The sequence below is a fragment of the Bradyrhizobium sp. genome (genome assembly GCF_036735945.1).
Classification (GTDB): Bacteria; Pseudomonadota; Alphaproteobacteria; order Rhizobiales; family Xanthobacteraceae; genus Bradyrhizobium.
In genome coordinates this window covers 55,646-110,796 of the sequence record NZ_DAINNI010000002.1, presented here as the reverse complement: position 1 = coordinate 110,796, position 55,151 = coordinate 55,646, and the positions used below count along the sequence as shown (strand labels likewise).

The window sequence follows — 55,151 nt, the reverse complement described above, 5'->3', positions numbered from 1 at the left end:
GGAACGGCAAGATCCGCGAGGACGGCCGCATGGTGCATGATATGTACCTGTTCGAGGTGAAGAAGCCGTCAGAGTCCAAATCGCGCTGGGACATTTACAAGCTGCTGGCGACGATCCCCGGCAGCGAGGCGTTCCAGACGCTGGAAGCCTCGCGCTGCCCGCTGGTGAAGAAATAACGCGAAGCGTCATCCCGGGGCGATGCGAAGCATCGAACCCGGGATCTCGAGATTCCCCGGTGTGCAAGGCACACCTGAGGTCTGGTCCTTCGGACCATCCCGGAATGACGGCCTAAAACCAACAACAAAGAAAGCACGACACATGAGCGCAAACGAAATGGTCCTCCAGAAACTCGAGCAGGGCCTGCTCACCATCACCATGAATCGCCCGGACCGGCGCAATGCGCTCAATCCGGACATGACCCGCGGGCTGGTGGAGGCGGCGCGGCGCGCGGTCGACGATCAGGAGGTGCGCGCCGTGCTGATCAAGGGCGCGGGCGGCACGTTCTGCGTCGGCGGCGACGTCAAGTCGATGGCGGAAGGCCGCGCGCCGCTCGGCTTCGAGGCCAAGATGGTCAATCTGCGCCGCGGCATGGAAGTCTCGCGAATCCTGCACCAGATGTCGAAGCCCGTGGTGGCGCAGCTCGACGGCGCGGCGGCCGGCGCCGGGCTGTCGATCGCGCTGTCCTGCGACCTGCGCGTCGCCAGCGCCTCCTGCAAGATCACCACCGCCTTCGCCAAGGTCGGATTGTCAGGCGATTACGGCGGCACCTATTTCCTGACCCAGATGCTCGGCAGCGCGAAAGCGCGCGAGCTCTATCTGACCTCGCCGGTGCTGAGCGCGACGGAGGCCTATAATCTCGGCATGGTGACCAAGGTGGTGCCGGATGCCGAGATCGACAGCGCGACGCATGATCTCGCGATGTCGCTGGCGCAGGGGCCGTCGGTGACGCTGGGCTACATCAAGCGCAACATCAACAATGCCGAGACGATGTCGCTGGAAGCCTGCTTCGACGCCGAAGCCATCCATCATTCGCGCTCGGGCGAGACCGCCGACCACAAGGAAGCGGCGAAGGCGTTCGTCGAGAAGCGCAAGCCCGTCTTCCAGGGGCAGTGACGATGGCCGAGTATCTCAGGCTGCGGCAGATCTGCCTGGTGGCGCCACATCTCGAGCCCGTGATCTCCGATATCTCTGACATCATGGGCCTCGATGTCTGCTACCGCGACGGCAACGTCGCGAAGTACGGGCTGGAGAACGCGCTGCTGCCGGTCGACACCATCCTGCTCGAGGTGGTGGCGCCGTTCCAGGCGGGTACCGCGGCGGGACGCTTTCTCGACAAGACCGGCGGGCGCGGCGGCTATATGGCGATCTTCTGCTGCGACGATCCCGATGCGCGCGGCAAGCACGCCAACGGGATCGGCGTGCGCACGGCGAACGTGATCACGCACGCGCCGTATCACGGCGTGCAACTGCATCCGCGCGATTGCCGCGCCGCCTTCATCGAGTTCAACCACACCGACGGCAGCGACGACGTGCTCGGCCACTATCCGCCGGCCGGACCGGACTGGCAGAAGGCGATCCGCAAGGACGTGACGCTGGCGCTGACCGACGTCGAGATGCAGAGCCCGGACCCGCAGGGGCTCGCGGCGCATTGGGGCAAGATACTGGGAATCACGGCCGGCAAGAGTGCGGACGGTCAGGCTGAATTGAAACTGCCCAACGCGCGCTTCAGCTTCGTCAGCGGCGCCAGCGATCTGATGAGTGGATTGACGTTCAAGGTCGCCGATGTTGGCAAGGTGCGTGACGCCGCCAGGGCGAAGGGTTGCAAGGTGTCGGGCGACAGCTTTGATCTCTGCGGCGTGACGTTCAGGCTGGTGGGGTGAATGCCATCCACCAGCCCGTCGTCCCTGCGAACGCAGGGACCCATAGCCACCATTGCTGATGGCGAAGGAAGCCATCTCCCCTTGTGCCCTCTCCGGGGCTGCGGCGTATGGGTCCCGGCTCAAGGCCGGGACGACGTGTTGAGGGAGTTGCGCCGCCCTACCGCCCCTTGAAGTTCGCGACGCGGCGCTCGGCGGTGGCCTTGACGCCTTCCTTGAAATCTTCCGTCTGGCGCAGCTTGTTCTGTTCGACGAGTTCGTGGTTGGTCGCGGCCAGCACGCGGTCGGCGAGGCCGGCGCGCATGGTGGCGCGGGTCGAGATCAGGCCGAGCGGGGAACATTCGGCGATCTCGGCGGCGAGCTTCATCGCTTCAGTGCGGACCTGGTCCTGCGGCACGCAGATGTTGGCGAGGCCCATCCTTGTGGCGTCTTCGCCGGTGACGCGGCGGCTGGTGTAGAAGATCAGCTCCGCATTGTTCTTGCCGACCAGGTCAGGCAGCGTCGCGGTCAGGCCAAAGCCCGGATGGAAGCCGAGCTTGGTGAAATTGGCGGCGAAGCGCGCTTCGGGACAGGTGACGCGGAAGTCGGCGGAGACGGCAAGCCCGAGGCCGCCGCCGATGGCCGCGCCGTGAACGGCGGCGACGATCGGCTTCTTGTTGCGGAAGATGCGCACGGCCTGGACGTAGAGATGGTTGATCGGCAGGTTCGCCGCCGGGTCCTTTTTCGATTCCTCTTCCTGCTCCTTGCGCTTCGGATCGGAGAAGTCGGCGCCGGCGCAGAACGCCTTGCCTTGCGCGGCGAGCACGGAAGCTCGTATCTCGACGTCGTTGTCGAATTCCTCCAGCGCGTCGGCGATCTGGTTGATCAGCGCGACGTCGAAGAAGTTCAGCGGCGGTTTGCGGATTTCGATCAGGCCGACGTGACCGTGCTTCTCGACGCCGATATCAGTATATTTGGTCATGAGGTTTCCTCGTTGAATTAGCGCAAGCCGAGCCCGCGGGCGATGATGCCGCGCAGCACTTCGGTAGTGCCGCCCTGGATCGTCAGTTTCGGCGCGGTCTTGGTGGCGAAGGCGAGCTGGTTTTCCAGCGTCTCGCGGTTGGTGGCGGTTTCCTCGACGAAGGCGGCAAGCTCGCGCACGCGGTGCGGCAGCTGCTGCTCCCAGATGGTGCCGATGTCCTTGACGATGGAGGCCTCGACCACCGGCTCCTTGCCGGCCTGCAGCATGCCAGCCACCGACACCGACATGCGCCGCATGGTGTGGACCTGCGCCACCAGCCGGCCGATGCCCTCGGCGCTGCGGGTGTCGGGATTCTTGCCGACGGCGCGCACCAGTTCGGTCAGGACATAATAGGTCTCAAGGAAGCGCTCGGGACCTGAGCGCTCATAGGCGAGCTCGCTGGTCGCCTGCTTCCAGGCGCCGTCGATCTCGCCGAGCACGTGATCGTCGGGAACGAAGAAGTCGGTGAAGACGACCTCGTTGAACTCGTACTGGCCGGTGATCTGGCCGATCGGATTCACCTGGATGCCCGGCTGCTTCATCTTGACCAGGAACTGGGTCAGGCCGTGGCGGCGGTTCTCTTTCGTCGGCGGCGACGTGCGGAAGATCGCGATCATGTAGTCGGCGATATGGGCCGAGGAAGTCCAGATCTTGGTGCCGTTGATCAGATAGCCGCCATCGGTCCTGGTGGCGCGGGTCTTGGCCGCGAACAGGTCCGAGCCGGAGTTCGGCTCGCTCATGCCGATCGCAAAGCAGATCTCGCCTTTGCAGATGCGCGGCAGGATCTCCATCTTGATGTGTTCGGGCGCGTATTTCAAAAGCACCGGGCCGCTCTGGCGGTCGGCGACGAAGAAGCGCCGCGTCGGTGCGTTCGCCACGCGCATTTCCTCGGTGACGACATAGCGCTCGAGGAACGAGCGCTCGTGGCCGCCGTATTTTTTCGGCCAGGTCATGCCGAGCCAGCCGCGCTCGCCGACCTTGCGGGAGAATTCCGGCACGTCGGTGTCTTCGCGGTTCGGCTTGTGCGGATCAAAGGTGCCGGCGGCGATTTCCTCGGCGAGGAAGGCGCGGACTTCCTTGCGCAGTTGCTCGCATTTTTCCGGCAGGCGGATCGGATCGAAACGAAGGGCTGCGGTCATTGTCTATCTCGACTTCTCAGCAAATCAGTGTGGATGTCAGCGCGAGGCGACCAGCGGCCACAATTCATCGGCGCCTCTGACACAGACGAGCTTGCCGAGCTCGACCGCCCAGTAGCTTTCCGAGCCGAAATCGTCGCGCCAGGCGAGCGCGCGCAGCGAATAGCGGTGCAGGATGTGCTCGATGGTGAAGCCGATCGCGCCGTGCACCTGGTGGGCGATGCCGCCGCCTTTCTCCGCTGCTTCCGCGCAGCGGATTTTTGCCGCGACGGCTTCGAGGAACACTTCGTCGTTGAAGTCGGTGGCGTTGGAAATCGCGTCGGCGGCCGAGGTTGCCGCGGCCAGCGCCGCCGCCGATTCCCCGGCAAGCCGAGCCAGATTGTGCTGCACCGCCTGGAACTTGGAAATTTTCTTCTCGAACGCGACGCGCTCGTTGGAATAGCGCACTGAAATCTCCAGCATCGATTCCAGCGCGCCCGCGATCTGCAGGGAGCGTGCGACGCCGCCCATCAGCATCAGCCGGGTCTGGTCGAACCCTTTCGGCGCCGGCTTGATCGCGGCCGGCTGCACCTTGTCGAGCGTCACCACGTCGGATTGATCGCCGCCGAGGTTGAGGCCGGACTCGATCCGGCATTTGCCGGCGTCGACGAGGGCGATGGAGAAGTTGCCCTTCGCATCGGCGGCGAGCACCGCAAAATGCCTGGCGGCCTTGGCGAACGGCACGCCGCGGGCCCGGCCCGAGAGGCTGCCGTCGGCATTGACGGTAATCCGGTCCTTCGGGCTCGCCGGCACCACCGTCATCTCGCCGTCGGGCGAAGCGATCCTGGCCTGGGCGAGCAGCCAGCCGGCCAGCATGGTTTCGGCGAGTGGGACTGCGACGGCAAAGCGGCCCGCGGCGCTCAGCACGCTGAAGCCTTCGGCCAGCGACGCGCCCGAGCCACCGCAATCCTCCGGCACCCAGGCCAGCGGCAGACCGGCGTCCGTCAGCGCCTGCCACAGCGGCGCTTTCCATTCACCCTTCTTGTCGCGATTGATGGTTTGGGCGTCGGCGAGATCGGCGAAGATTTTCTCCGCGGTCTCGGCAACGATGTTCTCACTCTCCGCCACAGCGTTCCCCGATTTGAAATTGGCATGCCAATCCCGACGGATAGCGCCGGGGGCGGCTGCGGTCTTTTCTTGCGCTTTATGATGGGCAAAAGCCATAGCCCTGACAAGCGCTCTCCGCAGGGCGGCCTGCGAGGGCGGCATGATGATCGAGCATCCGAGAATAATTCCGCGAAACGGATTTGGCCGAGGTTGCGCGCGATCGGCCGCGCGATATGGTACGGCCGGCCTACCAGCGGGCGCGTTCGAAGCCCAGCCAAAAACAACAGAAGGAAATGCGGATGTCGAAGGATGGTTTGTGCGCGATAGTCACCGGTTCTGCCTCGGGCCTCGGGGCCGCTACCGCCGCCATTCTGGCCAGGGGCGGCGCGCGCATCGTCGTCAATTATTCCAACAGCAAGGCGGAAGCTGAAGCCACCGCCGACCTCTGCCGCAGCGCCGGCGCCGAGGTCGTGGTGGTGCAGGGCGACGTCTCGCGCGACGAGGATTGCAAGAAGATCGCGGCCGCCGCCGCGTCCTGGGGCCGGCTCGACGTGCTCGTCAACAATGCCGGCACGACCAAGCACGTGCCGCATCACGATCTCGACGGGCTGTCGGCGGAGGATTTTCAGCGCATCTATGCGGTGAACACCATCGGCCCGTTCCAGATGATCCGCGCGGCGCGCGCGCAACTCGAAGCCGGCGCGAAGGCTTCCGGCAAGCCGTCCGCCGTGGTCAACGTTTCCTCGGTCGCCGGCATTTCCGGCGGCGGCTCCTCGGTCGCCTATGCCGCGAGCAAGGGCGCGCTCAACACCATGACGCAATCACTGGCGCGCGCGCTGGCGCCGCTGATCCGCGTCAACACGGTGTGCCCCGGCTATATCGATACGCCGTGGTTCACCAAGGGCCGCGGCGAGGCCGGTGCGAAGGCGGTGCGCGACGCCGTGGTCGCGAAGGTGCCGCTGAAGATCGCGTCCACCGCCGAGGACATCGCGCAACTGGTGTGTTTCCTGGCCTCGCCGGCGTCGAGCAACATGACGGGCGAGTTCGTCCGCATGGATGCGGGCATGCATCTGGTGCTGTGACGGCTACGGACTAACCCCGTCATTGCGAGGAGCGGCAGCGACGAAGCAATCCATGCTTCGCCCGCCGCACGATGGATTGCTTCGCTTCGCTCGCAATGACGGCGGAGGGAATGGTGCCCTCTATCGATTCCCGGGATCCGATATCACCCGGCTGGCCACCAGCCGGTTCCAGATGAACAGCACCACCAGCGCGCCGATGGTGGCGGTGATGAAGCCGGCGCCCTGGTCCGGGCCGTAATGGCCGATGGCCTGGCCGATGAAGGTGGCCAGAAACGCGCCGGCGATGCCGAGCACCGTGGTCAGGATGAAGCCGCTCGGGTTGTTCGGCCCCGGCGAAACGATCCGCGCGATGATGCCGGCGATGAAGCCGACGACGATGACCCAGATGATGCCGCTCATGTGCTGTCCCTTTCCGATCCGTCGATGGTGAAGCAGCGCGGGGCTGCCGCGCTGATGCGCGGCGTCAAATCCGGCCCGACATCTCGTTGTCGCTCGGCAGCCTTCCGTCCGGCGTCAGATGATTGACGACGTCGGGCAGGTACTGGCTGAGGCCTTGCAGCAGATCGTTGCGCGACAGGCCGCTCTGCGAGGCGAGGGAGTCGATCTGGTCGACGCCGAGCGCGTTGGCGAGGTCGCCGGGCGAGACCTGCTTGTTGGGCCCGTTGCTGACCCACGAGTCGGCTTGATCGCCCAGCCCGTTCTGCTGGAACTGTTTGAGGAGATCGCCGAGGCCGCCGCTCAGGACGGTGCCAGCCGCGCCGCCTGCGAGCAGGCCGCCCAGCCCGCCCTTGAGCAGGTCGCTCATCCCGCCCGCGCCGCCGCCGGGCATGCCGGCAGTCACATGGCCGGGTGCGGGCGGAGGTACGGGTGTGGGGCGCGGCGCGGCGCCGGCCTGATTGCCGGTGAAATGCTTGATGCCCTTCCAGGCCAACAGCGCCAGGATCGCCATTGTCATGGGCGACATGCCGCCGCCGCTATCGGATTGTGCGCTGGGGGTGCTCGGGCCGCGCGGGCCATTCTGCATGCCGTTGAGTACGTCGAGTAAACCCATGGTCGTCTCCTCCGTAGCCCCGCGTCAACATAACGGCGGGCCATGACTGTTACAAGAAGTGGCACGGCCGGCGCCTGCGATAGGCACGGCACGCGCGCTCTGCTATTCGAAGCCCGGTGTAACGCGGTGAGTGCGAAATGGTTTCGGGGCCGGCGATCGGTATTGCGGGGGCGGGCAGCATCGGCTGCTTCGTCGGCGGCATGCTGGCGGCCAGCGGCCGCCGCGTCGCGCTGCTGGCGCGCCCGCGCGTGATTACTGAAATCGAAGCCAATGGGCTGCGGTCGACGAGTTTTGAAGGGTTCGATCGGACCATTCCACGTGCCTCACTCGCATTGTCGGAAAATCCTTCTATTTTCGAAGGCGCCGGCACCGTGCTGGTAACCGTCAAGAGCGCGGATACCGCCGGTATGGCCGACATCATCGCGAAGCATGCGCCGGCCAATGCCGTCGTCGTCAGCCTGCAAAACGGTGTCGGCAACGTTGCGGTGCTGCGCGAGCGCCTGCCGGGGCGGCGCGTGCTCGGCGGCATGGTGCCGTTCAACGTGATCGCGCTGGGTGAGGGGCGGTTTCATCGCGCGACCTCCGGCGACATCGTGATCGAACGGGACGAGGCGCTGCCGGCCGGGAAGCTGTCGGTGCCGGGCCTGAAGGTGCGCAGCAGGACGAACATCGAAGGCGTGCAATGGGGCAAGCTGCTGCTCAATCTCAACAACGCGCTCAACGCGCTGGCCGACCTGCCGCTGCGCCGGCAAATCGGTCAGCGTGAATGGCGGCGCCTGTTCGCCGACCAGGTCGCCGAGGGTCTCGCCGCGATCCGCGCCGAGGGCATCAGGCCGGTGTCGCCGACGCCGGTCCCGCTCGCATGGCTGCCGTCGCTGCTCCGCCTGCCTGATACGATCTTCGAAGCGCTGCTCGGGCGGACCATGAAGATCGATCCTGAGGCGCGTTCGTCGATGTGGGAAGATCTGAAACATGGCCGCCGCACCGAGATCGACTATCTGCAGGGCGTCATCACCGGGATAGCTGTGCGTCACGGGCTCAAGGCGCCGCTGTCACGCCGGATCGTGGAATTGATCCGGCGTGCCGAGCGCGAGGGCCGGGGATCGCCCGGCCTGACGCCGGATCAGGTTCGCGCGAGCTGAACGCGCGAAAATGTGTTGAACTGATTGCGCGCGAGGGAGAGGCGAATGAAGCGAATAAATCTGGCGCTGATCGCGGTTGCCATTGCGGTTGTCTCGGCGGGCGCGGCATCGACCCCGGCCCGCGCCGTGCCGCCGACGGTGACACCGTCGCCCGGCTATGATGCGAGGCTGCAAGAGCAGCGGGCGGCGTCGCGTGCGGCCACAGCGCCGGCCGTCAAGTCGCGCCGCGTCAAGCGCGGGCGGACGCACTGATCGGAAAGATCAGCCCTTCTTCTGCCTGGAGGCTTGCTGCTGTTGTTGCGGTTGTTGCTGCGGATTCAGAATCCGCTTCAGCCCGTTGAGGCTCTCGGAGAGCCGCGGCCATTCACAGGAGAACTGGTTCTTGGCGCAATGGGCGGCCCGCAGGCGCGCGGCCTGCTTGACCGGGCTTGCCACCGGTATCGGCACCTTTTCGAATTCGACCGGTGGAGGGGAGATCGGCTCGTCGCGCAGCGAGACCTGCTGGACCTCCTGCGCCGGCGGCTCTGCCTGCTTGGCGGCCGCCTGGGCCGCGGCGTGATTGCGCCGCTCGCGCTCGAGATAGGCGGTATATTGCTCGTCGATCTTCTTCTGCTCTTCCGGCGTCGGGTTGGGGCCCGCGATGTCGAAGGTCCGGTCCTGCATGAAGTCGTAATAGGTGTATCCGCCACCGGACTTGCGGCGGCCGGCGTATTTCGCATTACACTCGGCGAGCTTCGTCGTCTTTTCTTCCTTGGTCTTCGCCTGCTCGGCCACGTCGGCGCAGGATTCGAAGTCATACGGCGCGCTGCGCCACCACTGGGCATCCGCAGCCAACGGCGCGAGCACGAACAGCCCGCCGATCGTGGCTACAACAAATGAAGATGCACGTGAGGCGATCACGGACGAGAGTTTCCTGTCGATTCTCTTGGGAACTTTGCTTGAGTCGATTGTCATCATTTTGGCAGCGCTGTCACGCCGAAATTGCACGATTTTCCCGCTGGTGTTGAGACTCTACCTGTGCCATGTGACCGCTGGAACACGGTGCTAGGCCATTAGAAAATTTGAAGAAATCCAATGGCGAAGCAGGACTGCGCGCGAGATGTTGAACCGATTCTAACCGCGCCATCTTAGAGCGGCCGGAGAAGTACGCCACATTGTGGCAAGAATCAGTCGGAGCCTCAATTAGTCAGAACCTCGGGCGCGGGCCAATGTGCGCGACGCCGTTTCGTGGAAGGTCGCGCGATAGAGCCTGGCGAATTCGCCCATGTGATGAAAGCCGTTGGCGCGCGCGCACGACGTCACGGTGACGGCGTCGGATCCTTTCACGAGCTGGCCGCGGGCCGACCAGAGTTGCTTGAGACGCAAATAGCGGTGCAGGCTCATGCCGCGCACGGTCGCGACCGCGGTGCCCAGCGTTCGCACCGACACGCCGCATGTTTCGGCAAGGTCGGCGCTGTAGATCGCCGAGGCGGCATGGAAGGCGACATACTCGTCGATGATGCGCACGAGACGGCAATAGCCGCGGCTGGCAATCCGGTTCGTCAATTCCGACGTCCTGCTGCCGCGGAACATCTCATCGATCGCGCGCAACAGGCCTTCCTGAATGGTGAGCGCCGAATTCGGCTCCTGAAACAGGTCTGGCCGGGCGGAAGCCATCTGCAGAATGCGCGTGGTGGCCGATCGAACCGTCGCCAGGTCGTCGGCAAGCGGCGTGAACGCGCATAACTCGTCCGGCGTATCGAGCCATTCACGGTCGCGCAGGGCGGGCCCCAAGGTGATGATGGCGTGCAGTGATCCGTGCGGCTCGACGAATTGCAGATCCACATTGCCGCGCATGCCGACAAAGGTCGGACGGTCCACGGTGAGACCGTTGACCGATACTTCGTGGGCGTCCTTGAGCTGGAAGATGACAACGCCCTGCGCGGAGCGGTAGCTGACATCGATGATGCGCGGAAACGAGGAGAGCACGCCGATCTGGCAATGCGGCAACTGCACGATTGCGCGCGCCGTATGAAAATTCGCAAGGCTGAGCGGCACGCTGCGAGCTTCCGCGACGAACTCGACCGGCCGGAAGGCGTCGATGTCGGAAAACTCAACGATCGAGAGCGCCGGTGAAGGCGAAAGGTTCTGAAATGGCATTGTGAAGCGATTGGTTTGAATCGTCGAATCCGATCGTAGCGTCGAATGGTCTGGTTAAACTGATATTAACAGGTGTGGCCAGGCAAGCGCGATTTCACGTTGCGGCCGTGGCTTGCCCGTGGAACCCGATGATAAGGTGTCGCAGGACTGCCGCATGGTGTGTTGCAAATCCATTATAGCTGCTCCTGCGGAATGCTATTGGTTTTGCGGCAACGGAACAATTCAAGTGGCCGCGCCATGCGGCATGGCTGAAAAGGCTTGATGGCTGAAAACGGCCTGGTTCAAGGCACAAGGGGGAAACAGTCTGCATGAGCATCACGACAGCCATGACCAGCGTGCCGAAGCCCGCGCCCGACCTGATCGAGGCCTTCAGGGGCGCGCCGACCTCGGTCATTTCAGACAATCTTGCCCGGCTGCCGGGAGCGGTCGGCCTGCGGCCCTTCCATCGCGGCGGCAAGCTGGTCGGCGTCGCCTTCACCGTGCGCACGCGGCCGGGGGACAATCTGGCGATCCACCGGGCGCTCGAACTGGCCGGCCCCGGCGACGTGATCGTGGTCGATGGCGGGGGCGATGAGTCGCGGGCGCTGGTCGGCGAGATCATGAAGAATATCGCCGAATACAGGGGCGCCGTCGGCTATGTGATCGACGGCGCGATCCGCGACGTCGCCTCGTTCGCGGCCTCGGAGTTTCCCTGCTTTGCGCGCAGCGCCATCCACCGCGGCCCCTACAAGAGCGGCCCGGGCGAGATCAACGTGCCGGTTTCGATCGGCGGATCGGTCATCTCGCCCGGCGACATCGTGGTCGGCGACGAGGACGGCGTGGTGTCGTTTCCCACTGCTGTGGCGGCCAGCCTGCTGGAAGCGGTGCGCGCCCAGATCGCGCGCGAGGAACAAACGATCATCTCGATTCGCGAAGGCCGCTACCAGGGCAGCTACGGCAAGTCCTGAAGCCCGACGTGTCTTGAAGCCTGACGGAGGAATCATGAGTCAGAAGGACGAGTTTCACAATCTCGACAACCCGGCCGACGGCCTGTTTCGCGAACTCGCCGCCGGCGTCACGACGCGGATCTTTTCCGGCGAGCAGGCCATGCTCTCCGTGGTGACGCTCGGGCCGAACGCGCAAGGCACCTTGCATCATCACCCCGAGGAGCAATGGGGCGTGCTGCTCGACGGCTCCGCGATCCGCGTTCAGGGCGGGGAGGAGATAGCGGTGAAGAAGGGCGACTTCTGGCGCACGCCCGGTAACGTTCCGCACACCATGCGGGCAGGACCCGACGGGGCGCGTGTGCTTGACATTTTCAGCCCGCCGCGGCCCGAGTATAAGAAAGCCGGGTCCGGCTTCGGGACATAGATAAAGCCTGCGAACAAAAACAAGATCGCAGGCGTCATCGGGAGGAAAGTTCAGGTGAAGATTACACGACGCAATCTGCTTGCGGCATCGGCCGCGTTTGTGGTGACGCCGGCGCTGGGGCAGACGGCCAAGAACATGACGCTGGTGGTGCCGTTTCCGCCGGGTGGCTCCACCGACGCGCTGGCGCGGCTGCTGCAGTCGCATCTGCAAACCAGGCTCGGCCGCACCGTTCTGGTGGAGAACAAGTCCGGCGCCGCCGGTTCGCTCGGCGCCATCCAGGTCGCCAAGAGCGCGCCCGATGGCGCGACATTCCTGGTGACGTTTGATTCGCACGCGGTGATTCCGTCGATCCTGGAAAAGCCGGGTCTCGATGTCGAGAAGGATCTTGTGCCGGTGTTCCTGGTCGGCACCGCGCCCTATGTCGTCGCGGCGAATGCGGAGCGTCCCTACAAGAATTTTGCCGACGTGATCGCGGCCTGCAAGGCGAATCCCGGTGCGGTGAAATATGCGTCCGTCGGCATCGGCACGCTCGGCCATCTCGCGATGACGGTGCTGGGCAAGAAGGCCGGCGTCGAGATCACCCACGTACCCTATCGCGGCGGCGGCCCGGCGATGAACGACGTGCTCGGCGGCCATGTCGACATGATCATCGGATCGGCGGCGCTGATCACCGCGCAGCTCGGCACCAACATGTTGCGGCCGATCCTGCAATTGGGCCGCGAACGAATGCCCGTGCTCAAGGACACCCAGACCGCGATCGAGGCGGGCTATCCCGATGTCGAGACGCTGGCCTGGTGGGGCGTCTTCGCGCCCAAGGACACCCCACCCGACATCATCGCCGGCATGGCGAAATCGGTGAAGGAAATCTTGAGCGAGCCCAGCGTGGCATCGCAGCTGCAGGAGACCCAGCAGATGACGCTGCTGCTTGCCGACGGCAAGGATTTTTCCACCTTCTTCGCCAGGCAGGTCGGCATCTGGGGCCAGGTCGTGCGCGAGAACAACATCAAGGCGTAGGGCGGGGCGAGTGGCACGCGAAGGCCGGCGCGCGAGTGCCGGCCGAAGGGGATGCTGATCGGATGACTTAAGGCTTCATGGACTCCGTGAAGGAGTTCGTGCGCGTCTGATCAAAGAGCAAGAAACAGCTTGATTGCGATCACGTTGACGATGTCGACGAAAAAGGCGGAGACCAGAGGCAAAATAATGAACGCGTTTGGTGACGGGCCGTAGTGCTCGGTGACGGCGGTCATGCTCGCAATCGCGGTCGGCGTGGCTCCGAGGGTAAGACCGGTGAATCCGGCACTCAGGACGGCGGCCTGGTAGTCGCGGCCGAGCAGCGGGAACAGCACCATGATGATGAAGGCTACGGCCACGACCGCCTGCATGGCGACGACGACCAGCAACGGGCCAGCGATATCGACGAGGGTCCAGAGCTGCATGCTCATCAGCGATATCGCGAGAAATACCGAGAGGGCATAGTCGGAAACGAGCTCCAGTGACGGCGTGCGCGCGGGCCACGGCAACTTTGGAAAGATCAAAGGGATCGTGTTGGACAATACGATGCCCATGATGAGGCACGGCACGAAGAGCGGCAGCTTGACGCCAAGCTCGGTGATCGGTCCGTGCACCAGATATCCAAGGATCACGGCGACATTGACCATGAGCAGGGCATGCATCAAGCTGTACTTGTCGATCGCCGTGATGTTCGCCTCAGGCGCTATCGCGTCAGCGCCGGCCGCTGCAATCCCAGGGCCTAGTTTTTGACGCTCGATAAGGAATTTTGCGACCGGTCCGCCGAGAAGGCTCGCCATGATCAAACCCAGGGTCGCCACCGCCGTACCGGTTTCGACCGCGGCAGGAAATCCATGCTCCGCCGCAATCGCGGGCGCCCAGGCGATTGTCGTGCCATGTCCCCCGACGAGCGCGATAGAGCCCATGATCACGCCTGCGGCCGAGGGCAGGCCGAACAGCGAAGTGCCGAGCGTTCCGATCACGTTCTGCAGAAAAACGAAAATCGTTGTCAGCACGCACAGGACGACCAGTGCTCTTCCGCCGGCGAGCAGATCGGTCAACCGGGCATTGATTCCAACCGCCGCGAAGAAGATAACCAGCAACCTGTCACGGGCGATCATCTCGAAGCCGATTTCCCGGCCGGTGGCGGCATGAAAGGCCCACAGGGCAACCGCCGCAAGAAATCCACCGGTGACCGGCTCCGGGATGTTGTAATTGCGCAGAAACGCGACCTTTCGCGTTACGATCACGCCGAAAAAATAGACGACCAGACCGAGAGTGAGCGTCAGGAAATCCGGTGCCACAAGCGAATTGGCTGGTGATGTCATGATGCCTTGCTGCAGTCGGGCGAATTGGTTGAGGCCTCGTGGAAGCCTATTTCATTTGCGGGCCTGCTGGTAGTGGGCAATGCGGCAACCATGGTGCACTGGCGGGAGATCGTGTGCTGACAGCGTGCCGCCGAAAGGAACTGCCTCATGAAACGCATCCGCATCATCCACAAGACCGAGTATTTCTACAAGAAGCCCGTCACATTTGGTCCTCATCGAGCGATGATGCGGCCCCGCGAGGGGCACGACGCCCACATTGCGAGGGCGCACGTCAATGTCGAACCAAGAGCGGAGGTAAGCTGGCTGCGCGACGCCTACGATAATTCCATCGTCATTCTGACTTTCGATGGAGCATATCGATCTGATGGCGTATCGCCTGCCGAGCCATCCCTGCGACGGCACGATACTCCACAAGTGGCTGCTGGATCTTTATCGGCCTGGTCAAGTCATCAAGACGACCGATCTCTTGAGCAATTTGAACACCCACATTTATCGGTCATTCAAATACGAATCCCGTGATGCGTATGGGGTTCAGTTGCCGAATGAGACCCTCACGCGCGGCAGTGGGACATGCCGCGACTTCGCGGTGTTCATGATGGAGGCCGCTCGATATTGGGGCTTCGGCGCGCGATTTGTCACCGGCTATATCCAGATGGCCGAGGGCCAGCATGGCGCGACCCACGCGTGGACCGAGATCTACATTCCTGGCGCAGGATGGCGCGGCTTCGATCCCACAAACAACAAGCTGGTCAGCAGCGAACATATCCCGGTCGGCGTGTCGCGCGAACAGGAGAAGGCTTCTCCCCTGTCCGGTTCATGGGAAGGACCGTCAGATGCCTTCGACCGGATGGCGGTCTCGGTACAGGTCGTGGAAGCGCCGTGACATCGAACATGCCGCGGGGCCAGGTCGTCGTTCGCAAGAACAATATCGAGACTCAGGGCATTGGGGTGCGCATCGGCGACAAGGGCCTTGATCCCCGATCCACTCACGAAAAAGGCCCCACCCGAGGTGGGGCCTTGATCGTTTCAGCTGCCGGACGTTTTAGTTGTAGTCCGAGTACTTGAACTGCGGCAGCGCCTTGAGCTGATCCTTGGTGGCGCTCATCATGGCGTGGTCGGGCTTCCAGTCGGTCGCCGTGTTGGCGCGCGCGGTCGTGGCGGTGCTGGTGGCCGCGCCGGTCGTCGTTTCCCTGGTCGTTGTTTCCTTCGTCGTCGGTGCGGTCGAGCTGGTGCGGGTCGGCTCCTCGATGAATTTCAGCTTGTCCATGGAGACGGCGATGTCGTGCTCGCCCATGCCGAGGAAGCCGCCGACGCCGATGACAACAGCGGCGACCTTGCCGTTCTTGTCCACGATCAGTTCGTTGATGTCGCCGAGCTTCTCATTGGCGTCGTTATAGACGTTGAGGCCCATCAGCTTGGATGCGCGCCAGTCGCCCTTCAGCATCATCTTCTCATGCGAGCCGGCGGTCGTCGCGGCAGGCGCGGCGGGCTGAGCCGTCTGCGGGGACTGCGCATAGGCGGGTACGCTGAATACGGCGGCGCTCACAAGAGCCGCGGCGAAAAGTTTCTGCATGTAGCACTCCTCGAAAGGTTGATTGGTGCTTCTAGAACCGAACGCGCGAGCGAATGTTCCTCGGCCGGCTGCGGAAGTTTTGGCGATGGCGGCATTGCCCCGCATTTTGGAAACTAGTCGCGGTCTTGCGCGTTGGACCGTCAACCCCTGCCGGGTGGCAGCCGGTCGCAACGGGGAACGATGGACGCAGTCATTTTGCCGGCTTCTTGCTGCGACACCAACGCATCGATACGCGCTGACATCTAACCCGTTCCCGGCATGGGTGCCTGTTGCGATACGCCACGGGTATCCACGTCTTTGGCCCCGTCCGAAGGGCTGGCGATGTCGCGCCCGCTTTGCTATGTAACGGCCCAGCACCTGCTTGCAGCAGGTCCGCGGTCCCGTAGCTCAGCCGGATAGAGCGACGGTTTCCTAAACCGTAGGTCGGAAGTTCGAGTCTTCCCGGGATCGCCAGCTCGTTCGGGTCCATTTGCGCGGATCGCCGCGGTTTGAAACAGCCGATGACCGATATCGCCACCATCACCCCGAACCCCGCGATTGATCTCTCGACGGCTGTCGACAGGATCGTGCCGGTGGCCAAGCTGCGCGGCCGAACGCAGCGGCGCGATCCCGGCGGGGGCGGGATCAATGTCGCGCGGGTGATCAGGCGGCTCGGCGGCGATGCCCGTGCGATCTACCCGGTCGGCGGGGCGATCGGAATTCTGCTGCGGCAATTGCTCGATTCCGAAGGGGTGACCAGCCACACCTGGCGCATTGCGGCCGAAACGCGCGAGAATTTCTTCGTCGACGAGATCGGCGCGGGCAAGCAGTACCGTTTCATTCTGCCGGGGCCGCGGCTCGGCGAAACCGAGTGGCAGGAATGCCTGAAGCTGGTTGCGGCGATCGAGCCGTTTCCGCGCTTTCTGGTCGCCAGCGGCAGCCTGCCTGACGGCGTTCCCGACGATTTCTATGCGCGCGTGGCGCGGATCGCGAAGCCGCGCGGCGCTAAGCTCATTCTCGACACGTCGGGACCGGCGCTCGCCGCAGCGACGGCCGAGGGCGTCGACCTCATCAAGCCGAATCTGCGGGAGATGCGCGAATTGAGCGGCAGCGAACCCTCCGACGCCTACGAATGGGAGACCGCCGCGCGTGAGCTGGTTGAACGGAAGAAAGCTGCGGTGGTGGCCTTGACGATGGGCCACCTTGGCGCAGCGCTGGTGACGCGCGAGGCCATCCTGCGTGCGCCGCCGATCCCGATCACGCCGCGGAGCGCGGTCGGGGCCGGCGACAGCTTCCTTGGCGCGCTGGTCTGGCGGCTCGCCGGCGGGGCCGCTATCGCGGATGCCTTCCGTCTGGCCGTGGCCGCGGGCGCGGCGGCGCTGATCCATCCGGGAACGGAATTATGCCGGCCTGACGAAGTCGCGCGCCTCGCCGATCAGGTGACGATCGAAACCGTGTGAACGGCCGGTCGCTTCACGCCGGGACGGCGCGGCGCCTCGCTACGCGCCCTTGTCCAGCAGCATCTTGAACCCGGCGCGGACGCGTTGCGCCTCGCGCCTGGCGGTCTCGGACGTCTCGCCGAGGCCGAAATAGCCGTGGATCAGGCCGAGGCCGTCATGATAGCTGGTCGGCACGCCGGCGGCCTTCAGCGCATCCGCATAGGCCTTGCCTTCGTCGCGCAGCGGATCGAACCAGGCGGTGCAGACGACCGCGGGTGCGAGGCCTGCGAGATTGCTGGCGCGCAGCGGCGACACGCGCCAGTCGGCGCCGTGGGCGCGATCCTCGAGATAGTGTCCGGAAAACCATTCCATGGTCGCGCGGGTCAGGAAATAGCCGTCCGCGTTCTCGGTGCGCGAGGGAAAGCGCGCATTCTCGGCTGCATCGGCGAAATTGCCGAGCACGTCGATGACGGGATAGACCAGCATTTGCGCCGCGAGCTTGATGCCGGCGTCGCGGCAGGCGAGGGCGGTGCTCGCTGCGAGATTGCCGCCGGCGCTGTCTCCGGCGACGCCGAGGCGCGCGGCATCGCCGCCGAACTCGGCGATGCGGGCAATGACATCCTTCGTCGCCGCGAAGGCGTCCTCGAACGCGCCGGGAAAGCGCACCTCGGGCGGGCGGCGATAGTCGACGGAGACGACGACCGCGCCGGTCTCGATCGCAAGCCAGCGCGCCTGCCGGTCATGGGTCTCGAGATCGCCGGCGACCCAGCCGCCGCCGTGAAAGAATACGACGGTCGGGGATTTCCCGGTCGCGTTCCGGTAGACCCGCGCGTTGAGGAAGCCGGCCGCACCCTTCACCTTGATGTCTTCCGCGCTTGCAACCGGCGGCGGCGGCACCGCCGCACGCGCCGCGGCCAATGCGCGCAGGTCGTCGCGGCAGGTCTGCGGCGTCATCGCCGCGGGATCGCGCAGCGGCAAAAGCGGGATGATCTGGGCAACGACGGGATCGAGCGGCGGAATCATGCGAAGCCTCATCTGAAGTAGGGCGGGAGTGTAGGTAACGGGCCGGGTCACGGCAATTGCGCCATTCGCCGGGCAGCCCTGTTGCCGGACGGCCTTGCCGATTTCCTTCAATTGGTAATGGTTCCCGCAACCGGACGCGCTGAAAGCGCTGATAGAATTGCCCTCCGTTTACCGGACATTATCCGTAAGCGGGCGCGCGGGGAACGGACCGGCGCGCGGCTCATTACTCCTTTTGAGGGAGTGGTGCGATGAATCAGTTTGCTGGAATGGATCGGGCGCTGGACGACGTGCTGGTGCAACTCGGCGGCATGGTGCTGAGGCTGTCCAGCCCGCAGGTGACGCGAACGGCGGAAGAGCGGCACGCACTCAAGCGATCGGTCAATCAATTCGCGGTGTGCGCCGCGCGCTCGGGCGATCCGCGCGTGCACCGGCTCAAGTCCGAACTCGAAGAAACGATCAAGCCGGGCCTGCGGCTGGTGGCGAGCCGGTAGGCGCTCGCCACAAACGATTCATTTGTGATGGCGACCGGGCAATGCCCGGTCGCGGTGGCGTGCCTGCGAACTCAAAGCGTCTTGAGATACTCGATCAGCGCCTTGCGATCATCCGCCGACAGCGCCGGCCCGATCACGCCCTTGATTGCCTTGTCCTTGCTGAAATCCTTGCGAAATTCGTGGCCGCGATTCGAGTTGCCGCGAATCGAGGTGTCGAATTCGAAGGCGTTGGTCATCGGAATGTTCTTGTAACCAACCTTCACCTCGTCGTATTCGCGGCTGCCGAGATAGAATTTCTTCGGCCGCTGCTCCGGATCGCCGAGCAGATCGTCGATGGTCGGCACCGAGCCATTGTGCAGATAGGGCGGCGTCGCCCAGACGCCGTTCAGCGGACGCACCTTGTAGGCCAGTTCGCCGCGGAGTTCGTTCGGCATGTAGCCGTCGATCCGCTTGCGATCCGCCTCGCTCATCGGCGGCCTGGTCTGGTCGTAGATGGTGTTGACGGTCTTCTCGACGAGTTCGCCGAGCGCGAACGCAAAGCCGGGGTTCTTGATGCCGAGATTTTCGGGCACTGAGACCGTACGGGCCATCATGTCCGCCGCCTGCGCCGGATCGGTGCCGATATGCGAGATCGGGATGTTCTCCACCTTGAGGATCGCTTCGCCGTTCTGGTTCCTGGTCCACCAGTCCTTGTTGTTGAAATCGTAGAACGCTGCGCTCGTGATCGGCGGGCGGTGGCATTCCTGGCAATGGGTCTCGTAGAGTTTAGCGCCCTTGTCGGCGAGTTTCTGGTCGATCGCGGGCAGAATGTCGGCCGGCCATTTCGGCGATCTGAGTCCCGAGAAACCGTCCGCGGCGTTCGGCGGCTTGTTGCCCTTGATCATCATCTCCATGGCGTCGAGCGACTTCACGTCGACGCTCGATTTGTAGAGGCCCTTCGACGGATCGGTCAGGTTGAGCTCCGCGGAGACGCCGAGCGATTCGCCGGCATTGCGCACCATCGGCTGCATGATCGAGCCGTTATACTGAACCCAGTCGAACCACGGCGTGTTCCAGATCCGGGGGAAGTGTACCGGCGCGGAGGAGCCGGCGTAGTTTTCCGGCTTCTTCAGGTCGATCGAAAACACCTGGTTGCCGATCCGGTTGAGCGCATCGAGCCGTCCGTAGCCTTCGACGATGCTGTGGGAGGCGACGCGTTCTTCGAGATTCTTGACCTGCTTGTACTGGGCGAGAACCTGGTCGAGTTGGGTCTTCAGCGCCTCGCGGTCGTCGACACTGGAGTCCGGCCCCAGGACGCGGTCGGCGAAGCGGCCGAAGCGGCCGGGCCAGTACCGCGTCAGCGCCAGCGAAATGCCCATGCCCTGCTTCATCGCGAAGAGATTGGTGAGCGCGGGCCCGCCATCGATGACGACGGCGGTGTCCTTAAAGGTGAAGCTGCCGGTGTGGCAGGCCGCGCAGGTCAGGCCGACACCTTCCATCTCCTGCTTGGTTCGCGGATTGCGCCATATCGCGCCGGTCGGATCGAGCATCGGCTTGCCTATCGCAAAGCCGATCGGAAGCGTCTCCTTGCCGGGGATGACGGTATCGGCAATGAAGCCGTAGCGATCGAGATAGGCAGGGTCGCTGAAGAGACCGACGTCGGTGAACGGCACCCAGGAAATCGTCGGCTGCTCGAGCGCCATGAGCCACTTGTAGGGGAAGCCGAAGGTCCGCGTTCCCTGGTCGGCGTGGTAGAACCAGCTCAGCTTGTCCTTCGCGATCCCCTGGTCGAGCCACACCGTCTTCTTCGGCGCCGGACGCTCCACGATCCTGACGTGAAGATCCTGCCAGAGCTTGGCGATGTCGTCCTTGAAGGCGGCGTAGCCGATGCCGACGACCGCCAGCCCGATCACAATTTTCGCAATCGTCTTGCCACGCATGGCCTGCCCCCTCTTCAAAACCGCGCTGTCGGCGCGCAATATCGGTCTGTTATCAAAAGGCGCTGGAAAACGAATCATCCTCGGCGTGCGAACTAGTAAGATTCCACCCTATAGTGGCACCCTGTGTCTGTCCATGAATCCAGCGCCGTGGGGCCTCGGTGAGGCAGCCCCGGCTGTTTTCCAGTATAGAGTTGCGATGATGCGGCAGAGTGTCAGACAGATCACATGACGGCAGAATTGGCGGAGCGGCTGCGAATTGAGATCGGCCCCGGCGAGGCGGTGTCGGGGCTGCTGATGCGGCCGCCGCAGCCGCGCGCAGTTTACGCGTTCGCGCATGGGGCCGGCGCCGGCATGAGTCATGCGTCGATGGAGGGGGTCGCCGCCGGCCTTGCCGAGCGGGGCATTGCGTCGCTGCGTTATCAGTTTCCCTATATGGAGAAGGGCAGCAAGCGGCCCGATGCGCCGAAGGTTGCGCACGCCGCGGTGCGGGCCGCGGTTGCGGAAGCGGCGCGCCGCTGCCCCGCGCTGGCGCTGATCGCGGGCGGCAAATCGTTTGGCGGACGGATGACGTCGCAGGCGCAGGCGGCGGAGGCCCTGCCCGGCGTACGCGGGCTCGCCTTTCTCGGCTTTCCCCTGCATCCGGCCGGCAAGCCCGCGAGCGATCGCGCCGGGCATCTTGCCGACGTCGGGCTGCCGATGCTGTTCCTGCAGGGCACGCGCGATGCGCTGGCGGAATTGAGCCTGCTCGAGCCTGTTGTGAAAGGTCTGGGGTCGCGCGCGACGCTGCATTTGCTCGAAGGGGCCGATCATTCCTTCCATGTGCTGAAGAGTTCGGGGCGGAATGACCGCGAGATGTTGGGCGAGGCGCTGGATACGTTCGCGGCGTGGGTGGAGACGACCCTCGGCGGCTAGGTCGTCGTCGCTGCGAACGCAGGGACCCATGACCACAGGGGTGCGTGGTTGAAGGAAGCCGTCTCTCCTCGTGCCCATTCCGCAGGCCGCGGCGTATGGGTCCCGGCTCGCGCTTCGCCTGGCCGGGACGACGGGATGCAGTTGCGCTCCGCATCATCCCGGCCACGATATGTCCATGACCTAAATCCTGATCGTCAATCCAAACACGACCAGCTCAATGACCGAATCCCTTGCACAAGCGCTTTGCGTTTGTCGCAGGCAATGACGGCGGTTACACGGAGGCCGGCCCACCATAGATCTTGTCGCGCAGGCGGCGCATGCCGGTGAGCCAGCGGTCGCGGTTGGAAGCCTTGCGCAGCATGTATTCCGCGACCTGCGGGTGCGACAAAATCAAGAAGCGTTCTTCCGCCATCGCCTCGATCACCATCCGCGCCACGTCCGGCGGCTGCAGCACGCCGTCGACCCGCGCGGCGCTGGGGCCGGGCGTCGTCATGCCGGTCTGCACCGATTGCGGACACAGCACGGAGACGCGGATGCCGCGGTCGCCATATTGAATGGCGAGATGCTCGGCGAGCGCCACCGCCGCATTCTTCGTCACGCCATACGGCATCGAGTTAAGCGACGCCAGCAGGCCTGCCGCGGAGGCCGTGTTGAGCAGGTAGCCGGAGCCGCGCGCGATCATGCCCGGCACCAGCGCACGCGCGGCGAACACATGGCTCATGACATGGACGCGCCAGCTCACGTCCCAGTCGGCGTCGGAGGCGGTCTCCTGTCCCTTGCGCGACAGGCCGGCGTTGGAAAAGAATACGTCGACCGCGCCATATTTGTCCTCGGCCGCGGCGATCAGCGCCTTGATGTCCTCTTCCAGCCCGACATCCGCCGTAATCGCCAGGCCATCGATATCGCCTGCGACTTTCGCCAGTCTGTCCCGCGACGTCTTCAGGTCGGCGACAACGACGCCGCGGGCGCCGCCTTCCGCGTAGGCCCGCGCCACCGCTTCGCCGATCCCGCTCGCAGCGCCCGTGACGACGCAGACCTTGCCTTTGATGTGCATGCTCGGCTCCCACCTGTTTCTTTTTCTTGGTAGCAGCCAGAGTGATATGGCCGCCGCTGTGTGGTCAATGTCCGATTGCGTGAGCGGTCGACTTTTTGCACGCGCGCTGCGGCAATGCTGGTGCCGGCCGCGCCGCCGTGCCATGACGCGCTGATCCGACAATCTGGAGAATCGAAGGATGCTCGACGTACGGGATGAGACGATGACGGCCGCGATGCCGCCTGCTGGTTCGGCCGCCTGGTCGCGAGAGGCCGCATGGTCGCTCTACAAGCTGCCCTTCAACGATCTCCTGTTCAGGGCGCAATCCGTTCATCGTCAGAATTTCGATCCCAACCGCGTGCAACTGAGCAAGCTGCTCAACATCAAGACCGGCGGCTGCCCCGAGGATTGCGGCTATTGCAGCCAGTCCTCCCATCACTCGACCGGGCTTGCCGCCTCGAAGCTGATGGATGTCGAAAGGATCGTCACGGAGGCGCGGAAAGCACGGGACGGCGGCGCGACGCGCTACTGCATGGGCGCCGCATGGCGCAATCCAAAGCCGAGAGACATGGACGCCATCGTTGAAATCGTCGGCGCGGTGAAGGCGCTCGGGCTCGAAACCTGCATGACGCTTGGGATGCTTGACCGTGCGCAATCGGATCGACTCTGCGCGGCAGGCCTCGACTACTACAACCACAATATCGATACGTCGGAGAGTTATTATCCGCAGGTAACGTCGACGCGGACATTTTCCGATCGCCTCGACACGCTGGAAAACGTCCGGCAATCCGGCATGAAAGTGTGCTGCGGCGGTATTCTCGGCATGGGCGAGCAGGAAGCCGACCGCGTCGACATGCTGGTGACGCTGGCAAACCTGCCGGAGCCGCCGGAGAGCGTTCCGATCAACATGCTGATTCCGATCGCCGGCACGCCGCTTGCGGAAGCGGCGCCGATCGGGTCGATCGAGTTTGTCCGGATCGTAGCGCTTGCGCGCATCATGATGCCGACATCCTATGTCCGCCTCTCGGCGGGTCGTTCGGCGATGAGCGACGAGACGCAGGCGCTTTGCTTCCTTGCGGGCGCCAACTCGATCTTCGTCGGCGACACCCTGCTGACGGCCGGCAACCCGGAACACGAGGCTGACCGAAAACTGTTTCAGCGGCTGGGATTGCAGGCGATCTGATCGGGCTTCGCGCCAGGGAGCCCGGCTATCCCTGATAGAGCCCCTTTTCGCGCGCCTGGCGGGTGGCGAGCGCGCCGAGCATGTCGAGCGTCGGTGTCGAAAGCCCGGCAGCGCGCGCAAACGCGGCGGGCGCGCGGACCAGCACATCGATCTTCATGGCGCGGCCGAGTTCGTAATCCTGCAGGATCGATGGCTTGTGGTCCGGCGCGGGACCCGTGCGCGTCACCCGCTTGACTTCCGGAAAGCAGCTCTGCGCGACGTTGTTGGCCTCATCCAGCAGGCGCGGCACGATGTCGGCGAGATCAGGATCGTCGCGCACGGCCCGCGCGGTCAGCCCGGTCAGGAGGCACAGCACCGACATCGACATGTTGGTGAGGAGCTTCGACCATATCGTCTCCCTGATCTGCGCGACATCGGGCGACTCGATCGAAGCCTCGTTCAGGGCGGCACGGAGTTTTGCGACGCGCGCGCTGGCGCGGTCGTCGCATTCGCCGATCAGGAGGCGGTTGCGCTCGGGCGACAGGTTCGCGACCATCCCTGGGGCTGTGACTTCATTGGATGAAAACACCACGCCGCCGACGATGCGCTCCTTCGGGATCGCCGCGCGCAGGCGGCCGCCGGGGTCCAGGAAGGCCAGATCGGGCACCGGCGGATGTTTCGGCGAAAGCCCGATATCGTACCACCAGGGAATACCGTTCTGCGCGAACACCACGGCAGTATCGTCGCCGAGCAGCGGCTGCAAACTGTCTGCGAGGCTCGGCAGGCCGGTTGCCTTCAGCGTGCAGATCACGGCGTCCTGCGGGCCGAGCGCGGCGGGATCGCTGGATGCGCGCACCTTCGCCTTGAACTCGCCATCTCTGACCCGCAGCGTCAATCCGCCGGCTTTCACGGCATCCAGATGTGCGCCCCGCATCACGCAGGAAACGTCATGTCCCGCACGCGCGAGCCGCACCGCAAAATGGCTGCCGACGGCGCCGGCACCGAAAACGCAAATCCGCATGGGACGAGAAGATCCTGTCGGGAGGGAATGGCGTTCTCAGTCTTCACGAAGCGCGGCCCGGGCGCAACCGGCCTGCCGCACAGGGCGGATTGCGGAAGGCGCGGCCTTGGTAGCGTGGGAACCCCCGCCGTTCAGTGGGTGTTCATCCGCAAGCCGTCACGCTCGCGGCATAACGGCAATGGGACGGGTAACGGTGAGGAACGTGCCATGTCAAGGATCGCAGTCGGAATTGCCGCGATTGTCTTCGCAGCAGCGCTGACGATCGCAGACTTCGCGATCGCGAAAGGCGGCCACGGCGGCGGTCATGGCGGCGGCCACGGCGGCGGTCATGGCGGCGGTCACCATGGCGGTCATCACGGCGGCGGCCATCGTGGCGGAGGCCACGGGCACCATTTCGGCGGCCGGCATCATGGTGGCGGCCACTTCCATGCCAGATCACACCGTTCGTTTTCCGCGCCGCGATCATTTTCGTCACCGCGCATGAATTACGCAGGTGGCGGCCGTGCGATGAGTTCTCGCGCGCTCGCTCGCCACTATCGCTATTCCGCCGCCCTGCACAGTCCGGCCATGCGCGCCAGCGTCACCGCAGGCGCGGCGCTGGCAGGATGGCACTACGGCCGCGGCAGGGGCGGCTGGTGGCGGCATGGCAATGGCGGATATGGCTGGGTCGGGCCGCTGTTCTGGCCGTTCGCCTATTTCGACATCTATGATTATGCGCTGTGGGGACCGCGCGTCGGCGCGCCGTTCTGGTACTACGGCTACGACGACATCTATGCCGGCCTGTTCGGGCCGTACGACTATCGGGGCCTGTCGGGCTACTTGCCGCCGCGGGATTCTTCCGGCGGGCCGGACCGGCTGTCGCTGTTGTGCGGCGAGGACAGCCGCGAAATCGCAGGGCTGCCGATCGACCTGATCGCGCAGGCGATCGAGCCGACCGAGGTGCAGCGCGCAGCGCTCGACGATCTCGCCAATGCGTCGGTGACTTCCGCCCAGAAGATCAAGGCGGCGTGCCCGTCCTCGATCGCGCTGACGGCGTCCGGCCGGCTGGCCTCGATGCAGCAGCGGATCGAGGCGATGATTGCCGGCGTCGCGACCGTGCAGCCGCCGCTGGAGAAGCTGTACGGCCTGTTGAACGACGAGCAGAAGGCGCGGCTGAACGCGGTTGCCGAAGATCAGGAACGAAGAACCGAGCGGCGCCGTAGCCGATCATTGGCGCGGCCCTGCGAGGTCACGCAATCCTCGAACCTGCAATGGCCGGCCGAGGAAATCGAGACGAGACTGCACCCGACGGAGGCGCAGCGCGGCAAGCTGACGGCGCTGCAGGACGCCAGCGCCAGGGCGGCCGAAATGCTGGCCACCTCGTGCAAGCCTGATGAAGCCGCGACGCCGACCGCACGGCTCGCGGCGACCGGCAAGCGGCTGGACGTCATGCTGGATGCGGTCAAGCAGGTCCGGTCGGCGCTTGACGGCTTCTACGCGACGCTGACCGACGAGCAGAAGGCCCAGTTCGAGGCGATCGGCCCGCGGCGGACCTCTGTGGCGGACCGGGCAGATCGGCGGCGCTACGGCCGCTGGTAATTCGGCGGCCGTGACATCGCCTGCGATCCCGGCCTATTGTTCGGCATAACAAGAATGCCGAACAATGAGGCCACCGAATGACTGCCAATCCCGTCCTGTGGAATCTCGACGCCCGCGGTGTCGCGACCGTCACGCTCAATCGTCCCGAGGTGAACAATGCCTATGACGGCGGGCTGATCGGCGGCGTGCTTGCGGCGATGGACGATCTCGGCAGGAAGCCGAACCTTCGCGTCGTCGTGCTCAAGGGCAACGGCAAGCATTTCCAGGCCGGCGCCGACCTGAAATGGATCAACGGTGTGCGGCCGAAATCGATCGAGGAGAACGAGGCGGTATCGCGCGCGACGTTCGAGGCGGTGCAGCGGCTGAACACGCTGCCGATCCCGACGGTGGCGCTGGTGCAGGGCGGCTGTTTCGGCGGCGGCACCGGCGTGATCTCGGCCTGCGACGTCGTGATCGCCGCCGACAATGCGATGTTCTCGATCACAGAAGTGCGCTGGGGCCTGACGGCGGCGATCATCATCCCGCAACTCTGCGACGCCATCGGCGTCCGCCAGGTGCGCCGCTACGCGCTGACCGGCGAACGGTTCGGCGCCGAGGAGGCGCGGCGCATCGGGTTGGCGCACGAGGTGGTGCCGCTGGCCGATCTGGAGACGGCGGGCGCCAAGGTCGTCGAGCAACTGCTCGCCAACGGGCCGCAAGCGCTGGCAGAGACCAAGGCGCTGGCACTGGAAAGCTCGTTCGGCGGCATGGCGGTCGACGACGCGGCCTATGCACGGCTGGTGAAGATGCATTCGGCGCGGCGGCAGACCAAAGAGGCGTCGGAGGGGCTGGCGTCGTTCGCCGAGAAGCGCGCGGCGAATTGGGGGAAGAGCGCATAGTCGCTTCGACCTGCCGCTGTACGGCATCAGCTACCGGAGTATCAGATTTGCCAACCAAACGTATCGCCATCGCTGGGCTGGGCGAGATCGGCCGAACCGTGGCGCGTAAGATGGCGCAGGGGCTGCCGGGCCTGTCGCTCGCGGCAATTGCGACGAGGGACCGTGCGAAAGCGCAGGCGTGGCTCGATGCCGAGGGCATCAGCGCGGCGCTGGTTTCGCTCGATGAACTGCCCGGCCATGCCGACCTCGCCGTCGAATGTGCGCCGGCTGCGATCCTCGACCAGATCTGCCGGCCGATGCTGGGCGCGGGAAAGCAGGTGATGGTGCTCAGTTCCAGCGCGCTGCTGCCGCGTCCTGAACTCGTCGATCTCGCGCGGGCGCATGGCGGCCAGATCATCGTGCCGACCGGAGCGCTGATCGGATTCGATGCAGTGTCGGCCGCCGCCGAAGGCATCATTCATTCGGTGCAGATGGTGACGCGCAAGCCGCCTCGCGGTCTCGCCGGCGCGCCCTACCTAGTGGAGAACGGCATTTCCGTGGAGGGGCTGAGTTCGGCGCTCCGTGTCTTCAATGGTTCGGCGCGCGATGCGGCGGCGGCGTTTCCGGCCAACGTCAATGTCGTGGCGGCGCTGTCGCTCGCAGGCATCGGCCCCGATCGCACCACGATCGAGATCTGGGCCGATCCGGCGGTGACGCGGAACTGCCACCAGATCAGGGTGGATTCCGATTCTGCCTCGTTCTCGATGTCGATCGAGAACATTCCGTCGGAGAATCCCAAGACGGGCCGCATCACCGCGCTGTCGGTGATCGCGGCGCTACGAAAGTTGGCTTCGCCGCTGCGGGTCGGAACTTGAGCCGTTCAGCGCGGCGCGCTAGCTAGGATGGGTCGGGAGGCCTCGGCCTCCAGTGTCGATCCCGGGAAGTTGCGCTTGCCTGTCAAAACCATCATCGAGCCCGCCCGCGAAGTCCCGCTCTATGGCGAATACGAAGTCGCGGTGCTCGGCGGCGGGCCGGCCGGCATTGCCGCCGCCGTTGCTGCCGCTCGCGCCGGCCGCCGCACGCTGCTGATCGAGCGCTACGGCTTTCTCGGCGGCATGGGCACGGCTGCCGGCGTTACCAATTTTTGCGGGCTGCACGCCAATGTCCACGGCGAGATGCACCGGGTGGTGCAGGGCGTCGCCTCCGACCTGCTGGCGCGGATCGACCGGCTGGACGGCCTCAACGCGCCGCATTTGATCCTCGGCAAGATCCTTGCGCAGGCCTACGACACCGCCGCCTACAAGATCGCGGCGGATGATCTCCTGACCGCGCACAAGGTCGACATCCTCTTTCACGCGCTGGGCGCCGGCGCCGTGATGGGCGACGCGCGGCGCATCGACGCGCTGATGGTGGAGACCAAGGCCGGGCGGCAGGCGATACGCGCCGGCATCTTCCTCGATTGCTCGGGCGACGGCGATCTCGCGGCCTGGGCGGGGGCGCCCTTTGAGGTCGGCGACAATGCCGGCGGCATGATGTACCCCTCGATGATGTTCCGCCTCAACGGCATCGACCCCGAGAAGGCGGGCGATGCCTGGCGGACCATTCCAATGCTGATGGAAAAGGCCGAGGCCGCGGGCACGCATCATTTCCCGCGCAAGACCGCGATCGTGCGGCCGCAGCGCTCGGCGATCGAGTGGCGGGTCAATTTCACCCAGCTTGCGCGCGAGGACGGCAGCGCGGTGAGCGGGATCGATCCGGACCAGATGACGCGCGGCGAAATCGAGGGGCGGCGGCAGGCGGTCGAGGCGTTCGCATTCCTGCGCACCGTGCCGGGTTTTGAAAAATCCTACATCGTCGATCTGCCGCCGCAGCTCGGCATCCGCGAGACGCGGCGCGTGATCGGCGGCTACATGCTGTCGGGCGAGGACGTGCTCGGCTGCGCCTCGTTTCAGGATTCCATCGGCGTCAACGGCTGGCCGATGGAGCAGCATGTCGCCGGCGATGTCGTGTTCAAGTTCCCGCCGATCCCGGAATCGCGCGGCTTCAACGAATTGCCGTATCGCATGCTGGTGCCTGAGGGCATCGACAATCTCCTGATGGCCGGACGCTGCGCCTCGATGACCCATGAGGGCCAGTCGGCGGCGCGGGTCTCCGGCGCCTGCTTTGCGATGGGGGAGGCGGCGGGCCTCGCCGCGTCATTGGCGCTGTCGGGGAATACGATTCCGCGGGACATCGCGGTTGAAAAGCTGCAACAGATGCTGAAGCAACAGGGCGCGTTCATCGGGCGGGATCAATCCCTACCCGACGGCCTGTAAGCGTTACGGAGGAAGCCGGATGAGGATGTTTGCGCGGCTGGCGCTGGCGGGCATGGTGGCGATGGCGGCAGGCGGGATCGCCCGCGCCGAGGATGTGCTGAAAGCAAAAATCGGCGTGCTGCGGCTGTCGTCCTCGGCGCCGGTTTTCATCGCGCAGGACAAGGGCTATTTCCGCGAGGCCGGGCTCGATATCGAGCTGAAATTCTTCGACGCGGCGCAGCCGATCGCGGTGGCGACGACCTCCGGCGATGTCGATTTCGGCATCACCGCCTTCACGGCCGGGCTCTACAATCTCGCCGGCAAGGGCACGCTGAAGGTGATCGGCGGCATGAGCCGCGAGAAGGCGGGCTATCCCCTGATCGGCTATTTCGCCGCCAATAACGCCTATGCGGCCGGGCTGAAGACGCCGAAGGATCTCGCGGGCAAACGCATCGCGGTGACGCAGGTCGGCTCCAGCTTTCACTATTCGCTTGGGCTGCTCGCCGACAAATACGGCTTCAAGCTGGCGGATGTGAAGATCATGCCGCTGCAGTCGCTGTCCAATGCCGCCGCGGCGCTGAAGGGCGAGACCGTCGATGCGGCCTTGTTGCCGATCTCGACCGCGCGGGCGCTGGTGGATTCCGGCGGCGCGAAATTGCTCGGCTGGGTCGGCGACGAAACGCCGTGGCAACTGGGTGCGGTGTTCGCCTCGCCGAAGACGCTGACCAGCAAGCCGCTGGTGACAAAACTCCTTGCGGCGCTGGCGCGGGCCGATCGCGAATATCACGACGTGATCCTGGCCTCGGTGAAGGACGGCAAGGCCGATATCAACGACAAGACCAAGCCGCTGCTCGAGATCATCGCCAAATATACCAATTTGCCGGTGGAGCAGGTGGTTGGCAATTGCGCGTATATCGATCCCGAGGGCAAGCTCGACGTCAGGAATGTCGCCAACCAGATCGGCTGGCTGCAGGACCAGGGCTTTGTCGACAAGGGATTTGACGCTGACGCGATCATCGCGAAGGAATATGTGAAGGCGGATTGATGGGGCTAACATCGAACTGGGAACCACATGGACCTGATCGCCGACCAAATCAGCCATCGCTTCGGCAAGCTCGACGTGCTCGACCGCGTGTCGTTCACCGTCGCCGCCGGCGAGGTGGTCGCGATCGTCGGGCCGTCCGGCTGCGGCAAGAGCACGCTGCTGTCGATCCTTGGCGGGTTGCTGCGGCCGAGCGCGGGACAGGCCGAACTGCGCGGCGCACCGCCGGCCGAAAGCCTCAATCCGCTGACCTTCGTGTTCCAGGATTTCGCGCTGCTGCCGTGGTGCACGGTGGAAGCCAATGTCGAATTTCCGCTGGTTCACACCGCGCTCGACGCCGCTGCGCGGAAAACTGTCGTCGACGATGCGCTGCGCCGCACCGGGCTATCGGATTTTTGCGGCGCCTATCCGAAGCAATTGTCCGGCGGCATGCGCCAGCGCGTCGGCATCGCGCGGGCGCTGGCGGTGCGGCCGGCGATCCTGTTGATGGACGAGCCGCTGTCGGCGCTGGATTCGCAGACGCGCGAATTGCTGATGGAGGATTTCATCCGCCTGCTCGCCGACGGCACGATGGGCGCGGTCTATATTACGCATAATCTGGAAGAAGCGGTGCGGCTTGCTGATCGCATCGTGGTGCTGTCGCGCCGTCCGGGCCGCGTTCGCGAGGCCGTGACCATTCCGATGACGCGCACTGAGCGCGGTGGCGTCGACGCCCGCGGCAGACTGCTCAGCCTGCAGAACCAGTTGTGGTCGCTGATCCGCGACGAGGCGATCGACGCCGAGCGCGAGGTGCAGCATGCTTGACCGCGCGCCACAGGAAACGCGCCGGGACGAGAGCAAGCCGCGGCCGGTCGCGTTCCGCGGCGCCGGCTTTACGCCGAGCGCCGGCCGCGCGTCGGGCTGGATCGCGCTGGCGCTTGTCATCGCGATCTGGCAACTCGCCGGCAGCGCCGGCTGGGTCAACGCGCTGTTCCTGCCGGCGCCTTCGGCGATTGCGGTCGCGATCTACAAGCTCGCTTTATCAGGCGCGCTCTGGCAGCACGTTTCGGCCTCGGTGGTCCGGATCGGCTCGGGCTGGCTGATCGGCACGGTGGCCGGCGTGATCGTCGGCTTCGGCATCGGGCTGTCGACGCTGGCGCGCGGCGTCGGCATCACCTTCATCTCGGCGCTGTTTCCGATTCCCAAGATCGCGCTGCTGCCGCTCCTGATCCTCTGGCTCGGGATCGGCGAGGAGCCGAAGATCGCGACCATTGCGCTCGGCGTGTTCTTCTCGACCGCGATCTCGGTCTATAGCGGCGTCGACGCGGTGCCGCGCAATTTGATCCGGATGGCGCAGAGTTTCAACGTGCCGTTCCACGCCATCGTGACGGGAGTGATCTGGCCGGGCGCGCTGCCGTCGATTCTCGCAGGGTTCCGCATCACCGCGTCGGTGGCGCTGTTGCTGGTGGTGAGCGCGGAGATGATCGGCGCGCAATACGGCATCGGCGCCTTCGTGCTGCAGGCCGGCAATCTCATGCAGACCGATCAGTTGCTGGCCGGCGTCGTGATCCTGTCGCTGTTCGGGCTGGCGGTGGGGAAGGCAATCAACGTGCTGGAGGCACGGTTGCTGCACTGGCGGTGACGTTGTGCTGCGGTGTCTCCACCGTCATTGCGAGGAGCGATAGCGACGAAGCAATCCATGTCTCCGCTTGCCGCGAGATGGATTGCTTCGCTTCGCTCGCAATGACGACGGAGAGCGTGCCACTCCTCACGCATTCCCGCGATCTTCGCGGAACAGGTCGAGCTTCTGCTGCACCGGCCGATCAGAGAACGAGAACAGCACGGAGTCGGTTTCCGCTTCATGCGTGACCCAGTGCCAGCTCGGCACCACGAACAGGTCGCGCGCGCCCCACTCGAAGACCTGGTCGCCGATCCTCGTGCGCCCCTTACCCTCGATCGCGGCGAACACGGTGGCGTCGGTTGAACGGTAGCGCGCCGTCTTGAACCCCTTCGGCAGCAACTGGATGAAGGTGCCGATCGTCGGCATCGCGAAGTCGCCGGTTTCGGGGTTGGAGAATCTCAGCTTCAGCCCGTGACACGCGTCCCACTCCTCGCGCACCCTGGCGCGCTCCAGCGCCTCGCGCGTATAGCTATAGGGATAGTTGAAGATCGGCGATGTCCTGGATTTGCGCTTCTCGTCGACCGGCAGCAGATTGTGGCCGTAGCGGGCAAAGCTGTCGCCGGCGGGCTTTGAGATCTTCTGCTGGTCCTCGTTCGATCCTTCGGCAAAGGACGCATCGAAGAACTGCACCATCGGAATGTCGAGGCCGTCGAGCCAGAACATCGGCTCCGATGTTTCGTTGGAATGGTCGTGCCAGGTCATCGACGGCGTGATGACGAAATCGCCGGGCTCCATCAGCGTGCGCTCGCCGTCGACGGCGGTCGCGGCGCCCTTGCCTTCCAGCACGAAGCGCAGCGCGGACTGGCTGTGGCGGTGCGCCGGCGCGACGTCGCCGGGGACCACCATCTGCACGCCGGCAAACAACGACGTCGTGATTTTCGACTGGCCGCGCAGGCCGGGGTTCTCCAGCACCAGCACGCGTCGTTCGGCTTCCTTGGCGGTGATCAGCTTGCCGGCTTCGGTCATGTAGTCACGGATCGAAGCGAACTTCCAGAGATGCGGACGGCACGCGCTGCGCGGCTCCGGCGTGATCAGGTCGTTCATCACGTTCCACAGCGCGGAGAGATTTTCGCCGTCGATCTTCCTGTAGAACGCCTCGCGTTCCGGCGTCTTCTGCACGGCTTCCATGGCAAGCCTCCCGTCATTCTTATGGTTCTAGATTGACAGTATACTTACGAGTTGGGTAGCGTCAATGTGGTAAAGCCCGGAAGGGTCGGAACAATCAGGGAGGTTTTCGATGAAGCTGCACGGCTATTTTCGCAGCGCCGCGGCCTACCGGGTCAGAATCGCGCTCAACCTCAAGGGGCTGACGGCCGAGCATCTGCCGCATCACCTTCGCAAGGGCGAGCAGAGCGCGCCGGCCTATCTCGCGCTGAATCCGCAGGGATTGGTACCGACGCTGGAGAAGGCCGGTGCCGTGCTGACGCAGTCGCTCGCGATCATCGAATGGCTGGACGAGACCCATCCCAATCCGCCGCTGCTGCCCCGCGACCCGCTGCGCCGTGCCAAAGTGCGCGCCTTTGCGCTCGCGATCGCCTGCGACATCCATCCGGTGCAGAATTTGAAGGTGCTGAACCGGCTGCGCCAGCTCGGCGTGCCGGAGGAGCAGGTGACGGAATGGGCGGCCTGGGCCAATCGCGAGGGCCTTGTCGCCTGCGAAGCGCTGGTCAAAGGCGAGAAGGGGCCGTTCTGTTTCGGCGATAAGCCGACGATGGCCGATCTCTGCCTGGTGCCGCAGCTTGGCAACGCGCGGCGCTTCGGGGTCGATGTGTCTGCGTTTCCTCGCCTGCTCGAGGCGGAGGCCGCGGCCAGGGACATGAAGGCGTTCGCGGACGCCGCACCGGACAGGCAGACCGATGCCGAGTAAGCCTGATACCATCACCATGGACGCGGTCTACGCCGCGCCCGGCTATCTGTTCCGCCGCATGCAGCAGATCGCGGTCTCGATCTTCGTCGAGGAATGCAGCGCGTTCGATCTCACCCCGGTGCAATACGCGTCGCTGGTGGCGATCCATACCCATCCCGGCATCGACGCCACGCGGCTGTCGGCGGTGATCGCCTTCGACCGCTCGACGCTCGGCAACGTGATCGAGCGGCTGGAGAGCAAGTCGCTGATCGAGCGCAAGCCCTCGCGCGAGGACAAGCGCGTCAAGCTGCTCCATCTCTCGAAGGCGGGCGCGGCCGTATTGCGCGACATCATGCCGTCGGTCGAGCGCGCGCAACTGCGCATGCTGCAGCCGCTGAAACCCGCCGACCGCAAGACGCTGCTGGCGCTGCTCACGCAGCTCGTCGACCTCAACAACGAGGCCTCGCGCGTGCCGCTGCGCGCGGAGGATGCGCTGGAGCATCTGGGGAAGGCGGGTTGAGGGTGAGTGGGTAGCCCGGGTGGAGCGAAGCGCAACCCGGGGGAATATCGCCTTTGGCAAGACCGTTCCCGGATTTCGCTGCGCTGCATCCGGGGCACGTTGTAGTGCCTCTTTCTGCGGTAGCTACATCCTCATCAGCGCCTGACGATCGATCTTCCCGGTTCCGGTCTTCGGCAATTCGGCGATGAACCTGATCTCGCGCGGATATTTGTAGGGCAGCAGCCTTGTCTTCACATAGTCCTGCAGCCTCTTCGTCGCGTCGTTCTCGTCGAACTCGCGCTGGTTCATCACCACCACCGCCTTCAGCGTCATGCGCCTGTCGGGCAGTTCGGCGGCGAACACCGCGCATTCCCGGATGTCGGGGTGCTCGGCGAGGCATAGTTCGACCTCGAGCGGGTAGACCCACTGGCCGGAAATCTTGATCAGGTCGTCGGCGCGGCCACGGAAGAAATGGAAGCCATCGGCGTCGCGCACGAAGCGGTCGCCGGTGTAGATCCAGCCACCCTCGCGAATGGTCTCCGCCGATTTGTCCGGCCGGTTCCAGTACAGCGGCGTGTTGGAATCGCCGCGTACCCACAGGATGCCTTCCTCGTTGTCGCCGACCTCGCGGCCGTCCTTGTCCCTGAGCAGGATTTCATAGCCGGGCACACGCAGGCCCGCCGCGCCAAGCTTCTTCCTATCGGGACGGTTGGAGAGATAGATGTGCAGCACTTCGGTCGAGCCGAGACCCTCGATGATCTCGATCCCCGTCAGTGCCTTCCAGCCGTTGAAGACCTCCGCCGACAGTACCTCGGCGGCTGACAGCGTCATGCGCAGCGAAGAGAAGTCGGCATCTTCAGCGCCTTCGGCCTTGGTCAGCGAGGTGTAGAGCGTCGGCAGTCCATAAAAGACGGTCGGCCGATACTGCGCGATCGTCTCGAAGATCGCCGCCGGTTTCGGCTGTCCCGGCAGCAGCAGCGTCGCGGCGCCGACCGTGAACGGGAAGGTGATGGCGTTGCCGAAGCCGTAGGCGAAGAAGATCTTTGGCACCGAGAAGCAGATGTCGTCGGCCGTCAGCTTCAGCACGTTCTGCGCAAACGCCTGCTCGCTATAGGCCATGTCGTGCTGCAGATGGACGATACCCTTGGGGCGGCCGGTCGAGCCGGACGAATACATCCAGAACGCCATGTCGTCGCGTCCGGTGTCGGCCTCCGCCAGATCGGTCGGGAAGTGCTCCAACCATTCCTGCGCGACGAGGGTATGAGGCGCGGCGTGCGGGCTCGCGGCGCCATTGACCACGATCAGGGTCTTGAGTGGCGTGTCCTTGCAGGCCTCCGCGTTGAACCGCGCGGTAAACTCGGCTTCCGCGACCGCGACAGCAGCACCGGCATCCGAGAGATAGAACTGCAGCAGGTCCGGCGGCGTCAGCGTATTGATCAACAGCGGCACGAAGCCGGCGCGTACCGCACCGAAGAACGCCGCCGGGTAGGCCGGCGTGTCGTCGAGGAACATCAGGATGCGGTCGCCGCGCTTCAGGCCGAGCGACTGAAAGCCCCGGCCCCATTGCGCGGCTTCGGCGCAAAGTCTGGCGTAGGTGCGCGTGCCGCCGGGGCCGGTCAGCGCCAGCCGCTCGCCGCGGCCTTCAGCGAGATTGTCGAACAGGATGCGGCTCGCGTTGTAGCGTTCCGGAACCGCAAAACCGATCTCGCGGCTGCCCGGATTGTCGCGCGGGACGGAATCGGAAATGTCCGACGTCATGCCTGGCTCCCGGTTGTCTTCGCCGCCTCGTAGCGCGCCATGAATTCCGGCGACATCGCCCGCAGCCGGGCGTCGGCGATCCGCCCGGAGCGGGTGATGTAGCTGTAGGCAAAATCCATCAGGTCGAGCTTCATGTGTTCGGGGAAGCGTTCGTACCAGTCGGCGCTGGTGCGCGCGGCCGTCACCAGCTTCTGCACGGTCGGCTTGCGTTCGGCCTGGTAGCGGGCGAGACCGGCGGAAATTTCCGGCTCCGCCTGCAGCGCCTTGGTCAGTGCGATCGCGTCCTCGATGGCGAGCCGCGTCCCCGAGCCGATCGAGAAATGCGCGGTATGCAAGGCGTCGCCGATCAGCACCATGTTGCCGTGCGACCAGTTCTCGTTCCAGATCCACGGGAAATTGCGCCACACCGACTTGTTCGAAACCAGCGAATGGCCGCCGAGCGTCTCCGCGAAGATCTCTTCGCAGATCGCCTTTGACTCTTCGATCGTCTTGTTCTCGAAGCCATAGGCCCGCCAGGTCGCCGCGTCGCATTCCACCAGGAAGGTGCTCATCGAGGGCGAATAGCGGTAGTGATGCGCGTTGAAGAAGCCGCGATCGGTCTTCACGAAGGTCTGCGACAGCGTGGCGAAGCGTTTGCTGGTGCCGTACCATGCGAACTTGTTGGTCGCGTGCGAAACCGTGGCGCCGAACTCCTTCTCGAAGCCGCGACGCACCAGCGAGTTCAGCCCGTCGGCGGCAACGATCAGGTCGTAGCCAGCGAGTTCGCCGAGCGACTTGATCGTGGTGTCATAGCGCGCCGCGACGCCGGCTGCGCGCACGCGCTGCTGCAGGATAGTCAGCAGTTCGAGCCGGCCGATCGAGGAGAAGCCGATGCCGTCGATCTCGACGCTCTGCCCGCGCAGATTGAGCGTGATGTTCTTCCAACTCTCCATCCGTGGCGTGATGGCGTCGACCGTCTCTGGATCGTCGGCGCGCAGAAATTCCAGCGCCTGCTCGGAGAATACGACGCCGAATCCCCAGGTCGCGCCTTCAGGGTTCTGCTCGAACAGGTCGATATGCGCGTCCGGATGGCGCCGCTTCCAGAGATAGGCGAAGTAGAGCCCGCCGGGGCCTCCGCCAATGACGGCGATGCGCACGTCTTCCTCCCAGATAGACAGTATACTTACTAATTGGAATGAAGACTAATCCGCGCCGGCAATTTGCGCTACAGAAAAATGATGAGGGCGCGCGAACTGCACCGGTCCCGACCAGGCCAGGACCGGCGCCATGGGCTCGCTTCAGTCGAAGGCTCTATCGCGAACGGTGGTCCGCTCTGCGGAAGCTCCTGGTTTGAACGAGGCTCAGGTGCAGCGGCGCACCCTCACGCCGTTCACCCACACCGATCTGCACACCACGGCGGGCTTGCGGACAACGACCGCACCGCGCGCTCCGGCGCAGCCGGCGCGGTAGACGCCCCTGGCGCATACCACGGCGTTGGCATCGGTCGATTCAAATGTCATGGCGGTGCCGAAGGCAAACAGGGCGGACGCAACGATCAGCAGGTAACGCATCTCAATCTCCCGGACTTCTATGGTTGGAATTTCTTCAAGGTTCTGCGGAAATGGTCACGGCGCCCGTCAGGCAGCTCGCCTCCTTGCTTCTTGATCGCGGACCCGCTGTAGTGAAACTTTCATTCATCGCTGCAAGGAAACTCAAGGAAAATCCAATGGCGCAGGTCAGGCCCAAATGGCTGGCGTTCTATGCTGAACGTGTCGAACCGGTCTCAAAGGAAATATTCTCTCACATCGAAAAGATGATTATCGGGACGTTGATCGTATCGGCCGGCGCGCATGTCTCGAGCTCCGAGCCGGCGATCGTTCTGTTCGGCTATCTCAGGCACGGCCTTATCGGCCGCGGCGTCATGCTGTTCGGCGTCATCCTCCTGGTGCTGAATTTTCTCGACGGGCTCTACAAGCTCGCCAAGCTCAATTGGCATATCGCGTACCAGATCGTGATGACGTTCTTCTATATCGCGCTGACGGTACGGCTGATCCAGCTCATCCTTGCGTTTCGCGGCGGCGAGTGACCGGCGATCCCCGGATCATCGGAGGATCGCCGCGAGGCGCGGTGATTATCGCGCGGCGAACTGGGACAGAACGTCCTTGCACGCAGGCGAAATCAGCGAGGCATTGGTCGCAAGGCACTGCACGATCCGGCCGCCGCCGGGCGGCACGGCGCCGCAGATGGTGCGGACGTCGCCGCCGCAGGCCGAGCGCAGCACGAACAGTTCTTCGCGCGGGCGTAGCGGCCGCAGCACGATCACGGCTGGCGCCGCCGGCGCAGCGGTGGCCGCAGCGCCAGTGGCTGGAGCTGCACCCGCCGCTGGCGCGGCGCCGCCTCCTGTCACCGCCGAACTCGTCGGCTGTCCGGCGGCCGCACCAGCCGCGGCCTTCGGTTTGCCGGACTTGGGTGATGCTGCCGTCGCGGCGGCAGGCGCTGCAGGCTTCGGTGCGGCGGTCTCTGCAGGTTTGGCAGGCGCGGCTGCCGCCTCCACGGCGCGCACCGCGCTCTGGCAACTCGGAGAGAGGCTCGACATGTTCTTGGCGAGGCATTGCAGCGACGCCTCGCCGCCCGGCGGCACGCTGGAGCAATGCGCGATGTAGTCGGAGCGGCACTGCGACTTGACTGCGTCGCGCTGCGCCTGGCTCGGGCCTTGCGCCGATGCGGGTACGGTATATGCGAATATAGCGGCGGCCAGCAGCAGGCCGAGGTTTCTCGTGTGCGTCAATGCATCGATCATTGGAATGAATCCCTTTGTCTTCGCCGGAAGCTGCCGCTCCAACTGGAAGTGAATCTCGAAAACGCTTGGTCGCAAAAATCGGGTTGCATCATTTTCGCTTTCAGGTTCCGCTGCAAGCGGATTGTTGCTATTTTCATGGGATGGCGGAAAGCCATTTTCCGCATAAAGCCTTTTCCAGAACAAGAACCGATTTGGGGCACGAAAAATGAAGGCTTCGCGTTCACCTGCACGTCCGAGTTCACGCGGCAGGACCCAACAAAACGGCGTGATCATCTGTCGTACAGGTTTCGCAATCGCCGCCATGGCGATCTTAAGTGCCTGTGAACAAAATGCTTTTGTGCCGCCTCCGCCGGCAAAGGTCGAGGTGGCGGTGCCGCTGCAGCGGTCCTTCACGCGCTATCTGGAAGCGACCGGCAATACCGCGGCATTCAAGAACGTCGATCTGGTTGCGCGCGTGCAGGGCTTTCTGCAATCGATCAATTATAGAGACGGCGCCTACGTCAAGGAGGGGACGTCGCTGTTCACGATCGAGCCCGACACCTACAAGCTGAAGCTCGAACAGGCACAGGCGGCGGAAGCAGGCGCGCAGGCAACGCTGCGGCAGGCCGAGGCGGACTTCAAGCGCCAGCAGGATCTGGTGCAGCGACAGGCGGTTTCCCAGGCCACGCTGGATAGTTCGACGGCGACGCGCGACAATGCGCAGGCGAACCTGTCGCAGGCCCAGGTCAATACCAAGATCGCGGCGATGAATTACGGATATACCAATGTATCGGCGCCGTTTGACGGCGTCGTCAGCGCGCATCTCGTCTCGATCGGCGAACTCGTCGGTGCGTCTTCGCCGACGCAACTCGCCACCATCGTGGCGCTCGACCCGATCTACGTGAATTTCAACGTCAACGAACAGGATGTGCTGCGGATTCGCGAGGAAGCGCGCCGCCGCGGAATGACGGTCGACGATCTCAGGCAGTTGCCGGTCGAGATCGGGCTGCAGACCGAGGCCGGCTTCCCGCACAAGGGCAAGCTCGATTATGCCGCCGCGACGCTGAACCAGTCGACCGGGACGCTTCCCGTGCGCGGCGTACTGCCCAATGCGGACCGCGCGCTGCTGCCGGGATTCTTCGCCCGGGTTCGCGTGCCGGTGGATCAGGTGGAAAACGCCTTGTTCGTGCCCGACGTCGCGCTCGGCGCCGATCAGGCCGGACGCTACGTACTGGTGGTGAACGCCGACAACGTCGTCGAGCAGCGCAAGGTGCGGACCGGGCCGCTGGAAGGTGAGCTGCGCGTCATCGAAGAAGGTTTGAAGCCGGACGACCGGGTGATTACCGCCGGGTTGCTGCGCGCGATCCCCGGCCAGAAGGTCGATCCGCAATTGAGAAAGATCGAAGCGCAGCCGGCTGCGGGCAGGTAGGAGCCGGGCATGATTTCGAAATTCTTCATCGAGCGTCCGGTTCTTTCCAACGTCATCGCCATCCTGATGATCCTGATCGGCGGCGTCTGCCTGTTCCGCCTCGCCGTCGCGCAATATCCTGATGTGGTGCCGCCGACGGTCCAGGTCACCACTCGCTATCCCGGCGCCAGCGCGAAGACCGTGATCGATACGGTGGCGCTGCCGATCGAGCAGCAGGTCAACGGCGTCGAGGACATGCTCTACATGCAGTCCTATAGCGGCGCCGACGGCTCCTATTCGCTGACGGTCACGTTCAAGATCGGCACCGATCTCAACTTCGCGCAGGTGCTGGTGCAGAACCGGGTCTCGAGCGCGCTGTCGCAGCTTCCGCAATCCGTGCAGAACCAGGGCGTCACGGTTCAGAAGAAATCGACGGCGATCCTGCTGTTCGTGACGCTGACGTCGCCGAAATCGACTTACGACAGCCTGTTCCTGAGCAACTATGCCACCATCAACATTCGTGACGAACTGTCGCGTCTGCCCGGCGTCGGCAATGTCACCGTGTTCGGCGCCGGCCAGTATTCGATGCGGGTCTGGCTCGATCCGACCAAGCTCTATGCGCGCAATTTGATGCCGCAGGACGTGATCTCCGCGATCCAGCAGCAGAGCCAGCAGGTCACCGCGGGTCAGGTCGGCGCGCCGCCGACGCCTGCAGGCCAGGCGTTCCAGTACACGCTGAATGTTCGCGGCCGGCTCGAGGATGTCAAAGAGTTCGAGAACGTGATCGTGAAGACCGGCAACAGCGGCGACGTCACCCGCGTGCGCGACGTCGGCTGGGTCGAACTCGGCGCCCAGACCTACAGCCAGCTGTTTTCGCTGAACAACAAGCCGGCCACCGGCATCGGCGTGTTCCAGTCGCCCGGCGCCAACGCGCTCGAAGTCCAGCAGGCGGTCAAGCAGAAGATGGAGGTGCTGGCGAAGGCGTTCCCGCAGGACGTGGTCTACGACACGCCGTTCGACACCACCAAGTTCGTCTCCGAATCGATCAACGAGGTCTACAAGACGCTGATCGAGGCCGGCCTCCTCGTGCTGGTCGTGATCCTGATCTTCCTGCAGGACTGGCGCGCGATGCTGGTGCCGGCGACCACGGTGCCGGTCACCATCATCGGCGCGTTCGCCGCGATGGCGGCGCTCGGCTTCACCGTCAACATCTCGACCCTGTTCGCGATCGTGCTCGCGATCGGCATCGTGGTCGACGACGCCATCGTCGTGGTCGAAGGCGCGGCGCACAATATCGAGAAGGGCATGTCGGGCCACGACGCCGCGATCAGCGCCATGGACGCGCTGTTCGCGCCGATCATCGGCATCACGCTGGTGTTGATCTCGGTGTTCCTGCCGTCCGCCTTCCTGCCGGGATTGACCGGGCGGATGTATTCGCAGTTCGCGCTGGTGATCGCCGCCACCGCGCTGCTCAGCGCCGTCAACGCGGCAACCCTGAAGCCGACGCAGTGCGCCCTGTGGCTGCGCCGGCCGGCGCCGCCCGAGCAGCGCAACTTCTTCTACCGCGGCTTCAACGCGGCCTATGACCGCCTGGAAGCCTGGTATGGCCGGCTGATCGGCCGCCTGGTTGCGCATGCCAATTTTTCGGTGATCGCCGCGCTGATCCTGATCGCGATCGGCGGCTACGGGCTGTCACGGGTGCCGACCGGCTTCATCCCGATCGAGGATCAGGGGTACCTTCTGGTCGCCGTGCAATTGCCTGACGGGGCGGCGCTGGATCGGACCCAGCAGGTGCTGAACCGGGTCAGCGACATCACCGGCAAGTCGGCGGGCGTCGATCAGGTCATCACCATCGCCGGCATTTCCGCGCTCGACAACTCCTCCAGCCTCGCCAATGCCGGCGTCGCCTATCTGATCCTGAAAGAGTGGAGCGCGCGTGGAAAGGGCGAGGATCTGCGCTCGCTGTTCGTTGGTCTGAACGAAAAGCTGTCCGTGATCGAGGAGGCGCGCATTCTGGTGGTGCCGCCGCCGCCGATCCAGGGCATCGGCAATGCCGCCGGCTTTGCGATGCAGGTGCAACTGCGCGACGGCAACTCGGATTTCAGCAAGCTGCAGGCGATTGCCGGCGCGATGGTGTCGAACGCGGCGACGCAAAGCGCGCTGCAGCGGGTCAGCTCGCCGTTCCGCTCGATGGTGCCGCAGCTCGACGTCGAGGTGGACCGGATCAAGGCCCAGACCATGCATGTGACGACGGACCAGGTGTTCTCGACGCTGTCGTCCTACATGGGGTCGAGCTACGTCAACCAGTTCAACAAGTTCGGCCGCACCTTCCAGGTCTACGCGCAGGGCGACGCGAAATTCCGCCTGACGCCGCGCGACATCGAGAAGCTGACCGTGCGCAACAGCCAGGGCGACATGATCCCGCTCGGCGCTGTGGCGAAGATCACGCCTGCCGTCGGCCCGTCGCTGATCAGCCTGTACAATCTCTATCCGTCGGCCACGATCATCGGCCTGCCGGCGACCGGCTACAGCTCGGGACAGTCGATGGCCCTGATGGAGGAGATCGCCGCCAAGACGCTGCCGCCGGGTGCCGGCTTCGAGTGGACCGCGATGTCGTATCAGGAGAAGGTCGTCGGCGGGCAGATCTACTGGGCGTTCGGCCTCGCTCTGCTGCTGGTCTATCTCGTGCTGGCCGGCCAGTACGAAAGCTGGTACGCGCCGATCTCGGTCATTCTCGCGGTGCCGTTGTCGCTGCTGGGACCGATGGCGGTGCTGACGGGGCTGCGGATCGAGAACAACCTCTATACCCAGATCGGCATCATCCTGTTGATCGCATTGTCGGCCAAGAACGCGATCCTGATCGTCGAGGTGGCGCTGGAACTGCACGTGCGCGACCGCAAGCCGCTGCTGGAATCCGCCGTGGAAGCGGCGCGCGCCCGCTTCCGGCCGATTCTGATGACGTCGTTCGCCTTCATCCTCGGCGTCGTGCCGCTGGTGCTCGCCACCGGCGCCGGCGCCAATGCGCGAAAGTCGATCGGCATCACGGTGTTCTCAGGCATGCTGGCCTCGACCTGTCTCGCCGTGCTGTTCGTGCCGACGTTCTTCGTCGTGGTGCAGCGGTTCGAGAACTGGCTGAAGGAGCGCAAGGCGAAGAAGGCGGTGGCGCCGGTAACTGCGGCGACGCACTAAATCCTAGGGTGGGCAAAGCGCAGCGTGCCCACCATGTCTCCCGACGGGGATAGATGGTGGGCACGTCGCTTGCGCTCCTTTGCCCATCTACGTTCTTGCTCTCGCTACACCTTCACCATGCGTTTGCCGCGGTTCTCGCCGGCGAGCAGGCCGATCAGTGCTTTCGGCGTGTTCTCCAAACCGTCGATCACGTCCTCCTGCACCTTCAATTTGCCCGACGCGACCCAGGACTGGAGATCCTTCAGTGCCGCGGCGCTCTGGTCCATGTAGTCCATCACGATGAAGCCCTGCATGATGAGGCGCTTCACCACGATCAGGCCGGGCACGCCGCGCGGGCCGTGGGCCGACGGCACGCCGTCATATTGCGAGATCGCGCCGCAGCAGGCGATGCGGCCGCGGTTGTTCATCAGCGACAGGCAGGCTTCCAAAATGTCACCGCCGACATTGTCGAAATAGACGTCGATGCCCTTGGGTGCCGCGGCACGGAGTGCCTTGAAGGTCGCGCCGTCCTTGTAATCGACCGCGGCATCGAAGCCGAGTTCGGAGGTCAGCCACTGGCACTTGTCCTTGCCGCCGGCGATGCCGATCACGTTGCAGCCCTTGATCTTCGCGATCTGGCCGACGATCGATCCGACCGAGCCGGCGGCCGCCGATACCACCACTGTCTCGCCTTCCTTCGGCTTGCCGACATGCAGCAGGCCGAAATAGGCGGTGAGGCCGGCGATGCCGTAGACGCTGAGCAGATGCGTCATCGGCTCCATCCTGGGCATCCTGGTGAGATGTTTGGCCGGTACGGCGGCGTAATCCTGCCAGCCGGTATCGCCGAACACGATATCGCCAGACGCGAGCCCTGGAGCCTTCGAGGCAACGACCTCCGCGATGCTCCCGCCCGCCATCACCGTGTTGGCCTCGACGGCGGCGCGGTAGGTCGCGCCGTGCATCCAGGCGCGGTTGGCGGCGTCGAGCGAGATATAGCGCGTGCGCACCAGCGCCTCGCCATCCTTCGGCTCGGGCACAGCGCCGTTGACCAGCTTGAAGTGCTCCGGACCAAGTTTTCCGGTCGGCTTCTCCACCAGCAGGACCTGGCGATTGACGGTGTCGCTCATGATGTTTCTCTCCCTCGATGCGATCGTTGCCTTGGCGATCGTTGTTGTGGCATTTGCAATGCCATTGACTGCACATGAAGCGATCAACTGCACAGATTGTGCGCTGCAGAGACGCTAGTCGGCGTGCGCGACTTTCACAACCGGAACATTCTGGCAAGCGTACAAAACGTCGCAAGCTTGTTGCGTCCACATTCAAATCTGCCAGACTTGCGACCGTCGTAAATGACGGGGGTCGGCAATGTCCAACAGGTTTACGCAATATATCCTGATCGCGATGGCGCTTGGCATTGTGATGGGGTCGGTGGTTTTCAACTACATGCCCGATGACCGCGTGCAGATCGCGTCGTCAGTCAATCTCGTCGCCATGCTGTTCCTGCGCCTGATCAAGATGATCATCGCGCCCCTGGTGTTCGCCACTCTCGTCGGCGGCATCGCGCATATGGGTTCCGGCGCGAAGCTCGGCCGTGTATTCGCGAAGACCATGGGCTGGTTCGTCAGCGCCTCCTTTGTCTCCCTGCTGCTCGGCCTCGTGATGGTCAATTTGCTGCAGCCCGGCGCCAACTTCCCCGGCACGCTGCCCGACAAGGCGCAGTCCACCGGACTGCCGGTCTCGGCGTTCTCGATCGAGAAATTCCTCACCCACCTGATCCCGACCTCGATCGCCGATGCGATGGCGCAGAACGAGATCCTGCAGATCGTGGTGTTCGCCGTGTTCTTCGCGGTGGCGCTCGGGGCGCTACCGGAGCGGGCCAAGCCGATGCTGGCGCTGATCGACGATCTCGCCCATATCATGCTGAAGGTGACCGGCTATGTGATGCTGTTCGCGCCGATCGCGGTGTGGGCGGCGATCATGGCCACCGTGTCGAAGAACGGCCTTGGCGTGCTGTGGAAGCTGATCGTGTTCATGGGCGGCTTCTATCTGTCGCTGATGATCCTGTGGGCCATCCTGATCATAGTCGGCTTCGTCGTGCTCGGGCCGCGGTACAGCCATCTGTTGCGGTTAATTCGCGAGCCGCTGATGATCGCGTTCTCGACCGCATCGTCGGAGGCGGCCTATCCCAAGACGCTGGAGGGCCTCAATCGCTTCGGGGCGTCGTCGCGGATTTCGGCCTTCGTGCTGCCGCTCGGCTACTCCTTCAACCTCGATGGCACGATGATGTACTGCACCTTCGCAGCCGTCTTCATCGCGCAGACCTATCACATCGAAATGTCGCTCGGCACCCAGCTTGCCATGCTGGCGACGCTGATGATCACCTCCAAGGGGGTCGCCGGCGTGCCGCGCGCCTCGCTGGTGGTGATCGCCTCGACGCTGAGCCAGTTCGGGATTCCCGAGGCCGGCCTGTTGATGATCATGGGTATCGACACCTTCCTCGACATGGGACGCAGCGCCACCAACGTGATCGGCAATTCGCTGGCGACCGCCGTGGTGGCGAAATGGGAGGGCGAGTTGAAGGCGGAACACGAGTTGGGGCCGGACGACATCGTTCCCGACGATGCCGTTCCGGGTGACCCGGTGCCGGCCCATTGAGGGAGAGGTGCATGGATCGCTCCCCGGGGAGGATAAGGCGGTCAATCGGCGCAACGTGCCTGTTGCTGGCGGCCTGCCTGCTGGCGCCGGCGGCGTCGGCCCAGACCGCCAGCGAAGGGCTCAGCCCCACGCTCGCCAACATCAAGCGGACGCATGCCGTGCGTCTCGGCTATCGCGAAAGCTCGCCGCCGTTCTCGTTCCTGGATCAAGCCAATCGGCCAATCGGCTACAGCCTCGAACTGTGTGAGGCCATCGTCGAGGAGATCGGCGTCGAGGTCGACGACCCCGACCTCAGGATCGAATACGTCAAGGTCACTTCCGACGACCGCATAGCGGCGGTGACCGGGAACAAGATCGATCTCGAATGCGGCTCGACCACGGCCAATGCCGAGCGTTCGAAGGTGGTGGCGTTCTCGCCCCTGATGTTCGTCGCCGGCACCAAGCTGATGGTGCCGAGATCCTCCACCATCTCCGCGCCCACGGACCTGAAAGGCAAGGCCGTGGTGGTAACGAAGGGCACCACCAACGAGCAGGCGATGCACGCGGTAGACAAGAAGTTCTCGCTCGGCCTCAACATCGTGACGTCGCCCGATCACGAGCAATCCTACCAGATGCTGGTGGATGGCAAGGTCGATGCTTTCGCGACCGACGACATCCTGCTTTACGGCCTGATCGCCCGGCACAAGACGCAGGACAAGTTCAAGGTGACGGGAGAATATCTGTCCTACGATCCCTACGGCATCATGTTCCGCAAGGGCGAGCCGCAGCTGAAAGCCGTGGTCGATCGCACCTTCCGCAAGCTCGGCTCGGGCCGCGACCTGATCCCGCTCTACAATAAATGGTTCGTGGCGCGGCTGCCGACCGGTGAGCGGCTGGGCGTGTCGATCTCGCCGCAGCTCGAGGAGGCGTTCAAGGTGCTCGACGATACGCAGGGGGCGAGTAATTAGAAGCTCCCTGACAATGACGGAGGGAGCGGCTAGAAAAAACTCAAATCCTCCGCGCGGCCGCCCGTTGCGACCGTCGCGTATTCGATCGCCAGGAACAGGCCACCGGCCACATAGATTTTCCGTCCGCTCGCCTTCGCGAGATCTTGCGAGAGTCGCACCGCATCCTCGATCGATGCGGCGAGACGGATGTCCGCTTCGGGGTTGGCACGGCGTGCCGCGGCGGCGATTGCGGTCGCATCAGCGCCCCTGTGACGGGCCGTCGCGCAGACGATCGTATCGAAGGAAGGCGCCAGTGCGCCGACGATCTCGTCCGCCTTCTTGTCGTTGCTTACACCGGTCACGAGCACCCAGCCATCAGCGCCATGGATTGCCATGAGGCCTGCGAGCGCCTGCCGGATGCCGTCAGGGGTGTGGCCGACATCGATCACCGTGAGCGGGTCCTGCCTGATGATTTCAAGGCGGCCGGGCCAGCGTACGTTGCGGAGGCCGGTCCGTATCGCGCCCTCGATCCGGGCGGATGCGGCCTGCGGTCGTTCGCGTTGCAGCCAGAGCAAAAATAGTGTGATCGCGATGGCGGCGTTGTTGAGCTGAAAGCTGCCGGGCAGGTTGAGTGCGACGCTTCGATACCGGTGACCAGCGAATTCGTAATCGAGCTGTTGCGCCGATGCGGAGCGGATCGCATTGCCGATACTTATCTCGTTGCCAACGAACAGCGACGTGCGTCCGGGTGCGCGATTGAATTCGACGAGATGCGGCCGCAGCGATCGGCAGTTCTCGCCATAGATGACCGTGCCGCCGGCGGCGCAGGCGTCGCTCTTGTCCGAGGCGATCAGCTCAAGTGATTCTCCGAGCAGTGCGACATGCTCGTAATCGACTGACGTGACACAGCTCGCGTGCGCGCCGACCAGGCGCACCGGATCGTAGCGACCGCCGATGCCGGCCTCGAACACGACAAAATCGCACTGGCTTTCCTGGAAGTGCATGCAGGCCAGCGCAAACAGCGCTTCGAACGCACCGAACCTCTCGCCTCGGCGTTTCGAGATGTCGGCGATGGCGGTTTCGACCATTCTCTTGAGCCGGGCCAAGCTGCCGTCATCGATCTCGATGCCGTCAATCTGAATCCGCTCGTTGAAGCGAAACAGGTGAGGGGAGGTGAACAGGCCGGTGCGGAGGCCATGGGCGCGGCCGATGGCGGCGCACATCGCGGCCGTGCTGCCCTTGCCGTTCGATCCGGTCACGACCACCGAGATGCGCTGCAGCCGATCGCGGTCGATCGAAAGTAGCGTCAACAGCTCGGCCAGCCGCGCGAGACAGATGCCGTCGCCATATTTCGGCAGGTCGAACATTACAGCAGGCCCATCGCGGAGAAGGTGTGATGCCAGATCTTCAGGATCCGGTCCGCGCGACCGGAATCTTCCAGGAGGCGTATCGACGGGTTGGAATTGACCTCGATGATTTCGATCGCAGCCGGATCGCCGCCGATGCCGACAAACATGTCGATGGCCGCGACGCGAAGCCCGAGCGCGCGGCTAGCCTGGCGCGCCAGGATGACCGCCTTTTCGGATGGCGCTTCCGCCAGCACCATCGTGCCGCCTGCGCTCAGGTTCATGCGTCCGGGAATTTCGCGGCCCTGGCCAATTGCCGGGACGGCGTCGAGCGAAGCGTCGTTGGCCGGCAGCGCGGCCGGCGAGAGACCACGGCTGCGCAGGGTGTCGTTGTGCGCGGCGAGCAATTGACGAAGGCTGTGCACGCCATCGCCGATGACACATGGCGGAAATTTTCGCGCGCAATAGAGCGGCGCGTCGTCGAGCAGGAAGACGCGATACTCGATCCCTTCGACGATCGGCTGGATCAGGACGGCGTCGTAGTATTTCATCACCTCGTCGAGATAGCGAATGAGCGCCGGCCCGCCGTGCACCGCTTGCGCGAAATCGCCGCGCGATCCCGTCAGCGGCTTGACGAAGGCCGATCCGCCCAATGCCTTGAAATAGTCGATTGCATCGTTGCGCTCGTGTCCCGCCGGGCGATGCGCGCGATGCCGTTCGGAAAGAAAGAAATACTCGCCGCCGAGCACTGGAACGCCAGCCTCGTGCAGAATCCGGCTCGCAAAATATTTGTCTGACGCCAGCGTCGACGCCGTCGCGCTGTTCTGCGGATACCAGGAGCAACGGCCCGCGCCGAAATGGACGATCCGATCGTGCGAGGCGACGCCGAACAGCAATCCGGACCCGCCGTCGAGGTCGTGAAACTTGAGCCCCAATTCGGCGCAGGCGAATTCCGCATAGACCGCCTGGTCCGGATAAAACCCCGGTTTTCCCGTTCGAAACTCGACAGGGCTTCGCATGCGATCTCTTTTGAAACGTTCTTAATTTGCCGTAGCAATTTATTGCCAGATCGGCGCCGAATTGAGCAAGTTAATTACACGTATCGACCTTAACGAAGCTGATCGAACCTTTTTGCAAAATGGAACGACAGCCATTCCGAGTTATGGATTGTGCTGTAGGTCATATTGACTATGTACGTGCCGTGCGCAAATGACGCGCCAAATCGCCGATGATTTCGCTGATTTTCGGCACCTTCAGGCCTGAAGACCGAAACGTTCTACACCGAGACGTCAGGAAAAACGAAAACAAATGAGCGCGTTCTACAAAGAGAAGGTTCTTTCCGTTCGCCACTGGACCGATACGCTTTTCAGCTTCCGTGCCACCCGCGATTCAGGTTTCCGCTTCCAGAATGGTCAGTTTGCGATGATCGGCCTCGAGATCGAGGACAGGCCGCTGCTGCGCGCCTACAGCATGGCCAGCGCCAATCACGAGGAGGAACTCGAGTTCTTCTCGATCAAGGTGCCGAATGGTCCATTGACCTCCAAGCTGCAGAAGATCCGCGAGGGTGACGAAATCCTGGTCGGCCGCAAGGCGACCGGAACGCTGATCACCGACAATCTGATCCCGGGCAATCGCCTGCTGCTGCTGTCGACCGGCACCGGGCTTGCGCCGTTCGCGAGCCTGATCAAGGACCCCGACGTCTATGATCGCTACGAGACGATCGTGCTCGTGCACGGTTGCCGCCAGGTTTCCGAACTCGCCTATGGCGAGGACCTCGTCGCCAAGCTGCGCGACGACGAGTTGTTCGGGCCGCTGCTGTCGGAGAAGCTGTTGTACTATCCGACGGTGACGCGCGAGCCGTTCCGCAATCGCGGCCGCATCACCGACCTGATCTCGTCCGAGCAACTGTTCAACGATATCCACCAGGCGCCGCTCGACATCGAGACCGACCGTGTCATGATGTGCGGCAGTCCGGCGATGCTGGAAGAGCTGAAGCAGATGTTCGAATCCGGCGGCTTCATCGAAGGCAGCGGCAACACGCCCGGCCATTTCGTGATCGAGAAGGCGTTCGTCGAGCGCTGACGTACTTGTAGCCCGGATGGAGCGGAAGCGAAATCCGGGACTGCTTGTTGCTCCCGATAGTGGCCCCGGATTGCGCTCCGCTCCATCCGGGCTACGGTCATATCGGGGACGCTCCCAGTAGCCCATCCCATCCTCCCATTGCTATAACCACTCCAGACCGCCGCGCGGCCGCTGCCGACGCGACGATTGAGGGAGCGGGTGCGTGCCGGTGCGTGAGATCGGTTCGAGGAAGACCGCGTTCGTGCTGGCGGGCGGCGGCAGCTTCGGCGCCATCCAGGTCGGCATGCTGCATTCGCTGGCCGCGCACGGCGTCACCGCCGACATGGTGGTCGGCAGCAGTGTCGGCGCGTTGAACGGCGCATTCTTCGCCGGCGATCCCACGCTGGATGGCGTCCGGCGGCTCGGCGCCATCTGGCGCGGGCTGCGGCGGCACGACGTCTTCCCGGTCGACTGGCGGACAGTGCTGAGCTTCCTGTGGCACCGCGATTTTCTGATTCCTCACGACGGCATCCGCAAGCTGATCGACGACCACATTCCCTATCGCAACCTCGAGGAAGCAAGGTTGCCGGTGCACATCGTCGCGACCAATATCATCAACGGCGACAGCGTGGTGTTGTCGGACGGTTCGGCCGCGGAAGCGATCGTTGCATCCACCGCGATCCCCGGTGCATTCTCGCCGATCCGCTACAGGAATTATTATCTCGCCGACGGCGCGATCTCCTCCAACACGCCGATCCAGGTCGCCGTGAACATGGGGGCGACACGGCTGATCATTCTGCCGACCGGGCATGCCTGTGCGAACCAGGACCCGCCGGTGGGCGCGGTCGCCAACGCGCTGCACGCGCTGACGCTGCTGATTGCGCGGCAATTGGTCATCGAGCTGGAAACGCTGGGACCCGATATCGAATATTTCGTGGTGCCGCCGCTATGCCCGCTGGTAGGCTCACCCTACGATTTCTCGCGAACCGCCGACCATATCGACCGCGCCATTCTCTCGACCGACGCCTGGCTGGCCGAGCACCACCTGCGGCAGGGCAAGATCCCGCACGAGATGCGGTTGCACAGCCACTGATTTGGCGGCCGCCGGCGGTTAGTTTGCACTGCAAAAGGCCGCAGACTTGCTCGGCCAGCCGAGGCGGAAGATTTTATTCAAGCCGCCGTCACGTTCCCGTGTATCGCTCCGTATATCCGTGTAGCGCTTGCTCCGGCGGTTGGACTAAGCTGGGCGCCGGCGACGCTACAATTCCGGCTGAGGCATTCCATGGACACACTGCTGCTTCCGTTCTCGCCACGCTACATCGTGCTGACGGTCTGCGCCGTGGTGACGGCGTTGCTGGTCGGTATCGGAATTTTCGACCATAACCACAAGATATGGGAAGTGCTGCTGGTGCCGATCGCGATCTTCGGCGCGCTCACGCTGCTCGGCATTCGCGACCTCTTGCAAAAGAACCATGCGGTCCTGCGCAACTATCCGATTTCGGCGCATATCCGCTTCCTGCTCGAAGAGATCAGGCCGGAGATGCGGCAATACTTCTTCGAGAGCGAGAAGGATGGCATGCCGTTCTCGCGCGACACCCGTGCTCTGGTCTACCAGCGCGCCAAGATGCAGCTCGACAAGCGGCCGTTCGGCACCCAGGAAGACGTCTATCGCGAGGGGTACGAATGGATGCATCATTCGGTAGCGCCGAAGTCTCGAGGCAGCGCGGAATTCCGCGTCACCATCGGCGGCCCCGATTGCACAAAACCGTACTCGGCATCGGTCTTCAACATTTCGGCAATGAGTTTTGGCGCGCTCAGCCCCAACGCCGTGCGCGCGCTGAACATCGGAGCCAGGAAGGGCGGCTTCGCGCATGACACCGGCGAGGGCGGCGTCAGTCCCTATCATCGCGAAAACGGCGGCGACCTGATCTGGGAAGTCGGCTCCGGCTACTTCGGCTGCCGCAATCGCGATGGTTCGTTCAATCCGGAGGAATTCGCCCGCGTCGCCGCCGACGACCAGATCAAGATGGTCGAGCTCAAGATCAGCCAGGGCGCCAAGCCCGGACATGGCGGCGTGCTGCCGGCCGCCAAGGTGTCCGAGGAGATCTCCAAGATCAGGGGTATTGCGATGGGCGAGGACTGCATCTCGCCAGCCTATCATCGCGCCTTCTCGACGCCGCTGCAGATGATGGCGTTCATCGGCGAAATGCGCCGCCTTTCCGGCGGCAAACCGGCCGGGTTCAAGTTGTGCATCGGCCATCCCTGGGAATTCCTGGGGATCTGCAAGGCGATGCTGGAGACCGGCATCTATCCCGATTTCATCGTCGTCGACGGCAATGAGGGCGGCACCGGTGCGGCTCCGCTGGAGTTCATGGACCATCTGGGCATGCCGATGCGCGAGGGTGTGAATTTCGTCCACAACGCGCTGATTGGCATCAACGCGCGCGACCGCATCAAGATCGGCGCCGCCGGCAAGGTCGCGACCGCCTTCGACATGGCGCGCGCGATGGCAATCGGGGCCGACTGGTGCAATTCCGCGCGCGGCTTCATGTTCGCGCTGGGTTGCATCCAGTCCCTGAGCTGCCACACCGATCGCTGTCCGACCGGCGTGACCACGCAGGATCCTACCCGCGCCCGCGCGCTGGTGGTGCCGCTCAAGACCGAGCGGGTCTACATGTACCATCATGCCACCCTGCACGCGCTGTCCGAACTCCTCGCCGCGGCCGGCCTTGACCACCCGCAGCAACTGCGGCCAATCCACTTCTCGAAGCGAACGTCGAGCACCGAGGTCATGTCATTCGCGAAACTCTATCCGTCGCTGCGTCCCGGCGAACTGATCGAGGGCACCCAGGATCCACGCTTCCGCGATGCCTGGGCGATGGCACGCGCGGATTCGTTCCAGCCTGCGGCATAAAGTCTTGCGGCCTCCGCAAACTCTGTTGAGCCGTGGCGGCGGCGACTTTCTGATAAGGTCGTAGGACAAGTGAAGCGGAACCTGCAGGAATAATGGTCTATTTCGAGCTCGGGATCGTGACGGTCCTGATCATAACCAACGGCTTGCTCTCGATGTCGGAGCTGGCCATCGTCTCCTCGCGGCCGGCGCGATTGGCGGCGCTGGCGGAAAGGAACGTCAAGGGCTCCCGCCGCGCGCTCGCGCTGGCATCCGATCCCGGAAAATTTCTCTCCACCGTGCAGATCGGCATCACGCTGATCGGCGTGCTGTCGGGCGCGCTTTCCGGCGCCACGCTCGGCCAGCGCCTGACCGGTGTGCTGGTCGAGGCCGGATTGTCGCAAGGCATGGCCGATGCGATCGGTGTCGGCAGCGTGGTGGCTGTCATCACCTACGCCTCGCTCATCATCGGCGAACTGGTGCCGAAGCAGATCGCGTTGCGCGATCCGGAATCGGTCGCGGTGCGGGTTGCGCCCTACATGATGATGTTGTCCAAGATCTCGCTGCCGGCGGTCTGGCTGCTGGATCGGTCCGGCAAGGCGCTGCTGTGGCTGCTCGGCCATCGCGGCGAGGCGAGCGAAAAAGTCAGCGAGGACGAAATCCGCACGCTGGTCGTCGAAGCGGAGAACGCCGGCGTGCTCGAGCCCGGCGAAAAGGAAATGATCGCGGGCGTCATGCGGCTCGGCGACCTTCCCGTCGGCGCCGTGATGACGCCGCGCCGCGAGGTGAGCATGATCAACCTGACCGACGACCAGCAGGCGATCCGATCGGCGCTGGCTGCGAGCGGCCATTCGAGCCTTGTGGTGTTCGATCAGGCGGCCGATGCCGCGGTCGGAATCGTCAAGGCCAAGGACATGCTGGATTGCCTGCTCGCCGGGCAGGCGCTCGATGTCGGCAAACTGGTCCTATCAGCCCCGGTCATTCCGGAATTTCTCGATGCGCGGGACGTCGTCGCCATCCTGCGCGACTCCGCCGTCCATATGGGCCTGGTCCATGACGAGTACGGCGGGTTTCAGGGTGTCGTGACCAGCGCCGACATTCTGGAATCGATCGTCGGCGGCTTTCACACCGAGGAGGGGCCGCCGGAAGCGGCGTCCGTCAGGCGCGACGACGGCTCCTATCTGATCTCGGGATGGATGCCCGCCGTCGAATTTGCATCGCTGCTCAGGTTCGAATTGCCGGCGCATCGCCAGTACCAGACCGTTGCAGGCTTCCTGCTCAGCAAATTCGGCCGCATACCCAAGGTCGGCGATCAGATCGCGGTGGACGGCTGGCGCTTCGAAGTCGTCGATCTCGACGGCCGCCGGATCGACAAGATTCTCGCCTCGAAGACCAGTGACGCCCCGGTTCCGCAAGCAATGTGACGCGTCGCATGGCGTTGCTCAGAATTCTCCGTGCAGCCGCCCTGAGAAAATGTGCACGGGGCCGCGGTCGGCGTTGTAGGCGGGATTGGTGACGTACTGATAATCCGCCGTCAGCGTGACCTGCCTGGTGAGGGCGTAGGCGTAATAGGTCTCGAGGATGCGCTCCTTGCGGTAATTGAGCTGGCCGTCGCCGATCAGCGGTCCGAGTCCGCCGGCGGCGAGGAAGTCGC

The 55,151-nt window shown here is 64.3% G+C and carries 55 protein-coding genes, 1 tRNA gene and 1 pseudogene (2 of these 57 running past the window's edge); 34 read left to right on the top strand and 23 right to left on the bottom strand.

Annotated features, from left to right (window positions below):
- From V7E26_RS01430 to V7E26_RS01420, 3 genes are all read left to right on the top strand, one after another.
- On the top strand, positions 1–176 hold the end of the coding sequence (locus V7E26_RS01430) for an ABC transporter substrate-binding protein (RefSeq protein ID WP_442893338.1). The gene continues 988 nt to the left of window position 1, outside the view; 176 of the gene's 1,164 nt are visible here — the last part of the coding sequence; its start codon lies off the left edge, out of view; it ends in the stop codon at positions 174–176.
- Positions 177–318: 142 nt separating this feature from the next.
- Positions 319–1,113 carry an enoyl-CoA hydratase gene (locus V7E26_RS01425; RefSeq protein ID WP_324412677.1) on the top strand — a complete coding sequence of 265 codons (795 nt, stop codon included), beginning with the start codon at positions 319–321 and terminating at the stop codon, positions 1,111–1,113.
- 2 nt (positions 1,114–1,115) lie between these two features.
- Entirely contained in the window at positions 1,116–1,880 is a 765-nt protein-coding gene (locus V7E26_RS01420) for a hypothetical protein (protein ID WP_324412675.1), read from the top strand.
- Between the two features lie 157 nt (positions 1,881–2,037).
- Here V7E26_RS01420 and V7E26_RS01415 read toward each other — a convergent pair whose 3' ends face one another.
- From V7E26_RS01415 to V7E26_RS01405, 3 genes are read right to left on the bottom strand one after another with little or no spacing between them, the layout of a single operon-like run.
- Entirely contained in the window at positions 2,038–2,838 is an 801-nt protein-coding gene (locus V7E26_RS01415; RefSeq protein ID WP_324412673.1) for an enoyl-CoA hydratase/isomerase family protein, read from the bottom strand.
- Positions 2,839–2,855: 17 nt separating this feature from the next.
- Entirely contained in the window at positions 2,856–4,016 is a 1,161-nt protein-coding gene (locus V7E26_RS01410; RefSeq protein WP_324412671.1) for an acyl-CoA dehydrogenase family protein, read from the bottom strand.
- A gap of 36 nt (positions 4,017–4,052) precedes the next feature.
- A complete protein-coding gene (locus tag V7E26_RS01405) occupies positions 4,053–5,120 on the bottom strand; it encodes an acyl-CoA dehydrogenase family protein (protein ID WP_324412669.1) in 1,068 nt (355 codons plus the stop codon).
- Positions 5,121–5,398: 278 nt separating this feature from the next.
- On the opposite strand from V7E26_RS01405, the gene V7E26_RS01400 reads away from it, so the two are divergent.
- Entirely contained in the window at positions 5,399–6,181 is a 783-nt protein-coding gene (locus V7E26_RS01400) for an SDR family NAD(P)-dependent oxidoreductase (RefSeq protein WP_324412667.1), read from the top strand.
- 120 nt (positions 6,182–6,301) lie between these two features.
- Here the strand turns inward: V7E26_RS01400 and V7E26_RS01395 are convergent, their stop codons facing one another.
- Together V7E26_RS01395 and V7E26_RS01390 are read right to left on the bottom strand one after the other, a co-directional pair.
- On the bottom strand, positions 6,302–6,580 hold the full coding sequence (locus V7E26_RS01395; RefSeq protein WP_324412665.1) for a GlsB/YeaQ/YmgE family stress response membrane protein: 279 nt from the start codon (positions 6,578–6,580) through the stop codon (positions 6,302–6,304).
- Between the two features lie 64 nt (positions 6,581–6,644).
- On the bottom strand, positions 6,645–7,232 hold the full coding sequence (locus V7E26_RS01390) for a YidB family protein (protein WP_324412663.1): 588 nt from the start codon (positions 7,230–7,232) through the stop codon (positions 6,645–6,647).
- Positions 7,233–7,369: 137 nt separating this feature from the next.
- On the opposite strand from V7E26_RS01390, the gene V7E26_RS01385 reads away from it, so the two are divergent.
- Together V7E26_RS01385 and V7E26_RS01380 are read left to right on the top strand one after the other, a co-directional pair.
- Positions 7,370–8,374, top strand: coding sequence for a 2-dehydropantoate 2-reductase (locus V7E26_RS01385; RefSeq protein ID WP_324412662.1), 1,005 nt, complete (start codon positions 7,370–7,372; stop codon positions 8,372–8,374).
- Between the two features lie 45 nt (positions 8,375–8,419).
- The gene (locus tag V7E26_RS01380; protein WP_324412660.1) at positions 8,420–8,626 is read left to right on the top strand and encodes a hypothetical protein; all 207 of its coding nucleotides are present in this window, start codon (positions 8,420–8,422) and stop codon (positions 8,624–8,626) included.
- 9 nt (positions 8,627–8,635) lie between these two features.
- On the opposite strand, the gene V7E26_RS01375 is transcribed toward V7E26_RS01380, so the two are convergent.
- On the bottom strand, positions 8,636–9,328 hold the full coding sequence (locus V7E26_RS01375) for a hypothetical protein (protein ID WP_324412794.1): 693 nt from the start codon (positions 9,326–9,328) through the stop codon (positions 8,636–8,638).
- Between the two features lie 228 nt (positions 9,329–9,556).
- Positions 9,557–10,513, bottom strand: a complete 957-nt coding sequence (locus tag V7E26_RS01370) for a helix-turn-helix domain-containing protein (protein WP_324412658.1) — start codon at positions 10,511–10,513, stop codon at positions 9,557–9,559.
- 308 nt (positions 10,514–10,821) lie between these two features.
- Here V7E26_RS01370 and V7E26_RS01365 point away from each other — a divergent pair, with 308 nt between their 5' ends.
- The 3 genes from V7E26_RS01365 to V7E26_RS01355 are packed head-to-tail and all read left to right on the top strand — an operon-like array spanning position 10,822 to position 12,877.
- Complete coding sequence (locus tag V7E26_RS01365) at positions 10,822–11,460, top strand: RraA family protein (protein WP_324412656.1); 639 nt, start codon at positions 10,822–10,824, stop codon at positions 11,458–11,460.
- A gap of 34 nt (positions 11,461–11,494) precedes the next feature.
- Positions 11,495–11,863 carry a cupin domain-containing protein gene (locus V7E26_RS01360; protein ID WP_324412654.1) on the top strand — a complete coding sequence of 123 codons (369 nt, stop codon included), beginning with the start codon at positions 11,495–11,497 and terminating at the stop codon, positions 11,861–11,863.
- A gap of 54 nt (positions 11,864–11,917) precedes the next feature.
- A complete protein-coding gene (locus tag V7E26_RS01355) occupies positions 11,918–12,877 on the top strand; it encodes a Bug family tripartite tricarboxylate transporter substrate binding protein (RefSeq protein ID WP_324412652.1) in 960 nt (319 codons plus the stop codon).
- 110 nt (positions 12,878–12,987) lie between these two features.
- Here the strand turns inward: V7E26_RS01355 and gltS are convergent, their stop codons facing one another.
- Positions 12,988–14,175, bottom strand: coding sequence for a sodium/glutamate symporter (gene gltS / locus V7E26_RS01350; RefSeq protein ID WP_324412650.1), 1,188 nt, complete (start codon positions 14,173–14,175; stop codon positions 12,988–12,990).
- 171 nt (positions 14,176–14,346) lie between these two features.
- Here gltS and V7E26_RS29965 point away from each other — a divergent pair.
- Together V7E26_RS29965 and V7E26_RS01345 are read left to right on the top strand one after the other, a co-directional pair.
- Positions 14,347–14,496 (top strand): annotated as a pseudogene (locus V7E26_RS29965) (transglutaminase N-terminal domain-containing protein); the annotation flags it as partial.
- Positions 14,497–14,545: 49 nt separating this feature from the next.
- Positions 14,546–15,082, top strand: coding sequence for a transglutaminase-like domain-containing protein (locus V7E26_RS01345; protein ID WP_324412648.1), 537 nt, complete (start codon positions 14,546–14,548; stop codon positions 15,080–15,082).
- 159 nt (positions 15,083–15,241) lie between these two features.
- Here the strand turns inward: V7E26_RS01345 and V7E26_RS01340 are convergent, their stop codons facing one another.
- Positions 15,242–15,772, bottom strand: coding sequence for a PRC-barrel domain-containing protein (locus V7E26_RS01340; RefSeq protein WP_324412646.1), 531 nt, complete (start codon positions 15,770–15,772; stop codon positions 15,242–15,244).
- Positions 15,773–16,148: 376 nt separating this feature from the next.
- On the opposite strand from V7E26_RS01340, the gene V7E26_RS01335 reads away from it, so the two are divergent.
- Together V7E26_RS01335 and V7E26_RS01330 are read left to right on the top strand one after the other, a co-directional pair.
- Positions 16,149–16,225: transfer RNA gene (locus V7E26_RS01335), tRNA-Arg, on the top strand.
- Between the two features lie 47 nt (positions 16,226–16,272).
- Complete coding sequence (locus V7E26_RS01330; RefSeq protein WP_324412645.1) at positions 16,273–17,211, top strand: 1-phosphofructokinase family hexose kinase; 939 nt, start codon at positions 16,273–16,275, stop codon at positions 17,209–17,211.
- Positions 17,212–17,250: 39 nt separating this feature from the next.
- On the opposite strand, the gene V7E26_RS01325 is transcribed toward V7E26_RS01330, so the two are convergent.
- Positions 17,251–18,213: an alpha/beta hydrolase gene (locus V7E26_RS01325; RefSeq protein WP_324412643.1), complete on the bottom strand. Its 963-nt coding sequence runs from the start codon at positions 18,211–18,213 to the stop codon at positions 17,251–17,253.
- Between the two features lie 248 nt (positions 18,214–18,461).
- Between V7E26_RS01325 and V7E26_RS01320 the strand changes: the two genes are divergently transcribed.
- Positions 18,462–18,704 carry a hypothetical protein gene (locus tag V7E26_RS01320; protein WP_324412641.1) on the top strand — a complete coding sequence of 81 codons (243 nt, stop codon included), beginning with the start codon at positions 18,462–18,464 and terminating at the stop codon, positions 18,702–18,704.
- Positions 18,705–18,775: 71 nt separating this feature from the next.
- Here V7E26_RS01320 and V7E26_RS01315 read toward each other — a convergent pair whose 3' ends face one another.
- Positions 18,776–20,623 carry a di-heme-cytochrome C peroxidase gene (locus V7E26_RS01315; protein WP_324412639.1) on the bottom strand — a complete coding sequence of 616 codons (1,848 nt, stop codon included), beginning with the start codon at positions 20,621–20,623 and terminating at the stop codon, positions 18,776–18,778.
- 225 nt (positions 20,624–20,848) lie between these two features.
- On the opposite strand from V7E26_RS01315, the gene V7E26_RS01310 reads away from it, so the two are divergent.
- On the top strand, positions 20,849–21,535 hold the full coding sequence (locus V7E26_RS01310) for an alpha/beta hydrolase family protein (protein WP_324412637.1): 687 nt from the start codon (positions 20,849–20,851) through the stop codon (positions 21,533–21,535).
- A 271-nt stretch (positions 21,536–21,806) separates the two neighbouring features.
- Here the strand turns inward: V7E26_RS01310 and V7E26_RS01305 are convergent, their stop codons facing one another.
- Entirely contained in the window at positions 21,807–22,589 is a 783-nt protein-coding gene (locus V7E26_RS01305; protein WP_324412635.1) for an SDR family oxidoreductase, read from the bottom strand.
- Between the two features lie 178 nt (positions 22,590–22,767).
- Between V7E26_RS01305 and bioB the strand changes: the two genes are divergently transcribed.
- A complete protein-coding gene (gene bioB / locus V7E26_RS01300) occupies positions 22,768–23,751 on the top strand; it encodes a biotin synthase BioB (protein WP_324412633.1) in 984 nt (327 codons plus the stop codon).
- A gap of 25 nt (positions 23,752–23,776) precedes the next feature.
- On the opposite strand, the gene V7E26_RS01295 is transcribed toward bioB, so the two are convergent.
- Together V7E26_RS01295 and V7E26_RS01290 are read right to left on the bottom strand one after the other, a co-directional pair.
- A complete protein-coding gene (locus tag V7E26_RS01295) occupies positions 23,777–24,751 on the bottom strand; it encodes a ketopantoate reductase family protein (RefSeq protein ID WP_324412631.1) in 975 nt (324 codons plus the stop codon).
- 210 nt (positions 24,752–24,961) lie between these two features.
- On the bottom strand, positions 24,962–25,180 hold the full coding sequence (locus V7E26_RS01290; protein ID WP_324412629.1) for a hypothetical protein: 219 nt from the start codon (positions 25,178–25,180) through the stop codon (positions 24,962–24,964).
- 78 nt (positions 25,181–25,258) lie between these two features.
- Between V7E26_RS01290 and V7E26_RS01285 the strand changes: the two genes are divergently transcribed.
- The 7 genes from V7E26_RS01285 (at position 25,259) to V7E26_RS01255 (ending at position 32,143) form a co-directional block, all read left to right on the top strand.
- Positions 25,259–26,329: a Spy/CpxP family protein refolding chaperone gene (locus tag V7E26_RS01285; protein WP_324412628.1), complete on the top strand. Its 1,071-nt coding sequence runs from the start codon at positions 25,259–25,261 to the stop codon at positions 26,327–26,329.
- A gap of 77 nt (positions 26,330–26,406) precedes the next feature.
- Positions 26,407–27,207, top strand: a complete 801-nt coding sequence (locus V7E26_RS01280; protein WP_324412627.1) for an enoyl-CoA hydratase-related protein — start codon at positions 26,407–26,409, stop codon at positions 27,205–27,207.
- A 47-nt stretch (positions 27,208–27,254) separates the two neighbouring features.
- Positions 27,255–28,061, top strand: a complete 807-nt coding sequence (locus V7E26_RS01275) for an aspartate dehydrogenase (RefSeq protein ID WP_324412625.1) — start codon at positions 27,255–27,257, stop codon at positions 28,059–28,061.
- A 75-nt stretch (positions 28,062–28,136) separates the two neighbouring features.
- Complete coding sequence (locus V7E26_RS01270) at positions 28,137–29,501, top strand: FAD-dependent oxidoreductase (RefSeq protein ID WP_324412623.1); 1,365 nt, start codon at positions 28,137–28,139, stop codon at positions 29,499–29,501.
- A gap of 19 nt (positions 29,502–29,520) precedes the next feature.
- Positions 29,521–30,525: an ABC transporter substrate-binding protein gene (locus V7E26_RS01265; protein ID WP_324412621.1), complete on the top strand. Its 1,005-nt coding sequence runs from the start codon at positions 29,521–29,523 to the stop codon at positions 30,523–30,525.
- 27 nt (positions 30,526–30,552) lie between these two features.
- Complete coding sequence (locus V7E26_RS01260) at positions 30,553–31,326, top strand: ABC transporter ATP-binding protein (RefSeq protein WP_324412619.1); 774 nt, start codon at positions 30,553–30,555, stop codon at positions 31,324–31,326.
- On the top strand, positions 31,319–32,143 hold the full coding sequence (locus tag V7E26_RS01255) for an ABC transporter permease (RefSeq protein ID WP_324412617.1): 825 nt from the start codon (positions 31,319–31,321) through the stop codon (positions 32,141–32,143). Before V7E26_RS01260 ends, V7E26_RS01255 begins: the two co-directional genes overlap by 8 nt.
- Positions 32,144–32,269: 126 nt before the next feature.
- Here the strand turns inward: V7E26_RS01255 and gtdA are convergent, their stop codons facing one another.
- Positions 32,270–33,310, bottom strand: a complete 1,041-nt coding sequence (gene gtdA / locus V7E26_RS01250; protein WP_324412615.1) for a gentisate 1,2-dioxygenase — start codon at positions 33,308–33,310, stop codon at positions 32,270–32,272.
- Between the two features lie 109 nt (positions 33,311–33,419).
- Between gtdA and maiA the strand changes: the two genes are divergently transcribed.
- Both maiA and V7E26_RS01240 read left to right on the top strand, forming a co-directional pair.
- Positions 33,420–34,049 carry a maleylacetoacetate isomerase gene (maiA, locus tag V7E26_RS01245; RefSeq protein WP_324412613.1) on the top strand — a complete coding sequence of 210 codons (630 nt, stop codon included), beginning with the start codon at positions 33,420–33,422 and terminating at the stop codon, positions 34,047–34,049.
- A complete protein-coding gene (locus V7E26_RS01240) occupies positions 34,039–34,548 on the top strand; it encodes a MarR family winged helix-turn-helix transcriptional regulator (protein WP_324412611.1) in 510 nt (169 codons plus the stop codon). Before maiA ends, V7E26_RS01240 begins: the two co-directional genes overlap by 11 nt.
- A gap of 123 nt (positions 34,549–34,671) precedes the next feature.
- Here V7E26_RS01240 and V7E26_RS01235 read toward each other — a convergent pair whose 3' ends face one another.
- From V7E26_RS01235 to V7E26_RS01225, 3 genes are all read right to left on the bottom strand, one after another.
- The gene (locus V7E26_RS01235; RefSeq protein WP_324412609.1) at positions 34,672–36,285 is read right to left on the bottom strand and encodes a benzoate-CoA ligase family protein; all 1,614 of its coding nucleotides are present in this window, start codon (positions 36,283–36,285) and stop codon (positions 34,672–34,674) included.
- Positions 36,282–37,421, bottom strand: coding sequence for an FAD-dependent monooxygenase (locus V7E26_RS01230; RefSeq protein WP_324412607.1), 1,140 nt, complete (start codon positions 37,419–37,421; stop codon positions 36,282–36,284). Before V7E26_RS01230 ends, V7E26_RS01235 begins: the two co-directional genes overlap by 4 nt.
- A gap of 204 nt (positions 37,422–37,625) precedes the next feature.
- Positions 37,626–37,835, bottom strand: coding sequence for a hypothetical protein (locus V7E26_RS01225; protein ID WP_324412605.1), 210 nt, complete (start codon positions 37,833–37,835; stop codon positions 37,626–37,628).
- 110 nt (positions 37,836–37,945) lie between these two features.
- Between V7E26_RS01225 and V7E26_RS01220 the strand changes: the two genes are divergently transcribed.
- Positions 37,946–38,350, top strand: a complete 405-nt coding sequence (locus V7E26_RS01220) for a hypothetical protein (protein ID WP_324412603.1) — start codon at positions 37,946–37,948, stop codon at positions 38,348–38,350.
- A gap of 45 nt (positions 38,351–38,395) precedes the next feature.
- On the opposite strand, the gene V7E26_RS29960 is transcribed toward V7E26_RS01220, so the two are convergent.
- Positions 38,396–39,457 (bottom strand): hypothetical protein, encoded by a 1,062-nt coding sequence (locus V7E26_RS29960; protein WP_442893339.1) that lies wholly within the window; start codon positions 39,455–39,457, stop codon positions 38,396–38,398.
- On the opposite strand from V7E26_RS29960, the gene V7E26_RS01210 reads away from it, so the two are divergent.
- Both V7E26_RS01210 and V7E26_RS01205 read left to right on the top strand, forming a co-directional pair.
- Positions 39,366–40,472 carry an efflux RND transporter periplasmic adaptor subunit gene (locus V7E26_RS01210; protein WP_324412601.1) on the top strand — a complete coding sequence of 369 codons (1,107 nt, stop codon included), beginning with the start codon at positions 39,366–39,368 and terminating at the stop codon, positions 40,470–40,472. The two genes, V7E26_RS29960 and V7E26_RS01210, sit on opposite strands and share 92 nt — an antisense overlap.
- A gap of 9 nt (positions 40,473–40,481) precedes the next feature.
- A complete protein-coding gene (locus V7E26_RS01205; protein WP_324412599.1) occupies positions 40,482–43,640 on the top strand; it encodes an efflux RND transporter permease subunit in 3,159 nt (1,052 codons plus the stop codon).
- Positions 43,641–43,744: 104 nt separating this feature from the next.
- Here V7E26_RS01205 and V7E26_RS01200 read toward each other — a convergent pair whose 3' ends face one another.
- A complete protein-coding gene (locus V7E26_RS01200) occupies positions 43,745–44,746 on the bottom strand; it encodes an NADP-dependent oxidoreductase (protein WP_324412597.1) in 1,002 nt (333 codons plus the stop codon).
- A gap of 238 nt (positions 44,747–44,984) precedes the next feature.
- On the opposite strand from V7E26_RS01200, the gene V7E26_RS01195 reads away from it, so the two are divergent.
- Both V7E26_RS01195 and V7E26_RS01190 read left to right on the top strand, forming a co-directional pair.
- The gene (locus tag V7E26_RS01195) at positions 44,985–46,274 is read left to right on the top strand and encodes a dicarboxylate/amino acid:cation symporter (RefSeq protein WP_324412595.1); all 1,290 of its coding nucleotides are present in this window, start codon (positions 44,985–44,987) and stop codon (positions 46,272–46,274) included.
- 11 nt (positions 46,275–46,285) lie between these two features.
- The gene (locus V7E26_RS01190; protein ID WP_324412593.1) at positions 46,286–47,221 is read left to right on the top strand and encodes an amino acid ABC transporter substrate-binding protein; all 936 of its coding nucleotides are present in this window, start codon (positions 46,286–46,288) and stop codon (positions 47,219–47,221) included.
- Positions 47,222–47,250: 29 nt separating this feature from the next.
- On the opposite strand, the gene V7E26_RS01185 is transcribed toward V7E26_RS01190, so the two are convergent.
- Positions 47,251–48,567 carry a bifunctional folylpolyglutamate synthase/dihydrofolate synthase gene (locus tag V7E26_RS01185; RefSeq protein ID WP_324412591.1) on the bottom strand — a complete coding sequence of 439 codons (1,317 nt, stop codon included), beginning with the start codon at positions 48,565–48,567 and terminating at the stop codon, positions 47,251–47,253.
- Positions 48,567–49,565 (bottom strand): hypothetical protein, encoded by a 999-nt coding sequence (locus V7E26_RS01180; RefSeq protein WP_324412588.1) that lies wholly within the window; start codon positions 49,563–49,565, stop codon positions 48,567–48,569. Before V7E26_RS01180 ends, V7E26_RS01185 begins: the two co-directional genes overlap by 1 nt.
- Before the next feature lie 289 nt (positions 49,566–49,854).
- Between V7E26_RS01180 and V7E26_RS01175 the strand changes: the two genes are divergently transcribed.
- The 4 genes from V7E26_RS01175 (at position 49,855) to V7E26_RS01160 (ending at position 54,921) form a co-directional block, all read left to right on the top strand.
- The gene (locus tag V7E26_RS01175; RefSeq protein WP_324412586.1) at positions 49,855–50,628 is read left to right on the top strand and encodes a ferredoxin--NADP reductase; all 774 of its coding nucleotides are present in this window, start codon (positions 49,855–49,857) and stop codon (positions 50,626–50,628) included.
- A 202-nt stretch (positions 50,629–50,830) separates the two neighbouring features.
- The gene (locus V7E26_RS01170) at positions 50,831–51,700 is read left to right on the top strand and encodes a patatin-like phospholipase family protein (RefSeq protein ID WP_324412584.1); all 870 of its coding nucleotides are present in this window, start codon (positions 50,831–50,833) and stop codon (positions 51,698–51,700) included.
- A 189-nt stretch (positions 51,701–51,889) separates the two neighbouring features.
- Complete coding sequence (locus V7E26_RS01165; RefSeq protein ID WP_324412582.1) at positions 51,890–53,521, top strand: FMN-binding glutamate synthase family protein; 1,632 nt, start codon at positions 51,890–51,892, stop codon at positions 53,519–53,521.
- A 92-nt stretch (positions 53,522–53,613) separates the two neighbouring features.
- Positions 53,614–54,921 (top strand): hemolysin family protein, encoded by a 1,308-nt coding sequence (locus V7E26_RS01160; RefSeq protein ID WP_324412580.1) that lies wholly within the window; start codon positions 53,614–53,616, stop codon positions 54,919–54,921.
- An 18-nt stretch (positions 54,922–54,939) separates the two neighbouring features.
- Here the strand turns inward: V7E26_RS01160 and V7E26_RS01155 are convergent, their stop codons facing one another.
- Positions 54,940–55,151, bottom strand: partial view of a carbohydrate porin gene (locus V7E26_RS01155; RefSeq protein ID WP_324412578.1) — the 3' portion only. 1,870 nt of this gene lie beyond the right edge of the window; the window shows 212 of its 2,082 coding nt (coding positions 1,871–2,082); its start codon lies off the right edge, out of view — the gene reads right to left on this strand; its stop codon occupies positions 54,940–54,942.

What these genes read in the sequence shown, in the direction of transcription:
- V7E26_RS01415 (WP_324412673.1), bottom strand. Translation starts at nt 2,838, where the DNA reads ATGACCAAATATACTGATATCGGCGTCGAGAAGCACGGTCACGTCGGC.
- V7E26_RS01210 (WP_324412601.1), top strand. Translation starts at nt 39,366, where the DNA reads ATGGCGATCTTAAGTGCCTGTGAACAAAATGCTTTTGTGCCGCCTCCG.
- V7E26_RS01265 (WP_324412621.1), top strand. Translation starts at nt 29,521, where the DNA reads ATGAGGATGTTTGCGCGGCTGGCGCTGGCGGGCATGGTGGCGATGGCG.
- V7E26_RS01260 (WP_324412619.1), top strand. Translation starts at nt 30,553, where the DNA reads ATGGACCTGATCGCCGACCAAATCAGCCATCGCTTCGGCAAGCTCGAC.
- V7E26_RS01375 (WP_324412794.1), bottom strand. Translation starts at nt 9,328, where the DNA reads ATGACAATCGACTCAAGCAAAGTTCCCAAGAGAATCGACAGGAAACTC.
- V7E26_RS01360 (WP_324412654.1), top strand. Translation starts at nt 11,495, where the DNA reads ATGAGTCAGAAGGACGAGTTTCACAATCTCGACAACCCGGCCGACGGC.
- V7E26_RS01255 (WP_324412617.1), top strand. Translation starts at nt 31,319, where the DNA reads ATGCTTGACCGCGCGCCACAGGAAACGCGCCGGGACGAGAGCAAGCCG.
- maiA (WP_324412613.1), top strand. Translation starts at nt 33,420, where the DNA reads ATGAAGCTGCACGGCTATTTTCGCAGCGCCGCGGCCTACCGGGTCAGA.
- V7E26_RS01180 (WP_324412588.1), bottom strand. Translation starts at nt 49,565, where the DNA reads ATGCGAAGCCCTGTCGAGTTTCGAACGGGAAAACCGGGGTTTTATCCG.
- V7E26_RS01370 (WP_324412658.1), bottom strand. Translation starts at nt 10,513, where the DNA reads ATGCCATTTCAGAACCTTTCGCCTTCACCGGCGCTCTCGATCGTTGAG.
- V7E26_RS01160 (WP_324412580.1), top strand. Translation starts at nt 53,614, where the DNA reads ATGGTCTATTTCGAGCTCGGGATCGTGACGGTCCTGATCATAACCAAC.
- V7E26_RS01200 (WP_324412597.1), bottom strand. Translation starts at nt 44,746, where the DNA reads ATGAGCGACACCGTCAATCGCCAGGTCCTGCTGGTGGAGAAGCCGACC.
- V7E26_RS01185 (WP_324412591.1), bottom strand. Translation starts at nt 48,567, where the DNA reads ATGTTCGACCTGCCGAAATATGGCGACGGCATCTGTCTCGCGCGGCTG.
- V7E26_RS01365 (WP_324412656.1), top strand. Translation starts at nt 10,822, where the DNA reads ATGAGCATCACGACAGCCATGACCAGCGTGCCGAAGCCCGCGCCCGAC.
- V7E26_RS01225 (WP_324412605.1), bottom strand. Translation starts at nt 37,835, where the DNA reads ATGCGTTACCTGCTGATCGTTGCGTCCGCCCTGTTTGCCTTCGGCACC.
- V7E26_RS01280 (WP_324412627.1), top strand. Translation starts at nt 26,407, where the DNA reads ATGACTGCCAATCCCGTCCTGTGGAATCTCGACGCCCGCGGTGTCGCG.
- V7E26_RS01400 (WP_324412667.1), top strand. Translation starts at nt 5,399, where the DNA reads ATGTCGAAGGATGGTTTGTGCGCGATAGTCACCGGTTCTGCCTCGGGC.
- V7E26_RS01330 (WP_324412645.1), top strand. Translation starts at nt 16,273, where the DNA reads ATGACCGATATCGCCACCATCACCCCGAACCCCGCGATTGATCTCTCG.
- V7E26_RS01315 (WP_324412639.1), bottom strand. Translation starts at nt 20,623, where the DNA reads ATGCGTGGCAAGACGATTGCGAAAATTGTGATCGGGCTGGCGGTCGTC.
- V7E26_RS01390 (WP_324412663.1), bottom strand. Translation starts at nt 7,232, where the DNA reads ATGGGTTTACTCGACGTACTCAACGGCATGCAGAATGGCCCGCGCGGC.
- V7E26_RS01295 (WP_324412631.1), bottom strand. Translation starts at nt 24,751, where the DNA reads ATGCGGATTTGCGTTTTCGGTGCCGGCGCCGTCGGCAGCCATTTTGCG.
- V7E26_RS01320 (WP_324412641.1), top strand. Translation starts at nt 18,462, where the DNA reads ATGAATCAGTTTGCTGGAATGGATCGGGCGCTGGACGACGTGCTGGTG.
- V7E26_RS01235 (WP_324412609.1), bottom strand. Translation starts at nt 36,285, where the DNA reads ATGACGTCGGACATTTCCGATTCCGTCCCGCGCGACAATCCGGGCAGC.
- V7E26_RS01240 (WP_324412611.1), top strand. Translation starts at nt 34,039, where the DNA reads ATGCCGAGTAAGCCTGATACCATCACCATGGACGCGGTCTACGCCGCG.
- V7E26_RS01310 (WP_324412637.1), top strand. Translation starts at nt 20,849, where the DNA reads ATGACGGCAGAATTGGCGGAGCGGCTGCGAATTGAGATCGGCCCCGGC.
- V7E26_RS01410 (WP_324412671.1), bottom strand. Translation starts at nt 4,016, where the DNA reads ATGACCGCAGCCCTTCGTTTCGATCCGATCCGCCTGCCGGAAAAATGC.
- V7E26_RS01175 (WP_324412586.1), top strand. Translation starts at nt 49,855, where the DNA reads ATGAGCGCGTTCTACAAAGAGAAGGTTCTTTCCGTTCGCCACTGGACC.
- V7E26_RS01290 (WP_324412629.1), bottom strand. Translation starts at nt 25,180, where the DNA reads ATGGAAGTGGCCGCCACCATGATGCCGGCCGCCGAAATGGTGCCCGTG.
- V7E26_RS01190 (WP_324412593.1), top strand. Translation starts at nt 46,286, where the DNA reads ATGGATCGCTCCCCGGGGAGGATAAGGCGGTCAATCGGCGCAACGTGC.
- gtdA (WP_324412615.1), bottom strand. Translation starts at nt 33,310, where the DNA reads ATGGAAGCCGTGCAGAAGACGCCGGAACGCGAGGCGTTCTACAGGAAG.
- V7E26_RS01325 (WP_324412643.1), bottom strand. Translation starts at nt 18,213, where the DNA reads ATGATTCCGCCGCTCGATCCCGTCGTTGCCCAGATCATCCCGCTTTTG.
- V7E26_RS01420 (WP_324412675.1), top strand. Translation starts at nt 1,116, where the DNA reads ATGGCCGAGTATCTCAGGCTGCGGCAGATCTGCCTGGTGGCGCCACAT.
- V7E26_RS01285 (WP_324412628.1), top strand. Translation starts at nt 25,259, where the DNA reads ATGAGTTCTCGCGCGCTCGCTCGCCACTATCGCTATTCCGCCGCCCTG.
- V7E26_RS01395 (WP_324412665.1), bottom strand. Translation starts at nt 6,580, where the DNA reads ATGAGCGGCATCATCTGGGTCATCGTCGTCGGCTTCATCGCCGGCATC.
- V7E26_RS01425 (WP_324412677.1), top strand. Translation starts at nt 319, where the DNA reads ATGAGCGCAAACGAAATGGTCCTCCAGAAACTCGAGCAGGGCCTGCTC.
- V7E26_RS01345 (WP_324412648.1), top strand. Translation starts at nt 14,546, where the DNA reads ATGGAGCATATCGATCTGATGGCGTATCGCCTGCCGAGCCATCCCTGC.
- V7E26_RS01195 (WP_324412595.1), top strand. Translation starts at nt 44,985, where the DNA reads ATGTCCAACAGGTTTACGCAATATATCCTGATCGCGATGGCGCTTGGC.
- V7E26_RS01205 (WP_324412599.1), top strand. Translation starts at nt 40,482, where the DNA reads ATGATTTCGAAATTCTTCATCGAGCGTCCGGTTCTTTCCAACGTCATC.
- V7E26_RS01385 (WP_324412662.1), top strand. Translation starts at nt 7,370, where the DNA reads ATGGTTTCGGGGCCGGCGATCGGTATTGCGGGGGCGGGCAGCATCGGC.
- V7E26_RS01305 (WP_324412635.1), bottom strand. Translation starts at nt 22,589, where the DNA reads ATGCACATCAAAGGCAAGGTCTGCGTCGTCACGGGCGCTGCGAGCGGG.
- V7E26_RS01380 (WP_324412660.1), top strand. Translation starts at nt 8,420, where the DNA reads ATGAAGCGAATAAATCTGGCGCTGATCGCGGTTGCCATTGCGGTTGTC.
- bioB (WP_324412633.1), top strand. Translation starts at nt 22,768, where the DNA reads ATGCTCGACGTACGGGATGAGACGATGACGGCCGCGATGCCGCCTGCT.
- V7E26_RS01340 (WP_324412646.1), bottom strand. Translation starts at nt 15,772, where the DNA reads ATGCAGAAACTTTTCGCCGCGGCTCTTGTGAGCGCCGCCGTATTCAGC.
- V7E26_RS01165 (WP_324412582.1), top strand. Translation starts at nt 51,890, where the DNA reads ATGGACACACTGCTGCTTCCGTTCTCGCCACGCTACATCGTGCTGACG.